This window comes from Bacillus sp. JJ664, from assembly GCF_036962205.1.
Classification (GTDB): Bacteria; Bacillota; Bacilli; order Bacillales; family Bacillaceae_G; genus Gottfriedia.
Window position 1 is genome coordinate 1 of record NZ_JBALMS010000118.1, and the last position, 52,259, is coordinate 52,259.

Below are 52,259 nucleotides of genomic sequence, written 5' to 3' on the forward strand. Positions count from 1 at the left end.
ATGAAGATCAATTGCAGTCAGTCCAAACAGCAGTTAATAAATTTAAAGAAAATAATAATGGTTTATTACCAATTAAAAATAAAGATATGAGTACACCAATATATTTAAAATACCCAGTCGATTTTACAAAATTAATTCCTAGTTATATAAGTGATGCCCCAGGCAATGCTTATGAAAATGGTGGGGTTTACCAATATGTTTTAATGGATGCGGAAACGAATCCTACAGTTAAACTAATTGACCTTCGTATTGCGGAAAAAATTAGAGATGTTTCTTTGCGAGTACAAGTATATAAAGATAAAAATACTTACCCGCCAATAAAAGAAACATTAAGTAAAGGTGTATTCCTACTAAACTACAAAAAAATGGGTTTTAAAGAAGAACCATTTGTAACGAGTCCTTATAGTCAAAAAAACTTACCAATCGTCATGGGCAATGATGGAGAATTTTACGTAGATTACTCAATCGATTTATTTGAAAAAATAAATGATGCTAAGAAAATGAAAACGGGCGAAGATATCCGTCAAATCTTAGTAAAAGACTCGCCAATTTTACCAGCTTATTCATTACCGTATACGATTAAAGATGGACAACCGATATTTTTAGAACAAAATTAAATAAATAAAATCATAATCCTTTGATAAAAGAATACATTTTATCGAAGGATTTTTTTATTTCTTCCTAAAAAAATTGATAAGAAAAATTATAAAATCTTGTCATAACTCTCTAGGACAACATCATAGAATGGTATTGTCATAGGCATACTACTTCAAGTCAATTATTCCCATGTATTGATAAATCGGGAGGGGAACACATGGAAAAGATAGATATTTTTAAAGACATTGCCGAGCGCACTGGAGGAGATATTTACTTAGGTGTAGTAGGTGCTGTTCGTACTGGTAAATCAACATTTATTAAAAGGTTTATGGAAGCAGTTGTTATTCCAAATATTCAAAATGAAGCGGATCGTGCTAGGGCACATGATGAACTTCCTCAAAGTGCTGCTGGAAAAACAATCATGACTACTGAACCTAAATTCGTACCAAACCAAGGTGTGAAAATTCATGTAGCTGATGGTTTAGATGTAAATATTCGTTTGGTAGACTGTGTAGGTTATAGCGTACCAGGTGCCAAAGGGTATGAAGATGAAAATGGCCCAAGAATGATTAGTACACCATGGTATGAAGAACCAATTCCGTTTAATGAAGCAGCAGAAATTGGTACTAGAAAAGTAATCCAAGAGCACTCTACAATTGGAGTGGTTGTAACGACTGACGGAACGATTGGTGAAATTGCAAGATATGATTATATTGAGGCTGAAGAGCGAGTTGTAGAAGAATTAAAAGAAGTTGGTAAGCCGTTCATTATGGTTATTAATTCTTCACAACCTTATCATCCAAATACGGAAAGCTTAAGACAAGAGCTTTCACAAAAATACGACATTCCTGTTATTGCACTAAGTGTAGAAGCGATGCGTGAAGGGGATGTAATGAACGTATTAAGAGAAGCACTATATGAATTTCCAGTACTAGAGGTAAATGTGAATTTACCAAGCTGGGTACTTGTATTAAAAGAAAACCATTGGTTACGTCAAAGTTACCAAGAAGCAATTCAAGAAACGGTTAAAGACATTAAACGTCTACGAGATGTTGATTATGTAGTCGGTCAATTTACTGATTATGAATTTATCCAATATGCACAGCTTGCTGGGATTGATATGGGGCAAGGTGTAGCGGAGATTGATTTATCAGCACCAGATGAATTATATGATCAAGTGTTAAAAGAAGTAGTTGGAGTAGAAATTCGTGGTAAGGATCATTTATTAGAGCTAATGCAGGACTTTGCTCATGCGAAACAAGAGTATGATCAAGTAGCAGATGCGTTAAAAATGGTTAAACAAACGGGTTATGGAATTGCAGCTCCTTCACTATTAGATATGAGCTTAGATGAGCCTGAAATCATTCGACATGGTTCGAGATTCGGCGTAAAACTAAAAGCTGTTGCACCATCTATCCATATGATTAAAGTAGATGTTGAATCAACTTTTGAGCCGATTATCGGTACTGAGAAGCAAAGTGAAGAGCTTGTTAAATATTTAATGCAAGACTTTGAAGATAATCCACTTTCAATTTGGAACTCAGATATATTTGGTCGTTCATTAAGCTCGATCGTCCGTGAAGGTATTCAAGCAAAATTATCGTTGATGCCTGAAAATGCGAGATATAAATTGAAAGAAACTTTGGAAAGAATTATTAACGAAGGTAGTGGCGGTTTAATTGCGATTATCCTTTGATCATTAATGAATCAGATGGAGAGACATCCATCTGATTTTTTTTGAATGTAAAAACCTATAAAAATCAAGTGATTTAACTTCTTTTTAACATTTTTTTTGTAAAGATCACAAAGTTCTATCTACTTTTCAGAAAAGTTACTATTTTTTTCGAGGAATTCCAACATTTTCTTCTAAAACATATTGAAATATGCGATAGAATCGTATAATATAAGGCATGACAATGAAATTATTGGTATTTGTTGTATAAAAAATTGAATTTTGGTCACTAATGAAAATAAGACTTAAATTATAACTTTTTTGGGAGGAGGTGAAAGACATGAACAAAACAGACTTAATCAATGCAGTTGCTGAAGCTGGTGAATTAACAAAAAAACAAGCTACTTTAGCAGTTGATGCTGTATTCGAATCAATTCTTGGTGCGTTACAAAACGGGGATAAAGTACAATTAATCGGCTTTGGTAACTTTGAAGTACGTGAGCGTGCAGCTCGTAAAGGACGTAATCCACAAACAGGCGAAGAAATCGAAATCGCTGCAAGTAAAGTTCCAGCTTTCAAACCTGGTAAAGCGCTTAAGGATGCTGTAAAATAATTACATAATTTAAGCGAAATAGAAGGATGCTTATATTGCATCCTTCTTTTTTTGCTTATAAAAAAAGAAATATGTTAAAATAAACAAATCTGATAGAAATGAATATTAGAATTTTTTTTATGCATGGGGGATCAGTTAATGAAAGAAGTAAACTTAGAACAAATTGAACAAGCAGTTCGCCAAATTCTTGAGGCTATTGGTGACGATCCAAATCGTGAAGGTATTTTTGAAACACCTAAGCGAGTAGCGAAAATGTATGCAGAAGTTTTTTCTGGTATGCATCAAGATGAGAAGGAACATTTACATAAAGTATTCGGTGAGGATCATGAGGAATTGGTACTAGTAAAAGACATCCCATTCCATTCTATGTGTGAACATCACTTATTACCATTTTACGGTGTAGCTCATGTTGCTTATATTCCTAGAAATGGTAGAGTAACTGGATTAAGTAAATTAGCTCGTACAGTGGAAACAATCGCTAAACGTCCACAATTACAAGAACGTATTACTTCATCAGTTGTTGACGCAATTATGGAGGTATTAGAACCTCATGGCGCAATGGTAGTTGTTGAAGCCGAGCATATGTGTATGTCAATGCGTGGCGTTAGAAAGCCTGGTTCAAAAACTGTAACGACTGCTGTACGTGGTTCATTAAAAGAAGATGCGCAAGGCAGAAACGAAATACTTTCTATGATTCATTCAAAAAACTAACAATCAATTAAAAAAAGCAGGTTTTCCTGCTTTTTTTAAAAGCATTCATTAACATGAAAAGTGAATCAGTTTATACCATACAATAGTCTTATGGTATAATAGTACAAGTTAGTAATTAATGGATTGGATGGAAATAATGAGTAACGTTGAACAGTTAAAAACCGAAGTGAAAACACAGATATTAAATGCAATTAAACATCCATATTTGAATAAACACCTCTTACCACCTACGATCGATGAAGTGAAAGTGACGATTCTAATAGAATTAATGGATCAGCTTAATTTTACAAAAGAGAAGATTATTCATTACTGCAAAGCTTTGATGATCCACCAAATTGCACTTGATACTCATGAATTGGTTTCTACATACGAAGGTACACCTCAAGATAGGGAAAAGAAACAATTGACTGTTCTAGAAGGAGATTTCTATAGCGGACTTTACTATGAGGCTTTATCAAATACTGGTGAGATTAGTTTAATAAAAGAGCTTTCATATGCAGTTAAAGAAATGAATGAACAAAAAATTAATTTAGTGCATCATAAATTTACTTCATTAGAAGAATTACTAAGATGTATTACAATAATTGAATCAACGATACTTGTTCATTTTGCAAATTATATTGGTTCAAACCAATCAATCAAAAAAATTGAGAGTAAATGTTTATTAACTAGGTTAGAGCAGGAGAGTCAACATGTAAAAGTTGGTGAGGATTCTGACTTTATTAAGCATTTAGAATCTCTACACGGTGTTCAAACAGAAAAAAATCAATTACTTGAAGTAATATCAAAAATAATCTTACAATTACAAAATTAATAACAGTCAAGAAGTTGTAATAAGTTTAGTGGGGGTTTACATGACTCAATCAAAAGAAGAACGCGTCCATGATGTGTTTGAAAAAATATATAACAAATATGATAAAATGAATGGGATTATTAGCTTTCAACGCCATATTGCCTGGAGAAAGCAGACGATGCGAGTTATGAATGTTCAAAAAGGCATGAAAGCGCTTGACGTGTGCTGTGGAACTGGTGAATGGACAATCGCACTTGCAGAAGCTGTAGGTAATGAAGGAAAAGTTTTTGGATTAGATTTTAGTAAAAATATGCTGTCAATTGGTGAAGAAAAGGTACAGAAGCAGCAATTAAGTCAAGTTTCATTGATTCATGGTAATGCAATGGAATTACCTTTTGAGGACAATTTATTTGATGTCGTGACAATTGGATTCGGTTTACGTAATGTCCCTGATTATTACCAAGTTTTAAAAGAAATGACAAGAGTTGTGAAACCTGGTGGAATTGTTGTCTGTCTTGAAACTTCACAGCCTACAACTTTTGGAATTAAGCACGTTTACAAAGCGTATTTTAAATTTATCATGCCGATATTTGGGAAACTCTTTGCGAAAAGTTTTAAAGAATACTCTTGGTTACAAGAAAGTGCAAGTACGTTCCCAGGAATGAAGGAGCTTGCAAAACTATTCGAAAAAGCTGGCTTAGAAAAAATTGAAATAAAACCATTTACATTTGGTGTTGCAGCAATGCATTTAGGTAAAAAACCGAAGAAATAACATTGTAAGTTATAAATTGGAATGAATAGTAAGGTGAACGGAATGAAGGTTAAATGGAAGTATTCTTATTTAAAAAAAGATATAAACGAGATTGAATATACTCTTCATCAAACAGTCAATTCAACTCAGCCTATATTGAAAGATGCTTCTTTACAGCTACTTCAATCGGGTGGGAAACGAATTAGGCCATTATTTGTATTACTTAGTGCTAAATTTGGACAATATAACCTTCAATCTATTAAACATGTAGCGGCAACTTTAGAAATCATTCATATGGCATCATTAGTCCATGATGATGTAATAGATGAAGCTAGTCTAAGAAGAGGTAAACCTACAATCAACTCTACATATGATAATCGAGTTGCAATGTACGCTGGAGATTTTCTATTTGCAAAAGCGCTAGAGTGCATGTCTGAAATTGAGATACCAGAAGCACATCAAAAGTTGTCAAATACAATTCTAGAAATTTGCTTAGGTGAAATTGAGCAAATCAAAGATAAATATAATTTTGAACAAAACTTAAAGTGCTATTTGAGAAGAATTAAACGAAAAACGGCATTGTTAATATCTGCAAGCTGTGAAATTGGAGCAATTGCTTCAGGTGCATCTGCATCAATTCAAAAGTCCCTAAGAGATTACGGCTATTATTTAGGAATGTCATATCAAATAATGGATGATATTTTAGATTTCACAGCATCAGAAAAAGAATTGGGTAAACCTGCAGGTAGTGATCTAATTCAAGGAAATATTACATTACCGGTACTTTTTGCTATGCAAGATCAATCGCTAAAGGAAAAAATTACTTCAATTTATGAAGGAATCAATCCAGAAACGGTCAAACCACTGATCAATCAAATACGTAAAAGTAGTTATATAAAAGATGCTAGAAGAATCAGTGAAGAATATTTAAATAAATCATTAAAATGCATTGAATCATTGCCAGATCATGAAGCAAAGGAAATGTTAATACTAATTGCTAAAAATATTGGTAATAGAAAGAATTAGAGGCAGCCATGAAATGCTACTGCATTTTGTAACTGCCTCTTTTGGCTTTTTATAGTGTTTAACATAAGTTTTATAGTATGATAATACTGAATAGTAGGAGTTACTTAAAAAAAGTTTTTAATCCTACTCCCTACTTAACTGTAAGCGATTCCAATTTTTCTAAAATATTAAGATTTTTAACTATTGATAATTTTGGAAATAGATGATACTATTCTACTGTATTGTTTATACATAATTGAACTAGAGGGGTCGAGCATGATGGAAAGAACTTATTTAATGGTAAAACCTGATGGAGTACAACGTAATTTAATCGGAGAAATCGTATCTCGTTTCGAGAAAAAAGGTTTCCAATTAGTAGGCGCAAAATTAATGCAAGTATCAAAAGAACAAGCAGAAACTCACTATGTTGAGCATAAAGAGCGTCCATTCTTTGGAGAATTAGTAGATTTCATCACATCAAGCCCTGTATTTGCAATGGTTTGGGAAGGTGAAAATGTAATCGCTACCGCGCGTCTTATGATGGGTGCAACAAATCCTAAAGATTCAGCACCAGGAACTATTCGTGGTGAATATGCTGCAACAGTAGGCAAAAACATTATTCACGGTTCTGATTCACCTGCTAGCGCAGAGCGTGAAATTGGAATTTTCTTTAAAGAAGATGAGTTAATAGAATATTCAAAGTTAATTAAAGAGTGGGTATACTAATCCTAATATTTATATGATAAGATAAAGCCAGCAGATATTTGCTGGCTTTTTTTAAATAAATAGTAGGGGAATATTATGGACGATTATATCGATTTTATTAACTTAGTAAAAAAGAAATCTGGGATTGACTTATACTTGTATAAAGAATCGCAAATGAAAAGAAGATTAAAATCTTTATATGAGAAAAAGGGATTTAAATCATTTGTCGATTTCTTTAAAGGCATGGAGAAAGAGAAAGAACTATATTATGAATTCTTAGATCGTATGACGATAAATGTTTCTGAATTCTTCCGAAATCCCAATCGTTGGGACGTTTTCGAAAAAAACATTCTACCACCTTTATTGAAAAATAATAGCAAATTAAAAATATGGAGTGCTGCATGCTCAACTGGTGAAGAACCATATACACTTGCAATGATTTTATTAAAATATTTAAAACCAAGTCAATTTCAAATCATTGCAACTGACCTCGATGAGAATGTTTTATCAAAGGCTAAAATTGGTGTATATAATGAAAAAGCTATTAAAGATGTACCCAAAGATCTATTAGCGAAGTATTTCAAACAAGAGGGAACAATCTATCAAGTAAGTGACGAGATAAAAAAACAAATTCAATTCAAAAAACATAATTTACTTTTAGATGCTTATGAAAAAAATGTTGATGTCATCGTATGTAGAAATGTTTTAATATACTTTACTGAAGAAGCTAAAGTTGATATCTATACAAATTTCTCAAATTCATTGAATCAAAATGGAATATTATTTGTAGGGAGTACAGAACAAATTTTTCATGCAGAAAAGTATACTTTTACATCAAATGAAACATTTTTTTACAAAAAATCGTAAAAAGAACCATTTTATGGTTCTTTTTTTATATTAATTTAAGATTAGGTTGTGATATAGTAGTAACTAATAATTTTAAATCTTACATAAATAGAAGGTGATGGAATGCGTTATTTAACAGCAGGTGAATCGCATGGCCCCCAATTAACTACGATAATTGAAGGCGTTCCAGCGGGTTTACCAATATTATCAGAAGAAATTAATGTTGAACTTCGTAGACGTCAAGGTGGCTATGGTAGAGGTCGAAGAATGCAGATTGAAAAAGATACTGCACAAATTACAAGCGGTGTTCGACATGGCTATACATTAGGTTCGCCAATTGCATTGGTTGTCGAAAATAAGGACTTCACTCACTGGACTAATATTATGGGTGCAGAGCCTCTAGAAAATTTAGAGTATGAAGGTAAAAGAAGTATTACTAAACCTAGACCAGGTCATGCAGATTTAAATGGTGCGATAAAATATGGATTTAGGGATGTTCGTAATGTATTAGAACGATCATCTGCTCGTGAAACAACAGTGCGTGTAGCAGCTGGTGCCGTTGCTAAGAAACTATTATCAGAATTAGGCATTACAATTGCTAGCCATGTAATTGAAATTGGTGGAGTAAAAGCAAAAGAAATGGAATATAAAAATGTACCAGATTTACATAATCGAGCTGAGAATTCTGAAGTAAGATGTATCGATCAAGATGCGACTGAACAGATGAAACAGTTAATAGATGAAGCGAAACAAAATGGAGATTCATTAGGTGGTATCGTAGAAGTTGTAGTAGAAGGTATGCCACCAGGAGTCGGAAGCTACGTTCATTATGATCGTAAACTAGATTCTAAAATAGCAGGAGCAATTGTTAGTATTAATGCATTTAAAGGTGTGGAATTTGGAATCGGATTTAAAGCTGGATCAGTCCCAGGAAGTGAAGTGCATGACGAAATAGCTTTTTCTGAGGAGAAAGGATATTACCGTCATTCAAATAATGCAGGTGGCTTCGAAGGTGGTATGACTACTGGAATGCCGATTGTCGTTCGTGCTGTCATGAAGCCGATCCCAACATTATACAAGCCATTAAAAACAGTAGATATTGAAACGAAAGAAATTTATGAAGCAAGTATCGAACGTTCTGATAGCTGTGCTGTACCTGCAGCTTCAGTCGTGGCTGAGCACATTGTTGCTTGGGAAGTTGCGAAAGCTATTGTAGAACAATTTGAGTCTGATCAATTAGACCGTTTAAAAGGAAATATTGAAGAGTACCGTGAGTATGCGAGGAAGTTTTAATGGAAGTCATCGCTGTCAATACAAGCTCTAAACAATACAATGTTTGTATTGGATTTGGTATATTAAATGGTTTACAGTCTATGATTGAAGGGTTTTCACCGAAGGTTTCGAAGATATTGATCATAACTGATGAACAAGTTGCACCTTATTATTTAGAAGAAGTTAAAAAAAAGTTAGCAAACTTCGATGAATATATTATTCCTAGTGGTGAACAAAGTAAAAGTTTCATTTACTATGAAAAGTGTTTAGCAAAATGTTTTGAAACAAAATTGGATCGTAATAGTTTAATTATTGCATTAGGCGGAGGCGTCGTTGGAGACCTAGCAGGATTTGTTGCAGCAACATATATGCGTGGCATCCGATTCGTTCAAATGCCTACAACCTTACTAGCTCATGATAGCGCGATTGGTGGTAAGGTTGCGATTAATCTACCAGCTGCTAAAAATATTGTTGGAGCGTTTTATCAACCAGAGCTTGTACTATATGAACTTAACTTTTTACAGTCTTTACCGGTCAAGGAATGGCGTTCTGGGTTTGCTGAAATCATTAAAGAAGCATTGATTTCATCACATGAGAATATTTCTTGGTTAATGAATCAGATCCATCATCTTGAAAACCTTGATCAGCATGTCATTGAACAATGCGTTTTAATGGGTATTCAGGTAAAAAATCAAATTGTTTCAAAGGATGAAAGAGAAAGTGGCATTCGTGCTTATTTAAATTTAGGACATACACTGGGGCATGCAATAGAAGCATATTTAGGATATTCAAAAACGACTCATGGCGAAGCAATTGCATTTGGAACACTTTTTGCGGTTTATATGAGTGAACAGTTATTTGAAGTAGACTTATCGTTACATAAACTGGTGCAATGGTTTAAACAACTTAATTATCCTTTTTACTTGTATTTAGAAACAGAATCAATCATTCAATTAATGAAACAAGATAAGAAAAACATTGATTTAAAAATAAATTATGTGCTTTTAAAAGATTTTGGAAAACCTGTTTTATGTGAATTAGATGAACATGTCATTAAAGAACAATTGAATCGTTTTCTAACACTGTTAACTAAATAATTTAAATAGGAAATGATGTTTTGATATGACAATCAATCAAAATATCATTTTCTTTTTCTAAGGTCTTTTCTTAATGCTTGCTCTTGTTCATTGTTACTAATTAAGAATGCGTTAGTTGTTTACATTCCAGGATGCTCGCTTTTCGTAGGGAGAAGGCTAATTCTCGGCTAAACTCCAGGGTCTCAGTCTTTCCGTACCCACAAGAGTCTCGTATCCGTTGTAATCAACTTATTCTCCAAAGATATAAATTTAAAGACCAATAAAGATCATAATCGAAATTAAGTAAATATATTTCCGCTTATTTATTGAATAATTTAGGGTAATTAGTCGAACAGATTTTTCTTGAAAAAAAAGGTTTGAAACCATAAAAATGGAATGTAAATAACATATAGAAAGGTTTTAAAAGGTGTCTAAAATGAACAATTCACATTCAAATCATAAAGTCAGTTTAGTTGGTGAAGTTACAATTCCTGGAGATAAGTCAATCTCTCATAGAGCAATCATGTTTGGTTCATTAGCAACTGGGGTGACTAAGGTTACGAACTTTTTATTAGGGGAAGATTGTTTAAGTACAATTGATTGCTTCCGAAAACTAGGCGTACATATTGACGTTCAAAAGGATGAAGTACTTGTCTATGGAAATGGCATTAAAGGACTGAAAGAATCAGAAGCTGTGTTAGATGTTGGAAACTCAGGTACAACAGCAAGACTTTTAATGGGGATCATTAGTGGATTGCCGTTTCATTCAGTAATCATTGGTGACGAGTCGATCGGAAAGAGACCGATGAAACGAGTGACAAAACCTTTAAAAATGATGGGCTCACAAATTGATGGACGTGCAGATGCTACCTATACACCGATTGCAATTAGAGGTGGCCAGTTAAAAGGAATTTCATATGAATCACCCGTTTCAAGTGCACAAGTAAAATCTTCCATTTTATTAGCAGGTTTATTTGCAGAAGGTACAACGATCGTCTCTGAACCTGAAAAATCTCGTGATCATACTGAAAGAATGTTAAAGGCATTTGGGTGTGAATTAGAAGTTAGTGGAAATACTGTTTCTATTACAGGTGGTCAACAATTAAAAGCTACGAATGTGACTGTACCAGGCGATATATCTTCAGCTGCATTCTTCCTAGTAGCAGGTTCAATTATTCCTAATAGTGAAATCCTATTAAAAAATGTAGGGGTTAATCCAACGCGTATTGGAATTTTAACAGTTCTAGATAGAATGGGTGCGGATATAACATTAGAAAATGAAAAAGTCGTAAATGGTGAACCAATTGCCGATTTACGAGTGAAATCAGCAAAATTAAAAGGTACTATAATCGGTGGAGAAGAGATACCTACTTGTATTGATGAATTACCAATCTTGGCTTTAGCTGCCTCACAAGCTGAAGGAGAAACAATCATTAAAGATGCTGAAGAGTTAAGAGTCAAAGAAACAGATCGTATTCAAACAGTTGTTACAGAACTAACAAAACTTGGAGTAAGCATTGAAGCGACAAAAGATGGTATGATTATACAAGGAAGTACTAAAGCTTTATATGGAGCAAATGTAGCCTCTCACGGCGATCATAGAATGGGAATGATGTTATCAGTGGCATCCCTACTTGCAGATGGTGAAACTTTTATTGAAAACACAGAGTGTATAGCAGTATCTTTCCCAAATTTTAAAGAGCAATTACAAGAATTATTAAAGTAGAAGTTCGGATTAAGAGGTGTTTTAATGAGTAATATTTATGAAGCTGTTCAGCTTATTGAAAATGGTCAAACGGAAAAAGGTTTAGAGGTTTTAAAAAATAGTGTAAAAAATGCAAATGATGAAGAAAAATACGAAGCTGCAATTCTTTTTCAATCATTAGGATTACTTGATGAAGCAAAAAACATTATTGAAGATCTAGTGTATTTATATGATGACGATGAAGAATTAAAAATTATTTATGCAGAACTTCTATTGGACCTTGATTTAGAAGATGAAGCGCTTGAAATATTACTGACTATAAAAGAAAATAATGAAACAAAAGTTCAAGCTTTACTTTTAATGGCAGACCTATATCAAGTTCAAGGGCTTGATGAAGTTGCCGAACAAAAATTATTTGAAGCAAAAAGAATTTTACCAAATGAACCAGTTGTAGATTTTGCATTAGGAGAATATTACTTTAGTAAGTATGATTATAAAAAGGCAATTCCATTCTACGAGAAGCTAATGAATCAAGATATTGAGGTAAATGGCGTAAGTAAAGAGTTACGGTTAGCTGAAAGCTTAAGTGCAGAAGGTGAATGGGAAGAAGCAATTCCTTTTTATGAAAAAGGGATTGAACAATCAAAAGACTTTCATACATTATTAGGATATGGTATTACATTGTTCCAAGCAGAGCGCTATGCAGCATGTATCCCTATTTTTGAGGAAGCAATTTTCTTTGACCCAGAGTACTTAGTGGCTCATTTATGGTTAAGTAAAGCTTTTGACGTAGAAGGACAATATCAAGAAGGCTACGATATTTTACAAAAAGCTTTATTGGTGGATGAAACAAATGTAGAGTGCCTAATGTCAGCAGCTAAGTTAGCTCGTAAATTAAAAGATTTAGATTCAAGTAAAAAACACTTACAAGAAGCGCTAATTTATGATCCATCATTAATTGAAGGAGTTCAATTATTAGTTGGGATTTTATTTGAAGAAGAAGATTTCGATGAAATTATTGGTACTGTTGAATTGGCAATTGAACATGGTGCTTCTGATCCTCATTTTAATTGGGACTTAGGAAAAGCGTATTATGGAATTGAAAAATATGATTTGGCATTAAATCAATATCGCTTAGCATATAATGACTTTAACCAAGAAATTTCCTTCCTAAAGGAATTCGGAGATTTGTTATTTGAAGAAGGCTTAATTCAGGAAGCGAAAGAGGTATATTTAAGAATTCAAGATGATGAATACCTGCAGGAAGAAGTAAGTGAACGTCTTGACAGAATAAATGAGATTATGTAATATTCTTTATTCGCCAAAAAGGGGACAAATATGATGGACAGAGGAGGGATTTATAAAATGGCAACCCCTGTATCTGTGAACGAGAAGAAGGATTTTGTGAAATGGTTTTTAAGTAATTTTCAACTAAAGCAAAGAGAATGTGTTTGGATATTAAATTATTTAATGAGCCATGATTACTTAATGAAAAAAGTTCATTTTGTAGAACAGTCTAAGTATTGTCCAAGAGGATTAGTGATGTCGACAAACTGTGTGAAAGAAGTGCCATTCCATTTTTATAAACAAAATGTAATGACGACAGATGCAGAGAAGTCATTTCATGATATTCGCCTGAATAGGGATGAAGATATTTATATCCAATTGAATTTTAAATCTTCTTTTCAATATCCAATGTTTGTTTCAGTTTTAGAAGAGAATCCTCATTTACCAAAAAACTTAAGTAGCAATGAAAAAGATCGGGTAATCGCTGAAAAGCTCCTTTCTGATTCATTATTAAATTTCCAAAGAGATCGTTTAATGAGACTAATTGATGAAGCCTTAGATCAACAAGATGCAAAAAGGTTTCAGGAATTAACAAATCAATTAAAAACTTTAATAACTTAAAGAATTGATCAATGAAAGAGTCCTCATTTTTTGAGGACTTTTTTTCTTTCTTAAAATAGTATTATATGGTTAAATGGAAATTAGATATTTGTTAACAAAAATTTCACAATTATGTTTAAGGTATTTTCAAATAGGAAGAAGGAAGCAAAATGAAATGGACGAAGAGTGATTTAGAACAGGTTTTAGCACATCAACAATACATAGATACAATAATTGTGCCACTATGTCCTGTATCATTACATAAGGATCAGATCAGTCTTGCTGAGCAACGAGAGGATCTAATTATTCTTACATCAGAAATTGAACGTACATATAAAGGTAGGGTTGTAATCGCTCCAGAATTTACTTATTTATTAGGGGAAAACAACAAATTAAACCGTTTAAATGAGTGGCATCAAGAGTTTATTCAAAGCGGAATGAAGCATGTTTTTTATGTGACTTGTGATTATGATTGGAAACAATTAAATGCTGAATTTGACGAAACATTAATTTGGTTACCTGCATTAAACATTAATAATTTAGATGAGACAACGCAAAGAGTAATTGTTGATAAACAATTAACGCATTTAAATGCATTATTTTCTAAAATATGGGGATAAAAATAAAAACAACATTATTAATATGATTATTATTAGGATATTATTGACCTTCTAAATTTGTTATTATATTATGAAAGTGTCCTAGTTTTATTATTATAGCTGTTGTCCGTACAGGAGTACTTGTGATAGAGGGGGGAATTTTCATGAGTGAAAAGGTTTCAAGACGCCAGTTCTTAAACTACACGTTAACTGGTGTAGGCGGTTTCATGGCTGCAGGAATGCTAATGCCATTAGCACGTTTTGCCATTGACCCAGTTTTACAAAAAGAAGAAGCTGGATCATTAGTGCAGGTTGGATTACTGAAAGATTTAACAAACGAACCTAAACGATTTGACTTTAAAGTTAAGCAAGTTGATGGTTGGGTAAAATCTGATGCTCCACATTCTGCATGGGTCTACAAGGACGAAAAAGGTGACATTGTTGCTTTATCACCTACTTGTAAGCACTTAGGCTGTACAGTAGGTTGGAATGACAACAAAGAACATCCAAATCAATTTTTCTGTCCATGTCATGGTGGTCGTTACGAAAAAAGCGGTCAAAATATCAAAGGAACACCACCGCTTGCACCACTAGATCAATATCAAGTAAAAGTGGAAAAAGATGCTTTTTATCTTGGTAAAGCGTTACCACAAGGAGGAAAATAATCGTGTTAAACAAAATTTACGACTGGGTAGATGAGCGATTAGAAATTACACCTTTGTGGAGAGATATCGCTGATCACGAAGTACCTGAACACGTTAATCCAGCACATCATTTTTCAGCATTCGTATATTGCTTTGGTGGATTAACATTTTTCGTTACAGTAATTCAAATTTTATCTGGAATGTTCTTAACAATGTATTATGTTCCGGATATTAAAAATGCATGGGAATCTGTTTATTACTTACAAAACAACGTTGCATACGGACAAATCGTTCGTGGTATGCATCACTGGGGTGCAAGTTTAGTAATTGTTATGATGTTCTTACATACTTTACGTGTATTCTTCCAAGGCGCATATAAAAAGCCTCGTGAACTTAACTGGGTTGTAGGGGTATTAATTTTCTTCGTAATGCTTGGATTAGGCTTTACTGGATATTTATTACCTTGGGATATGAAAGCATTATTTGCGACTAAAGTAGGTCTGCAAATTGCTGAACAAACACCATTTATTGGTAAGCAAGTAAAAACTTTAATTGCAGGACATCCGGAAATCATCGGTGCACAAACACTTACTCGTTTCTTCGCAATTCATGTATTCTTCTTACCTGGTGCTTTACTTGCTCTAATGGGTGCGCATTTCTTAATCATTCGTAAGCAAGGTATTTCAGGTCCACTATAAGATTTAGTGCATGGGCTTTAGTTACTAACTAAAGTGTGTCGAATAAAGGAGGGAGAACATGCATCGCGGTAAAGGAATGAAATTTGTAGGAGACTCACGTGTACCTGCAATGGCAGGTCGTAAAGCAAATATTCCAAAAGATTATTCTGAGTATCCTGGTAAAACTGAAGCATTCTGGCCAAACTTCTTATTAAAAGAATGGATGGTAGGAGCAGTTTTCTTAGCTGGATTCTTAACATTAACAATTGCACATCCATCTCCACTTGAGAGGGTTGCAGATCCAACTGATACTGGTTATACACCATTACCAGACTGGTATTTCTTATTCTTATATCAATTCTTAAAATATAGCTTTGCTTCAGGTGACTATAACGTATTAGGTGCTTTCGTAATTCCTGGTTTAGCGTTTGGTGGTTTATTATTAGCGCCATTTTTAGACCGTAGTACAGAAAGAAGACCTTCTAAACGTCCTTTAGCTACTGGCTTTATGTTACTTGGATTTGCAGGGGTTATTTATTTAACATGGGAAGCAACTGCACACCATGATTGGGCAAAACAAAAAGAGCAAGGAAAGATCCGTGCCTTTGTTGAGCTAAATAAAGAAGATCCTGCATATAAGTTATTGCAAAAAAATACATGTGTATCATGTCACGGTGATAACCTTGAAGGTGGAGCGGCAGCGCCAAGTCTTCAAAACAATGGTTTAAAACCTGAAGAAATTGCAAAAATTGCAAGAAACGGTCAAAAAGCAATGCCAGCTGGCGTATTTAAAGGTACTGATGAAGAACTGAAAGTCCTAGCTGAATTTGTTTCAAAAGCTGGTCAAGCAGCTGAATAATAAAGAAGAGTCGAATTTTCGACTCTTTTTTTATATTTAATACATATCTTATACTGAAATAGTAACATCTCTGATAGGTCTTTTGTCATTGGAATTGTGAACTTTGTGTTATAAAATAAGTATAGTCATAAAGTACAAATGAAAGTGAAGTGTGAATGTGAACATTATTTACAGTTTAATGAGGCTACGTTCGAGTTTAATTGCCTTATTCATAGTAAATGTACTTGGAACAATCTATGGCTATTACTGGTACAAATCTCAATTAATTGAGACACCGAACTGGTTAAGGATTGTTGTTCCAGATAGCCCAACAGCATCTCTCTTTTTTTGTTTTGTTTTATTACTCTGGATTTTTAAGAAACAAAATGGATTAATAGAAGCATTAGCATATGTAAGTTTAGTTAAATATGGTATTTGGGCAGTTGCGATGAATGGAGCTGTTTTATATATTGATCATGGACTTGATGAGATTGCTTATATGTTAATCTTTTCCCATGGCTGCATGGCACTACAAGCGATTCTCTATGCCCCTATGTTTAAAGTGAAAAAATGGCATTTAGCGATTGCTAGTATATGGATTTTACAAGATGTAATATTTGATTATGTCTTTGGAACAATGCCTACATATCATATGCTTGGATTTTATCAAGATTGGATTGCATTATTTACTTTTTGGTTATCAATATTTGTTATTTTAATTGCTTATTTCCAGTTAATTTTTAAAAATAGAGCTTCGATCTGATCAGTTCTATTCTTGTCCGTCCTCTCATAATTATTAGTAGTTATGAGGGAGGGATTTGATGAAAAAATTAATAGTGGGGATCAGCATTTTTTTTATGTTCTTTTCATTTAATCATCAAAAAAGTTTAGCTAAAATAAATTCAGAAACAACTTTAATAGAAAAATCACTTTCTTTAGTTCAAGAAGGTGATTATGTTCATAGTGCAAATCTCATTGAACAATTTGAAGTAAAGTATATGGCAAATGCAAAAAAGAATCAGGAATTTACACCGAAAGATTTAGAAACAATTTCAGTTACATTCCAAAATGCTTTGCAATCATTAGAAAATGATGCCGGTGATTCACAAGAAAAAATTGCAAAAGTACTTGGATTAAGACTATTAATTGACGCAAGGGAAACGTCTATTCAACCGATGTGGAAAGAAATGAAAAATGCAGTTATGACACCTTTACATAATATGGATTCAGCATATGAAAGAGGAGATACAGAAGCATATGATGTTCAACTGAATCAATTTTTACACCAATTTGAGATTATTTATCCAAGCTTATTAAGCGATCTCTCGTATGATGAAGTAAAGAAAATCAATTCCCTCGTTTCATTTTTAGATGACTACCGTGTAAACAAAGAAGCTTTACCTGCATTTAGTCAAAAATTAGACCAAACTCAAACAGAGTTATTAATGATTTTTGAACAAGGAAACTCAATATTTCCGCCAGCAACATTTTGGACATTATTTACGACAGGCGGTATTATTGTCGGTACTCTTTGTTATGTGGGATGGAGAAAATATATAGGAGAACGTAATAAAAACAAAAAGCAAAGAGAGCATAATGATTGACAAAATTCCCGTTTAATCATTACAATATCCTAAAATATCTTTCTTTGGAGGAATAGTAATGGGCTTTATAATTTACTTTCTTATTGTGTTAATCATACCGATTTATGCACAATTTAAAGTGAAATCTACATTTAATAAATATGCAAAAGTAAGCTCTACATCAGGTATGTCAGGTGCAGAAGTAGCAAGAAAAATTTTAAATGACAATGGGTTGTTTAATGTTGCAGTAGAAGAAACTCGTGGATATTTATCAGATCACTATGATCCACGTGCCAAAGTAGTTCGATTATCATCAGCGAATTATCATGGGCATACTGTTGCAGGTACTGCAGTTGCAGCGCACGAAGTAGGTCATGCAATCCAAGATGCAAAAGATTATGGCTTTTTAAGATTTCGACATTCATTAGTACCAGTCGCAAATTTTAGCTCAAACTTTTCTTGGATCTTTATCTTAATTGGGATCTTTTCTCAGGCATCTGGGATGTTATTAGTAGGTATTCTCCTTTTAGCACTTGGTGTTTTATTCCAAATTGTAACTTTACCAGTTGAATTTAACGCATCAAGCAGAGCATTGACTCAACTGACAACGAGTGGGATTATTAATTCGAACGAAAATGTATATGCAAAACGTGTTTTAAATGCGGCAGCATTAACATATGTAGCAGCAGCAGCTGTAGCGGTAATTGAGTTATTACGTTTAGTATTAATCTACACAGGAATGCAAAATGACGAAGATTAATGCAAAAAGAGGTTCTTAAGCAAATGCTAAGAACCTCTTTTTTTTATGGTTGTATCGGTACTTTATTTTCATCAAGTGTAAAGCCTTCACCCAATACATCGTGAACTTCTGTTACAGCAACGAAAGCATGAGGGTCAATATCTTGAATAATATTTTTTAAATGCACTAATTCATTTTTTGGAACGACACAGAATAATACATCTTTACTTTCACCAGTAAATGTACCAGTACCTTTTAAGTAAGTTGCTCCACGTTCCATCTCTTTCATAATACGGGCAGCAATCAAATCATTTTTATCTGAAATAATATTTGCGCCACGTGCAGCATAAGCTCCTTCTTGCATGAAGTCGATAATTCTTGCGCCAACAAATACAGCAACTAAAGTGTACATTGCTTCATACGCTTTTAAATATGTTAATAACGATAATGTAATGACGACAAAGTCGAAAATAAACATTGTTTTACCCATATTAATGCCTTTGTATTTATAGGCCAGACGAGCAATTATATCAACACCGCCTGTTGTACCTCCGTAACGAAAAATGATTCCAAGTCCAACTCCGATAAATACACCAGCAAATAATGAAGCTAACATTAAATCTCCGTGTACATCAATTGTAAATGGGAATTTCTCAAATAATTTTAAGAAAAATGAAACTGCAACTGTTCCAATAATTGTATAGAGCATTGTGACTGTTCCAAGTAATCTCCATCCAATAAAAAATAATGGAATATTTAACGCTAAATTTGAAATCCATACAGGAATATGTAATTTTGCTAAAAGAATTAAGTTAATCCCTGTGAATCCTCCTTCAGCTAGGTTGTTTGGAATATTAATATTCAAAATACCAAAAGAAAAAATTGCAGAGCCTAAAAGAATAAACAAGATGTTACGTAACTTCAAATTAAAAATCATAAACTTCCTCCATACTAATTAAAATCACCCTAAACTCTTATTTTTATCTTATCTTGTATTTTTTTCAAGTAAAATAATATATAATTTGTCAAAATGTGGTCATTTCGATAAGATTTAGTTGAGGAGTTGATATTAGTATGCACGAAAAAACGATGAAAGAAATGCAAAATGAAGTAGATACATATATTGGACAATTTAAAGAGGGTTATTTTAGTCCTTTAGCAATGATGGCTCGTTTAACTGAAGAAATGGGTGAGTTGGCTAGAGAAATTAATCATACATATGGTGAAAAACCAAAAAAGAGTTCAGAAAAAGAAAAACTTATTGAAGAAGAGCTGGGCGATGTATTGTTTGTAATGATTTGTTTGGCAAATAGTTTAAATATTGATTTAGAAAAAGCCCATGATATGGTTATGAATAAATTTAATACTCGAGATAAAGATCGTTGGACAAGGAAGGATTGAATCGTATGGAGACAGTAATTCGCGTTGTATTGGCAGGACCTAGAGGGAAAATGGGCACTGAAGCACTTCAGTTAATCGAGAGAACTGAGCATTTTGAACTTGTTGCTGCAATAGATTATAAATATGGCGGAGGGACTGTACAACAGTTTTATCCGCAATACAAAGGTGAAGCGACTGTTTATGAAACATTAGAAGAATGTATTGAAAATGAGAAATTTGATGTTTTAGTTGACTTAACTACGCCTGAAATTGGCAAAAAACATGCATTTTTATCATTAAAAAACGGCATCCGTCCTGTAATCGGTACGACAGGGTTTACGAATGATGAGTTAGCTGAATTAAAAGAACTTGTATCTCAAAATGGTTTAGGCTGTATTATTGCGCCGAATTTTGCAATTGGCGCAATTTTAATGATGAAGTTCTCCGCAATGGCTGCCAAATATTTTAAAGACATCGAAATCATTGAGCTTCATCATGATCAAAAATTAGATGCACCATCTGGAACAGCACTTAAAACTGTACAAATGATCGAGGAAGCACGAGAATATAAACGACAAGGTCATCCAAATGAAGTTGAAACTGAAAAAGGAGCAAGAGGAGCGGATCTGAATGGCATGAGAGTACATAGCGTAAGATTGCCTGGCTTAGTTGCTCATCAACAAGTTCTATTTGGCGGCGACGGCCAATTATTAACAGTCCGTCACGATTCTATGAATAGAGCATCCTTCATGTCAGGTGTAAAGGTTTCAATTGAAGAAGTAATGAAGCTTTCTGAACTTGTATATGGCTTAGAAAATATTATGGATTGATGTGCATTCTTCTTTTTTAGATCAATTGACATCTTAACCTATTGAACCTGGTTTAATGATGACTATGTAATGTATACCAAATACCCAATGCAACTAACAATTACAACAAAGACAATTGGAAAATTTTTAAGTTAGTTTGGAAGCGAGTGAATAAATTGGATTATTTTGATGTGTTAGCTTTTGGTGCTCATCCTGATGATGTTGAAATAGGGATGGCAGGGACAATTGCGAAACTAACAAAGTTAGGATATAAAGTAGCAATCTGTGATTTAACGGAAGCAGAACTTTCCTCAAACGGAGATACAACAACAAGAAGAAAAGAAGCGGAAAAAGCGGATGAAGTACTAGGGGTAAAAAAACGTTTCAATTTGTCATTACCTGACAGAGGACTTTATTTACATGAAGATGCCATTAAGGAAGTCGTTCAGTTAATTCGAATGACGAAACCAAGTATTGTATTTTCTCCGTATGAAATTGATCGTCACCCAGATCATGGTAATTGTACAAAAATAGTTGAAGAAGCAGTTTTTTCAGCGGGCATTCGAAAATATAATGGTACTTCAAATTTTGAAGCCCATAAGGTCAAAAATGTGTTCCAATACATGATAAATGGTTTCCACAAACCGAATTTTATTGTTGATATTTCAGAAACAATACATGACAAACAATTGGCTTTAGAAGCATATGAAAGTCAATTTACACCTGGTGAATCTGGTGTAGTTACACCTTTAACAAATGACTATGTAAATAGTGTGATTGCTAGAGAAAAGATGATTGGAAAAGAAGTAGGTCTTTCTTATGGTGAAGGGTTTATAAGTAAAAAACCTCTTTTGCTAAATGCTGATTGGCTTCTTTAAGAACGAATACAGAGAAGATTAATAGGAGAGATAAAATGAAGTTAAAAATAGGGATCACATGTTATCCTACTGTTGGTGGTTCTGGGGTTATCGCTACTGAACTAGGTAAATTATTAGCGGAGCAAGGACATGAGATTCATTTTATTTCATCAAGTATGCCTTTTCGATTAAATAAAGTAAATCCAAATATTTATTATCATGCTGTAGAAGTAAATCAATACTCGGTATTTCAATACCCTCCGTATGATTTAGCTTTAGCAAGTAAAATGGCTGAAGTAGCGAATCGTGAAAAATTAGATATTCTACATGTTCATTATGCAATTCCTCATGCTGTTTGTGCTTTCTTAGCAAAACAAATGATTCATCATGAGGTGAAAATTGTTACAACATTACACGGCACGGATATTACTGTACTAGGTTATGATCCATCTTTAACAGAACTAATTAAATTTGGAATTGAAAAATCTGATGCAGTTACTGCTGTTTCGAACGATTTAATTCATCAAACAAATGAACTAGTTAGCCCAGATAAGGATATTCAAACGGTTTACAATTTCATCGATGAAAGAGTTTACTATAAACGGAATTGTCGTGCATTAAAGGCAGAGTACGGAATAAAAGAACATGAAAAAGTCATTATTCATATTTCTAATTTTAGACAAGTAAAACGGACAAAGGACGTTGTAAATGTTTTTAATTTAGTTCGAAAAGAAATCCCAGCTAAACTTCTTTTAGTTGGTGATGGGCCTGAGCTTTCGGTGCTATGTAAATTAGTAAATGAACTTGGCATAGAAAAAGATGTTTTATTTTTAGGGAAACAAGAAAATGTTGAAGAATTATTATCGATGAGTGATGTGAAATTGTTATTATCATCAAAAGAAAGCTTTGGTCTTGTACTTTTAGAAGCAATGGCATGTGGCGTACCTTGTATCGGAACAAGAATCGGTGGAATCCCTGAAGTGATTGAACATGGTGAGAATGGTTATCTTTGTGATTTAGGAGATATTGAACAAATTACGTATCACACACTAAATTTACTAAAGGATGAAGAACTTCACCAGAAAATTTCTAAACGAGCAATTGAACTAGTAAAGGAACGATTCCATTCAACTCAGATTGTTTCACAATATTTATCAATCTATAAGGATCTATTAGGACTGAATTGACCATGAATATATTTGAAAATGCGAAGCCAATTTTAACAAAGCTAATCGAAAATGGATTTGAAGCGTATTTTGTCGGAGGTTGTGTAAGAGATAAATTACTAAACAAAGAAATTGGTGATATCGATATTGCAACTTCCGCATTACCTGAAGAGGTAATGAGTATTTTCACAAAAACTGTGCCTACTGGTCTACAGCATGGCACAGTTTTAGTCATTGAGCAGAATGAGTCCTATGAAATTACTACATTTCGTACGGAATCAACTTATGAAGACTATAGAAGACCTTCGGAAGTTATTTATGTAAAATCAATCCTGGAAGATTTGAAACGAAGAGATTTTACGATGAATGCAATTGCAATGGATGTAAATGAAAACTACATTGATCCATTTAACGGTGAAGAAGCGATCAATCAGCAATTAATACAAGCTGTTGGTAATGCAAACGAAAGATTTCATGAGGATGCCCTGCGGATGATGAGGGGAATTCGTTTTGTTAGTCAGTTAGACTTTTCAATGCATAATGATACGTTTATTGCGATTCAATCTAATTGTTCATTAATCGAAAAAATTGCGACAGAAAGAATTAGTGTAGAATTTGAGAAGATGCTAACTGGAAGATCACCTAAGAAAGCCATTCAATTATGTATTGATACGAACTTAATTGAGCATTTACCAAACTTTCAAGATGGCAAACAAATTTTCACGAAAATACATACTTTGCCAATCGAAAATTTGAAGACAATTGAAGAATTCTGGGCATTGATTCTACTGATTGGAAAGTTTGATCAACCAGAGTCTATTCTCCGTAATTGGAAAATGTCGAATGAACGAATGAAACAGATTTTGAAGTTATATTTATTGTTGAAAAATGATGAGTTAGAGTGGAGTCATTCGAATTTATACAATACTGGATTAGAATATGCAATAAAGTATGAGCGATTACAAACCGTTTTAGGGAATATTGCGAATAGAAGAACGGAACAATCATTAACTGATCAATTCAATCATTTATCAATTCATTCAAAAGCTGAATTATGTTTTACAGGAAATGATTTATTAAAATGGACAAATGAAAAAGCTGGACCATGGTTAAAAGAAGTGATTGGTGAAATCGAAATGCTAATTGTAGAACAAAAATTAACAAATAACCAACCTGCGATAAAGGAGTGGTTTCAAACGTGGCATCAAAAGTAAAAGAACAAATCATACAACTATTCACCGAAAATCATGACAAGTATTTATCAGGACAATATTTAAGTGATAAATTAGGAATTTCACGTACCGCAATTTGGAAATACATGAAAGAACTACAAGAAGAAGGCATTGAAGTACAGGCTGTTCGTAAAGTTGGATATAAAATAATTGGTAAATCTGACAGGATGACTTCTACTGATATCCAACTTGGGTTAGAAACTAAAAAATTTGGTCGCCAAATAGTCTATCAAGAAGAGGTTAATTCCACTCAAATTATTGCCAGTGAATTGGTAATGAATGATGCTCCAGAAGGTACAATCGTGGTGGCTGAGAGACAATTAAAAGGTCGTGGCAGACTACAAAGAAATTGGGTCACATCAGATGGAAAGGCAATTGCAATGAGTTTGATTTTAAGACCGTCAATCTCACCTAGAGTTGCCCCGCAGCTTACTTTGCTGACAGCGGTTGCGATTGCATCTGCGATTGAAAAAGTAACGGGTATTCATCCGAATATAAAATGGCCAAATGATTTATTAATAAATAAGAAAAAGGTTTGCGGGATCCTAACAGAGATGCAAGGTGATGCAGACTGTATAAAAAGCGTCGTAATTGGGATTGGAATCAATGTTAATCAAGTTGAGAGCGACTACCCGTTAGAGCTTTCAGATATTGCAACTTCATTAAGAATTGAAAAAGGTCAACCATTTTTGCGTGCTAAATTAATTCAGGTCATTTTAGCTGAATTTGAAAAGTATTATGAAATTTTCCTAGAAAAAGGTTTTAAACCGATAAAAATTCTATGGGAAAGCTATGCGATCTCACTAGGGAAACAAATAAAAGCGACGACATTGACAGAGGAAATAATCGGTCAAGCAATTGGCATTACTGATGAAGGTCAACTTTTAATTGAAGATCCAGCTGGTGTGATCCACACAATTTATTCTGCAGATATTTCATTTAATAAATAATTCTAGTCGTTTTCTCGATAAATTGTTATAATATGGATTGAAATGGGTGGTATCCTAATAGGAACTACACCAAGCAATACACTTTATTATAAAAATGTGTCTGCCTTGATCCATTATTGGACTGGGACAGAGGAATGAGATGGTTTACAATTTTCCTTTGTTCTAATTGAGCAAAGGTTTTTTATTGTAGCCCTACTTCCTCTTCATTCAAAGGAGGAAACGAGATGAAAACAACGAAGGATTTTGTATCAATGAAGGAAAACAAGGATTCAATCGTAATGATTACAGCTTACGATTATCCATCAGCTTTATTAGCTGAAAAAAGTGAAGTGGATATGATTTTAGTAGGTGATTCACTTGGCAATGTGGTATTAGGATATGATTCAACAATCAAAGTTACGGTTGATGACATGATTCATCATTCTAAAGCTGTTAAACGCGGAGCGCAAAATACATTTATCGTAACTGATATGCCGTTTATGTCTTATCATATTTCAAAAGAGGAAGCATTAAGAAGTGCATGCAGAATCATGCAAGAAGGGGATGCGCATGCTGTAAAACTTGAAGGTGCTGATGACCATGTATTAGAAGTCATTAAAGCATTAACAGCTGCTGGTGTTCCTGTCGTTGCTCACCTTGGTTTAACGCCTCAGTCAGTAGGAGTTTTAGGTGGATATAAAGTTCAAGCACGAGATTCCGAGAGTGCAATGAAATTGTTTAATGATGCAAAAAAATGTGAAGAAGCAGGCGCATTTGCAATTGTATTAGAATGTATTCCAAAACAAATTGCAAAAGATATATCACATGATTTATCAATTCCAACGATTGGGATCGGTGCTGGTGTTGAATGTGATGGTCAAGTACTTGTTTATCATGATTTAATAACATATGGTGTTGGTAAAGTAGCAAAATTCGTTAAACAATATGCAAATGTTTCAACGACAATTGAAAATGCAATTGCAACATATGTTCAAGAAGTAAAAGCTAAACAGTTTCCAGATGATAAACATTCTTTCACTATGAAAGAAGAACAGTTAAAGGCATTATACGGGGGAAGTTCGCAATGAAGGTTTTTCATAAAATAAAAGATTTACGCGATGAACTGAAATCTCATCGAAATAGTCAAACAATCGGATTTGTTCCAACAATGGGTTATCTTCATGAAGGTCATGTAACTTTGTTAAAAGGAGCTCGAAGAAAAAATGACGTTGTTGTATTGAGTATATTTGTGAATCCAACTCAATTTGGACCAAATGAAGATTTTGATCAATATCCAAGAGACTTTGAAAGAGATGAAAAAATCGCAAGTAATGCTGGGGTCGATTACCTATTTTATCCAACAGTTGAAGAAATGTACCCAAATGAATTAAAATCTACAATGAAGGTAACGAAACGAGTTGATGTACTTTGTGGCGAAAAGAGACCAGGACACTTTGACGGAGTTGCATTAGTCGTTACTAAATTATTTAATATTGTTGGTCCAGACGATGTTTATTTTGGGTTAAAGGATGCTCAACAAGTTGCAGTGATTGAAGGCTTGATTGAAGATTATAATATTCCAGTAACTTTAAATGCAATTCCAACTGTAAGAGAAGAAGATGGTTTAGCAAAAAGTTCTAGAAATATTTATTTAAGTGAAAAAGAACGTTTAGAAGCTCCTACCTTATATAAAAGCTTACAAAAGGCTGTAGAGGATATTAAAAATGGAGAGCATAAAGTAGAGCATCTAATTGAACAAATTGCTCAAACAATAAAAACAAAAACGTCTGGCACGATTGATTATATAAATGTTTATTCATATCCTAATTTAGAAAAAATAGATACAATCAATGGAAAAATCATCATAGCAATTGCTGTGAAATTTTCAAATGCACGTTTAATTGATAATATAATCGTTGATATTTGATCGTATGTAGGGGGAAAAATAGATGATTCGTACAATGATGAGAGCAAAACTTCATAGAGCGACTGTTACAGAAGCAAATTTAAATTATGTTGGTAGTATTACAATTGATGAAAATTTAATGGATGCAGTGGATGTTCGTGAAAATGAAAAAGTACAAATTGTAAATAACAATAATGGTGCTCGACTTGAAACTTACGTAATCCCAGGAAAACGTGGAAGTGGAGTCATTTGTTTAAATGGTGCGGCAGCTAGACTTGTTCAAGAAGGCGACAAAGTAATCATTATTGCTTACGGTCAAGTTGAAGAAGAAATGCTTGAACAGCATGTACCAAATATTGCAATTTTAAATGATAACAATGAAATTGTCGAAATGATTGGTAAAGAAATAGCAGGGACAATTAAGTAATGGAAATCCCCTCTTTTTAGGGGATTTTTTTGTATTGTTTAATTTGTTTTATGCAAAATAATCACAATAGAGAAAATGGAGGTGGCAAAAAATGAATAAGTTTGTTGTAGTTGATCTTGAGACGACAGGTAACAACAGTAGAGGTCAAGATCGAATTATTCAAATTGCAGCCTTTGTACTTGAGAACGGTGAAGTAATAGAACAGTTTTCTAGTTTTATCAATCCGCTTATTGAAATTCCAACCTTTATCAGTGAATTAACAGGAATACATAAAGATATGGTGTCACATGCACCACAGTTTGAACAAATTGCAGAAGAATTATATCCAATTTTTGAGGATGCATACTTTGTAGCTCATAATGTTCATTTTGACTTAACATTTTTACAAAAAGAATTCGAACGGGTTGGACTCCCAAAGATTCATCCTTTATCAATTGATACAGTTGAATTGACAAGAATTTTATATCCAACATTATCAAGCTATAAGCTGTCAGATTTAGCAAAAGTATTTCAAATTGAACATGAAAATCCACATCAAGCAGATAGTGATGCTGAAGTAACAGCTGAATTATTAACGATTTTACTTAATAAGCTTGAAAGTTTACCATATGCTTCATTAAAAATACTTGAAAACTTAAGTAAAAGCTTTAAAAGTGACATTACATACTATATTTCAGATTTAATACAAAAAAAATCAGAGTCTAATAAAAGAGAAGAACAAATAGAAGAATTTAGAAGAGTCGCGATTAAAAAAAGTAATTTTAGTTTACCTCAGGAAGAAGAGGACTTTGTTGAGTTCAAAGAATACCTGGAGCGCGACTTAAACCAGCGAATGGAAGTTGAAATGCCTACTTTTCATAAAAGAGAAGAGCAGATTTCCTATATGCAGGATGTTTTTGAAGCCTTTGAATCCAAAAAGATTCTTTTATCTGAGGCAAGCACAGGTGTAGGTAAAACCTTTGGTTATTTAATCCCGTCAGCTTTTTTCTCAAAACAATTTGGTAAGCAAGTCATCATTAGTACGAGTACAATTTCATTACAAAAACAAATGACAAAAAAACATTTGCCAACTGTTGAAACATTATTGCCTTTTCAATTAAAAGTGGCTTCAATCCAAAGCAAAAAAAATTATCTTTGTTTGCAAAAATTTGAATATGTGATTGACGAATTTGATGATAATTACGATAGTATTTTATCGAAAGCAATGATTTGTGTTTGGCTAACTGAAACAGAAAGCGGAGAACTAGACGAGCTTTCCTTGCCATCTGGTGGGATTCATTTATGGGAACGAGTGTGCTGCAATGACGAAAGTGAAAATAAAAGGTCAAACCCATGGTTTCATAAATGTTTTTATCAAAGAGCTAAAAATCAATTGATGCTTGCTGATTTAATTATTACAAATCATGCTTATTTATTATCAACTTTAAAAAATAAAGAACATTTATTAAACACGGTTAAAAACATCGTAATAGATGAGGCACATTCTCTAGAAGAAACATCGTCGAAAACTTTTGGGACCACATTTTCATGCTTAAAATATTATCAATATTTGAGCAGATTAAGTACATCAGATGGTAACGAACTTGTTCATAGATTATATAAGCTTGATGAATCGAACGAAAATAGAGTGAAATGGTGGAAAAAAATAGACCATTACATAAAAGAAATAAAATATGAATCAGATGAACTATTCAGGTTACTGAGAGATTTCACCTTATCGAAGCAAAATGAATTTGATAAAGACAATATAAGACAATCACTTACGTTAAATCGTAATAATACTTCTAGCCAAAACTGGAAGGTCATTATTGAATGTGCGAATCGATTAGTTCATACGAATAATTCTTTATTTAAAGAATGTGAGCAATACTTTAAACTGACTAGTGATTTAAAAGCTAATTCATTTCAAAAAGCAATGATCAATGAATTTAAAATGATTATTGATAATTTATATTTGATGAAAAATGGCTTACAAGAAATTCTTTTCGATCAAAACGAACAGTTTATTAGATGGATGGATACGGAATCAAAAGGTTCATTCCATACGACAATGTTATATAGTGAAAAAGTAAACAATGCAGACTTAATTAACAAGTTTTTAATTAAAGAACGTGATTCAATTATATTTACATCTGCAACAATGAGTTTAAAAAATTCATTTGATTATATGAAGTCAACGTTAGGATTACCTGAAGAGAATGTGATAGAAAAAATCTATCCAGTTCCATTAGATTTTCAACAAGGTATGAAGGTGTATATACCTACTGATTTAAAGGGAATTAAAGATATTTCCATAGAAGACTATGCGCTTCAAACCGCAAATGCAATTAGCAAAATAGCTAATAAAATAAAAGGAAGAACATTAGTTTTATTTACAGCTTTTGACTTGTTAAAACAAACCTATGATCATTTGGTGGATTCAATTCAAGCAACTGTTTTAGCACAAGGTTTCTCTCAAGGTGGAAAGCAAAGGTTAATTAAACAGTTTTTACAATCAAAACAAACAATTTTATTAGGTACAAACACATTTTGGGAAGGAATTGACCTGCCAAATGAAGAATTAGATTGTTTAATCATTGTACGCTTGCCTTTTACGAATCCTGAAAAACCTATGTTTATTGCGAAATCAAATTTAATAAAGAAAGCTGGTGAAAATTCGTTTTCGAATTTAGCTCTACCACTCGCTGTATTTAAATTTAGACAAGGCTATGGACGTTTAATTCGTAATGAAAAAGATCAAGGGTCGTTATTTGTTTTGGATAATCGTATTATCAATGCAAATTATGGAGAAGAATTTTTGAAGCTTATTCCTGAAAATAAAATCAAAATCAATACAATTGATGAACTATTAAACGATTTTTAGACATTTTTAAACAATTAGCATGAGAATATAGGGGAATCAGTTATTTCGTGTGGTATAATGACAATATTGTGATGTATATCCATATACATTTTTAGGAGGAGCAACATGAATACAAAGATTGAAGTGTTATCAACAACAAAGATTGAATATACAAAGGAACTTTATAAAATTGTTGATAGTTTAAATCGAACATTAAAAGAACAGGATTTAATGTTTGGTCTTGCACTTGATAAAGAAAATCCAGAAAACGCAGTGTTTACAATTTATCGAACTTAAATGAGGTATATATGAAAAAATGGTTAATCATCCTTGGATTAGGCATCGTATTTCTAGCTTTATTTTTTATTTCAACTTACCAGTCTTCTTTATCACCATTAAATGATGATAAAAAGAAAGCAGTAGAGCTTGCAGTTAAGCAAGGCTATATAAAAACTGTTGCTAGTTCTGATTACTATCATGGTAAAGAGCAAGCAATTGTTTTAACAGGTAAAGATGATACAAATAATGAAATAATTGCTTGGGTACAGGATGGAAATATTATCGCTAGGAAAAAAAGTGAAGGCTTAACAAAACAAGAAATTATAGAAAAAGTAACGAATGAACGAGACCCAAAAGAAATACATAAAGTTAAGTTAGGAATAGAGAACAAAATTCCATTATGGGAAGTAGTATATATAGATAAACAAGGGCGTTTTAATTTTTATTATGCTGCTTTTGAAAATGGTGAGCTTTTAAAACGTTATAGTATCTAGGGGGAAGAAATGATGAAACTAGCAAAAAGAGTAAGCGCGTTAACACCATCGACAACACTAGCTATTACAGCAAAAGCAAAGGAAATGAAAGATAGAGGAATCGATGTAATTGGTTTAGGGGCAGGAGAACCAGACTTTAATACACCAACTGCAATTATTGATGAAGCATACGCAGCAATGATGAACGGCCAAACAAAGTATACGCCATCAAACGGACTTCCTACACTTCGAAAAGCAATTTGTGATAAATTACAAAACGATCAAGGAATAAGCTATTCGCCAGCTGAAGTTGTCGTAACGAATGGTGCAAAACATGCATTATATACATTGTTTCAAGCAATTTTAGATCCAGGCAATGAAGTGATTATTCCAACTCCTTATTGGGTAAGTTATCCTGAACAAGTAATTCTTGCTGAAGGTGTACCTGTTTTTATTGAAGGGTATGAGCATCAACAATTTAAAGTAACGCCTGAACAAATCGAGGCTGCAATTACTGAAAATACGAAAGCAATTATTATAAACTCACCAAGTAATCCTACGGGTATGATTTATACTGAACAAGAATTAAGAGAAATTGGTGAAGTTTGTTTAAAACATGATATTTTAATCGTTTCTGACGAGATTTATGAAAAATTAGTCTACGATGGTGCAAAACATGTATCAATTGCACAATTAAGCCCTGAATTTAAAGAGCAAACAATTATTATTAATGGTGTATCAAAATCTCACTCAATGACGGGATGGAGAATTGGATATGCAGTTGGTAATAAAGACATTATTAACGCGATGACAAATCTTGCAAGTCATTCAACATCAAATCCAACAACTATGGCACAAATTGCTACAATTAAAGCTTACGAAATGGGAGATGCTCCTGTTGAAGAAATGAGAGTAGCATTTGAAGATCGCTTAAATAAAACATACGATAGACTTGTAACGATTCCAGGTTTCACATGTGTAAAACCAAATGGTGCATTTTATTTATTCCCAAATGTTACAGAGGCTGCTAAAATGGCAGGATTCAACAATGTTGATGATTTTGTGACAGAATTACTTGAAAAAGCAAGTGTAGCTGTAATCCCTGGATCTGGTTTTGGCTCACCTGAAAATATTCGCTTATCTTATGCAACTTCACAAGAACAACTGGATAAAGCGCTAGAACGAATTGAGCAATTTATGAAAGCGAGTATCCCTAGCTAACTTTTGGTCTGAATTACAATCACAAGTTTTATCGTTGTTTACTAAAGTGAGTAGATACTGAAGAAAATTCTGTTGCTAAGACTAATTAAAAATTGTTTTTAACGAGTCTGATAAAATTGATATTCCATAATATAAAGCTAAGCAAATGCTTAGCTTTTCTCTTTTTAAGAGGTATTACAAGTTAATTTTTTCATTTTTTACTATTCATCCGAGAATCTTTCTGTCATATTTTATCAGTTAACGTTGATATAGAGAGATTTGAAGGGTATAATGAATATGTTTATAGGAATATTTACATTATTTATACATATGTTTTGGAGGGTTATTTTTGAAAACGACAATATCACAAGTACATAAATATGTTGATCAAACAGTTACAATCGGAGCTTGGTTAGCAAATAAACGCTCAAGCGGAAAAATCGCATTTTTACAACTTCGAGACGGTTCAGGTTTCATTCAAGGGGTTGTAGTAAAAGAAGAAGTTGGAGAAGAAATTTTCCAAAAAGCAAAAGCACTTACACAAGAAACTTCACTTTATGTAACTGGTACAGTACGTAAAGATGAGCGTTCACCATTAGGTTTTGAATTAAATGTAACGGATGTAGAAGTAATCCATGAATCAGTAGATTTTCCAATTACACCAAAAGAGCATGGTACAGAGTTTTTAATGGATAACCGTCATTTATGGTTACGTTCTCGTAGACAACATGCTGTAATGAAAATTCGTAATGAAATTATTCGTGCTACTTATGAGTTTTTCAATGAAAATGGATTTGTTAAGGTTGATCCACCAATTTTAACTGGAAGTGCTCCAGAAGGAACAACTGAATTGTTCCACACTAAATATTTCGATGAAGATGCATATCTTTCTCAAAGTGGTCAGCTTTATATGGAAGCTGCTGCAATGGCACTTGGAAAAGTATTTTCATTTGGACCTACTTTCCGTGCAGAAAAATCTAAAACACGCCGTCATTTAATTGAGTTTTGGATGATTGAACCAGAAATGGCATTCATGGACCATGAAGATAACTTAGTAGTACAAGAAAATTATGTTTCACATTTAGCGCAATCAGTTCTAAAAAATTGTCAATTAGAGTTAAAGACATTAGGTCGTGACGTTGCGAAATTAGAAAATATTAAAGCACCATTCCCTAGAATTTCATATGATGATGCAATTAAGTTCTTAAATGAAAAAGGATTTGACGATATTACTTGGGGTGACGATTTCGGTGCGCCACATGAAACTGCAATTGCAGAAAGCTTTGATAAGCCTGTATTCATTACAAAATATCCAGCGAAAATTAAATCATTCTATATGAAACCAGATCCAACAAATCCAGAAGTAGTACTATGTGCGGATTTAATTGCTCCTGAAGGATATGGAGAAATCATTGGTGGTTCAGAACGTATTGATGATTATGAATTATTAGCAAAACGTTGTGAAGAGCATGGTTTAACTTCAGACGCTTACAAGTGGTACATGGAACTTCGTCAATACGGATCAGTTCCTCACTCAGGATTCGGACTAGGCTTAGAACGTACTGTAGCATGGTTATCAGGCGTTGAACACGTTCGTGAAGCTATTCCATTCCCACGTCTATTAAACCGTTTATACCCATAATAAATCGATTTTTAGATGGTTTTTTAAAGGAATATTAGATAAACTAAAGAAGAGGTATGGTTCTCATACCTCTTTTTGTTTTTCACTGAATTGGAGATTCATTACAGTTTATTTCTATTATGTAAACATGCTATACTATGCTAGAGGTGTTCGAAGTGAATAATAATAGCATTATAAATTGGATTGAATTTGGAAACTTAAGTATTCCAAATATTCTTCTTAGCAAATACTCATCATTAAACATGAATGAAGAAGAGCTAGTCATGATTCTACAAATTTTTTCTTTTCAACAAAAAGGTCATACGTTTCCAACACCTTCTCAATTAGCAGAGATTATGTCATTAAACGATCAAAAATGTATGGAAGTCATACGTCAGTTATTAAAAAAAGGTTTAATAGAAATCGTTGAACAAAAAGATGAAAGAAATTTACGATCGGAAGCTTATTCTTTATCACCTTTATGGATAAAATTGATTGAATCAACAGAAGAAAAACAGCCGAGTGTAGAACCAATAAATCATATTCCGTCAATTATAGAGCAAAATGAAGAATCTACTTATGCAGTATTTGAAAAAGAATTTGGTAGACTATTATCTCCATTTGAAATTGAAACATTAACAATGTGGATGGATCAAGATGAACATGACGAAAAATTAATTAAAGCTGCTTTAAAAGAAGCAGTAATTAGTGGAAAATTAAACTTTCGTTATATAGACCGAATTCTTTTTGAATGGAAAAAGAATGGAATTAAACAAGTTGAGCAAGCCATTAATTACAGTAAACATTTTAGAAAAAAAGATCCACAATCTCAAAACAAAGAGCAAACTGAAACAAAATATACAGGTGCTATTCCTTTTTATAATTGGCTAGAAAAGTAAAGCGAGGACATGCTCCTCGCTTTTGTTAGTAAGGAGTGTAGGAATGTTAAACAAACAACAAATTTCCGAGGTTTTAAATACAATGGGTGATATGTTCCCAGATGTGCATTGTGAACTAAATCATAAGAATCCATTTGAACTAGTTATTGCGGTTGCTTTATCAGCCCAGTGTACAGATGTGTTAGTCAATAAAGTTACAAAAACACTTTTTGAGAAATATAAAACACCACAAGATTATTTAAATGTCACATTAGAAGAACTGCAAAATGATATTAGATCAATTGGACTTTTTCGTAATAAAGCAAAAAATATACAAAAGCTTAGTGACATGATTCTTACTGAATTTAACGGTGAAGTACCAAGAACAAGGGACGAGTTAATCAAATTACCTGGGGTAGGTAGAAAAACTGCAAATGTAGTTATGTCTGTAGCGTTTAATATCCCTGCAATAGCAGTAGATACTCATGTTGAGCGTGTTTCTAAACGCTTAGCAATCTGTCGATGGAAGGACTCTGTACTAGAAGTTGAACAAACATTAATGAACAAAGTACCAAAAGAAGAGTGGGGAGTTACACATCATCGATTAATTTTCTTTGGACGTTATCATTGCAAGGCGCAAAGACCGCAATGTGAAACATGTCCACTTCTTGATATTTGTAGAGAAGGTAAAAAACGAATGAAAGTGAAGAAAGCAATATGAGTAGAATTCATGAAAATTTTTTAAAATCGCCATTTTATATGGAAGGTAATAATGAGATAGAGCATGATTCAATCATGATAAAAAATAAACCTTTTTCCTACGAAAGTCTTCATCTTTTAGAAGAAAACTCCATAAGCTCCCAAGAAGTTCGTGATGAAATCATTCAAGATATGTTTATGCAATGGAAAGAGGAATCTGAGCTACTGTCAGGCTATTTTAGGATGCGAAATCGCAAAGTGGCATTAGAACCAATGTTAAGAGGTTTAGCCAACTTTATCTCGATTACTACTTGGTTAAACGGTAAAATTTTAACGAATATAAATGATGTGTTAATTGAACTAGACTCATTAACTATTAAACCAATCAACTTGAAAGAAAGAATTAGTTTCGTTATTAAGCAACCAGATCACTACCACTCATTTATTCAAATATCTGGTTTATATACAGAATTAGAAAAGTTGTATTATAAACAAAAAATAACCTCCTCAAAATGAGGAGGTTTTTATTATGCTGTAATTTTGTTATAACGATAATTTGAAGTATTATACGATGTTGGATTTGTGATAATGCCATTATTATCAGTTGGTTTAGTAGGATCAGGTATCACTGGATTACCATCTTCATCAGTTTCACCGTCGCCACCATCTCCATTACCGTTACCATTGCCGTTACCGTTACCATTGCCGTTACCGTTACCATTACCGTTGCCATTACCATTGCCGTTACCATTACCATTGCCATTACCATTACCATTATCACCTTCATCAGGTGGAGTGACAGGTTCCTCAGTTGTTGATAAATCAACAGTTACTGTAACTGGATTACTCTTACCTACATCACTTGTAGCGACAATCGAAATTTTTACAATATCACCAGGAACAATTCCGTTAATACTTGTTGCTGTTCCTTGTATTTTTTGTGTTTGTGCTTTTTTGCCATTTACGTCATAACTTACTTCAAACGAAGTCGATGGAAGTAACTCAGGAGCGTATTGCCAGTTTAAAGAAATATTACTTGTAACAGGATCATAATTTGCTGTTACGTTTTTTACAGGATCTAGTTTGATATCTTGTGGAATATCATCCATTTTTTCGCCTTTAATATATAATTCATCACGATTTTCAACTACTGAACTTGGTTTTTCGAATTTAGAATTCATATCCCCAGTAGCAGCTAGCATATCTCTTGCGATGTATTTTGCAATATTTGTAGATGATTTACCTAAATAATGATCTTTTTTATTTTTCTCATATCCTGTCCAAACAGAAACTGTTACGTCAGGTGAAAAACCAACAAACCAACTATCACGTGTTGCATTATCAGGGAAGCCATATTTTTGTTTTACTTCAGTTGGGTAATTTGTTGTCCCTGTTTTACCAGCCATATCTAAGCCAGGTACGTTTGCTCTACCACCTGTACCAAGAGGGGATTTAACAACATCACGTAGCATATCTGTCACCATATAAGCTGTATAATCACTCATTGCTTGCTTTGGTTCTGGTGTTAATACTTTTTCTGTTTTATCTTGATAAATGATTTTTGTAACTGCATGAGGTTTAATATAAACCCCGCCATTACCAAAGGCTGCATAAGCACCAGCCATTTCCATCGGAGACACGCCTGTAAATCCTCCGATAGAGTATGATTCATAAATATCTTTTGGTAAGTCTAGACCTAAACCAACTCCAAATTCACGAGAACGATCTAATCCTACTTCTTGCATTGTTTTTAATGCAGGGATGTTTCTTGAGTCTGCTAATGCATATCGAATTGAAATTTTCCCTTTATAACGTTTATCCCAGTTACTAATTGGCACACCTTCAGAATATTGATAAGGCTCATCAACAATTTGATGGAAAGTAGACCATTTTAAGTATTGAATAGCTGGGCCATAATCTAATACTGGTTTGATTGAAGAACCAGGCTGTCTTTTGATATCTTTAGCAAAGTTGATTCCGCCAGTTGTTGTATTTCTACCTGCACCAACTGCTCGAATTTCACCAGTTTTCGTATCTGTTAAAACGAAACCAGTTTGGAATTCATCACTTGGATAAAACTCTTTACCACGATTGATAATTTCATCAGCTTTTTGTTGTGCTTTTGGATCAATCGTTGTTTCAATTGTTAATCCATCAGTATAAACATTTGCATCGCCATTTTTTTCAACTTCATCAATTACTACATCTAAAAATGCTTGATACTTAGTACGTTCTGGCTGCGACACCTTAACGATACTTTTCATTGAAACTGCTTTTGCCTTCGTATATTCCTCTTCTGATATATACTTATACTTTTTCATTTGGCTTAGTACGATATTTCTTCTGTTTTCAGATGCAACAGGATGTTTAGCTGGGTTAAAATTATTTGGGCTTTGAACCATTCCAGCTAGGATTGCTGCTTCGGGTAATGTAATTTTAGACAAGTCTTTACTAAAATAAGTTTCACTAGCCTTTGCAATACCATAAACACCACGACCGTTTAAGCCGTTTGAGAAATAAACTTTATTTAAATACATTTCTAATATTTGTTGTTTAGAATACTTTTGTTCTAATTGAAAAGCTAAATACCATTCTTGTACTTTACGTTTAATTGTTTTTTCAGGTGATAAAAATGAATTTTTTACAACTTGTTGCGTAATTGTACTACCACCTTGAGAACCGAATCCGCCAGTAATATTAGCTAAAACTGCACCGAACACTCGACGAATATCTACACCTTTATGCTTAAAGAATCGAACATCTTCAGTTGCGATAAAAGCATCTTGAACCACTGTTGGAATCTCATTATAGGAAATTTTAGTCCTTTGTTCAGTACCTAATTCTGCAAATACATTTCCATCTTTATCTAATACTGTTGAGGATAGTGGGTCTTTTAATTTTGATTCATCTAAATCTGGTGCGCCACTAACTAAATAATAAAAACCACCGACACCAGCAAGTATACAAATGACTGCAACTGTCAATATTGATAAAGTGATTTTTTTCCATAAACCTTCACGTTTCTTTGTCGTACCTTTAGTAGGCTTCTCCATACGTTTACGTTCTTCTCGTGAACGATATTCTTTTGCCATCTTAATTTCTCCTGCCTTTCAAAAATGAACCTTAATCTTGATGTCAATAAATCATGATAAGTTTAATAAAGTTCATCAATACAATTTAAGTAAGGAACAATAATGGGGTAACTAGTTTTAAGCAATGTTCCAAACTGTCTGCATTCTTCTATAGATATTGACTTTCTTCCGCCTTGTTGCTGCCTTTGCCAAAAGGTAAGAATATCGGAAGCTTTTATAAAATAAAGTTCATTATATAATGAAAATTTTATAATGACAAACGATATTCCACCATGAATCATCACATTTTCCATATGCTGTATCTGGTGTAAGTGGAAATTTTGTAAAGGGAAGCTAGTCTTGTTGTTAGTTTCTTTCGCTTCAAAGTCAATATACTTTCCTTTATAAATGCCATTATAATCAGTAGTTGATGCTTGCTTAAAATAGGCCTCTCGAATAACTGCTGCACTTCTTTTTGGATAATCTACTTTTACTATTTGTACTGGTGTTGGTTTTTTATGTATGTTTGCAATATTATTTGCTAAATAATACGTATTAGTGGCATTTAAATCTTCCTCAAGAGACATTCCTCGATTACTATAAGTATTTCCTGATTTTGAAATGAATTCATTGTTTTTTAGAATATTATTTTTTCGATTAGGATATTTTATTGTCATTTAAACCAACTCCGCCTTAAAATACATACAAATGTATTATAGCACTAAAACAGACGTTCGTGTAATAATAACCATGAATGCAAAAGGGTGATCAAATGATCCTGCATCACGATAGCTGGAAGGAATATATAAACCAAAGAAGGAAAGAACATAGTTTAAATCGAAATGAAAATGAATTAATTGAATTGATCAAGCACGAAACGATTCGAAATAACAGCGATAATATCTCAAGAACGATCGCATATCAAAATTATTATTTCAGAATGAATGCTATTCAATGGGCTTTTTTAGCTAGTATGGTTTCTCGTAATGCAGGTTATAACATGACGGATCTTGAAAATCAAAATTTTATTAATGGACTCAGTTTAAAACAAAGAAAGCAATTATTTTTAACTTACGAAAGGGCTAATTGGATCATTTTTTCTGATGCTTTTCCTCAATTATTATTATTTGAGTTCTCAGTAAAACAAAATAAACCATTATTTTATTTACTCAAGCATTTTTCCGTCTCAAGTTTTATGGAAATTGAATGGGAGAAATATTGGACAAATCGCGATTATGTACGATTGGTTTATTCACTCATCATTAATGAACAAAATATGATTGAAAAACCAGTTATCCAAGATGATTATTTTAAACATGAAGTGTTTGATACCTTGTCGTTTAAACTTCAAGAGCAATTAAAATTAAGTAGCGTGATTTTTCCCAATTTATTAGGTGAAGTATATGGAATGTCTATTTTCCAATTTCAAGAACTGAATAAGAGAATCCAAATAGGAAAACAATTATATTCAATATTATTTCATGAAGATCTACATCATCATTTTTGCGAATTTGCAAAACAAGTAACTCATTCGGGGAGTAGAAATGATTATGAAGAATTAGTGGGATTTGCAAAATCAAATAATCCAAAATTAAGGGACGTGTATCCTATTATCCCTCATAAAAGAACAAAATCATTTGACTGGTATAGTTCTACTGTATTTCAACCGGAATGGTATAAAAAAGAGCATTATTCTGATCAATATATATTTAAAGAAACGTTTTTAATGAAACAAGAGCTGATGATGTCACTATTAAAGATGAAATCATTGTTCCAATAAAAGAAGTTAGCAGAAACATGCTAACTTCTTTTTTGTTTACAACTTCTCTACGAGGTCATAAGGCCAAGTCAGATGTTGGCTATAGAGAACCTTATCTGTTTGGAATTATGCCTATTGGACTAAACAATAACCAGCACAACTTATGTTGCAGGGAAATTTGGTCCCTCAATTTTCGGATTACCTGTTCCTTGGGATTTACTTTTTTCTTGTTTCTTCTTTTTTACATTTTTATTTTTTGCCATATGTAACACCTCCCATTTATACCTTTCCCAAAACATTAATTAGTTACAATTCTTTTTGTCGAATATGAAGATGAAAATAGAAAAATTCACTTTGTTTAGCGAAAAAGTACTAGTTTTGTCAACGTAGAAGGAGGTGAAGTTTGACTCGTTGAATACTTGTTATATAGGAATATTGGTGTACAAAAGATGAAGAGGAGTTGAACTGTATGGAGGTAATTCAAAAAGAAGAATTTTTTCGAGCAATTGATGAATTTTTAAATGAGGTTGAATTTATTGAACACTCTTTAGCTTCTAGAATGAGTCAAAAATGTGAAGAAGAAAAAAATTCGCTTTTAAATAAGGTTCAGTCTACTACGGTACATCTTCACCATTTTGAAAAGAAAGTTAATCAAGCCAGTGAAGGTGGAGGATGGATTTCTACACCATTATTAGGAAGGAAGTTAGCGTTTATTTAACAATTGAATTAATATATAAAATAAAGAGATACACATTTACAATCATTGTGAAGGTGTATCTCTTTATTTATATTTAATTTTAATGGCCAATTAATTTGGCTTATTTGCACCAGACAATTCAAGTTCTTTAATTAATGCTCTATAATGTTGAAACGTAACTTCACCATTCAGGTAATTTTGTTGTAAGAAATCCATTAATTGATTAAGATCAGATGGTTCAAAACTTTTTAAAGAAATAAACTTGTTCTTCAATTCTAGCAATGTTTGCATAACTTGCCCCATCATGTAGACCTAATGAAATTAATCTTTCTTTTCGAATATGATTTAATTTCTCTGGTGAAATCATTAACCCAAAGCAACGTTCTTTTGGAACTTTATATAATTGCTCAGGAGGATCTACCTCAGGTACTAACGGTACATTTGCGACCTTTAAGCCTTTATGAGCTAAGTATTGAGATAAAGGTGTTTTCGAAGTTCTTGATACACCAATTAATACAATATCAGCTTTTTCAATCCCTCTAGGGTCTCTTCCATCATCATACTTCACTGCAAATTCAATTGCTTCGATTCGTTGGAAATAATCCTCATCTAATTTTCGGACAACACCTGGTTCATTTTTTGGCTCCATTTTGTTAATTGACGCAATCGTATCAATTAGTGGACCAATTAAGTCATATACAATGACACCAGCTTTTTTCGATTCTTCAAGAATTGCATTTCTCATGTCTGGTTTTACCAATGTAAAAACAATAATTCCGTTATTCTCTTTTGCTACTTGAACGATTTCAATAAGTGTTGCTACATCCTCAACATAAGGTACGCGTCTAATTTCAAATTTATAATGAAATTGACTGATAGCTGCTTTAACGACGTGCTCCGCTGTTTCACCAACTGAATCAGATACAACATAAACGATTGAATTCCCCATATGTTCACCTCTTAATTTTACTAAAACATGTCATTGTTCATTAAGTCTACGATCGCACGAGTAAAATTTGTTTTTGTAAATCGACCAATTACCTCAAGTCCATGTTCACTTTCACGAACAACTGGGACAGCATCAATTTGTTTCTCAATTAAACTCTTTGCTACGTTATAGATTGTATCATCTTTATAGCAAATTGTAATGTTTGGCATTCTAGTCATAATAATATCAACTGGCAATGTATGCAGGTCCTTATTACCTATACTTGCTCTTAGTAAATCTTTTCTAGATAATACACCCGTTAATACCGTATTTTGATCGACAACAAACAAAGTACCTACATCCTCAAGAAACATTGTAACAATTGCATCATACACCGAAGAACTTCTATCTACTACAACTGGTATTGCCTGAAAATCTTTCACGCTCAATTCTTTGATTTTCTCAATAATTTGAGCACCACTCGTTCTTCCTGTGTAATAATAACCTACTCGTGGCCTTGCCTCTAAAAATCCAGTCATAGTAAGAATTGCTAAGTCAGGGCGAAGCGTTGCTCGAGTTAGTGCGAGCCTATCTGCAATATGTTCTCCTGTAATCGGCCCATTTGATTTTACAATTTCAAGAATTTGAGTTTGTCTTTTTGTCAGTTCGATGTTCCTCACCCCTACCGTTCCAATATGCTATACTCTCTAACTAAATATTATATACTATTTTTACAATTTACAAAAGAAAGAAGGAAATAGTTAGCCTATTTCCTTCTTCAAGTTATTCCGAATTCTTATCCTGTTTTAAAAAACTATCCATTGCCTTCAATTGCTCTAAAAATTTACGGGATTTTAAATAAATCCCACTATACTCATCATAATATGAAAACAATATTTGTTGTATTACCTTTTTAGTCTGTTCACTAACTTCGATTTTACCTAGTCGGTTTACATCAAAATGATAAAACAATCTCATTAGTTTGACAGACTTTTCAGTTATGGAAAATGCATATGGATCAGTATGTTTACAACGCTGACACAAAAATCCACCATCTTTCACAGAGAAAGCTACAAATATATTTTCATTGGCACTACATTTGCAGTTGATACAATAATCAAAGAATGGATGATAACCTAAAACTGGTATCATTTTTGTCATATATAAATAAGTTAACGCCTCTGCATCTGCACCATCGTTCATACGCTGAAGAAGTTGGAGGATTAACTCGAATAAATACGGATTATTCTTTTTCTCTTCAACTGCTTTATCAGTTAATTCAACAATTATCGAAGCGTAGGAAGTAGCGATCAAATCTTCCCTCAAATCTCTAAATGAATCGATTAACTCACCTTGACTTAACGTACCTAATCCAGACCCTTTTTGAATTAGATATGAACCATATGTAAAGAGTTGTGTAACAGAAGCAAGCCGACTATTTGTCTTCTTAGCTCCTCTTGCCACAACTCCAATCTTACCTAATTCTCTAGTCAGGAGAGTAATAATTACATTTGATTCTCCATAAGGATTAGCACGTAAAACTATCCCTTCTACTCGTTGTAACAATACAACTCACCATCCAATTGGATGAAGGTTACGTATGTAGGGAATCAATATCAGCTATTTCTTCATCAATGTAACTTTTCTGTTCCACATGTTCCTGTTCAAGCTGCTTAAATATTAAATACGTCTCAACATTTCCAGTTTTAGAAAAGACATCCCAGGTAAAATTCAACATTGAGAAACCACCTTTCAAGAATAGCTACAACTCATTGCTCATTACCTATTAGCCAAATACTACTTTCCCTGCTTACTTATAATGTGACCTTCTCTCCCAGTTTTCATGTGCACAAAATTTATAAAAATTACAAATAAAACTCTTGCAAAACCATAAAAAGTGTGCATTAAAAAATCAATTTGACAAGAGTCAGAGAACTTATTAGAGTGCAGTGCAAGAACGTTTATGTTGATGCTTCTTCTATTTATTTCTCCTTAACTTGTCCACTATTGTATCAAAAAAGGGAATCGCTAAGATCTCAATTCCCTTTAACTTACTTGATTAATATTCGTCCTCACGGAAACCTAAATCTCTTAAGTGAGCCATTTTGTTACGCCAGTCTTTTTGAACTTTTACCCAAAGCTCAAGGAATACTTTTGTATCCAGTAAATTTTGTATGTCTAATCTAGCACGTTTGCCAACCTCTTTTAACATGCTACCTTGTTTACCGATTATAATTCCTTTTTGCGATGAACGTTCAACAACGATTGTAGCATTCACATATATAGCGTTACCTTCAGGTCTTCTTTCAATTTGTTCGATAATCACGGCAATTGAATGTGGAACTTCTTCTCTAGTTAAATGTAATACTTTTTCACGGATTAACTCCGAAATAATAAATCGTTCCGGATGGTCCGTTACTTGATTTGCAGGATAATATTGAGGTCCTTCTGGAAGATAATTTTTAACCACTTCTAGTAGACGATCCACATTATTTCCTTGAAGCGCTGAAATTGGTACGATTTCTGCAAACTCAAATAAATCTTTATACTTTGTAATGATTTTAAATAGTTCTTCTGGGTGAATTGTATCAATTTTATTAATAACTAAAATAACTGGGCTACGTGTACCTTGTAGCTTCTCGATAATAAATTCGTCTCCACGACCAAAACCTTCGTCGGCATTCACCATAAATAAAGTTGCATCAACATCCTTTATTGATTCTTGAGCCACTTTAACCATGAAATCCCCAAGTTTATGTTTCGGCTTATGAATACCTGGTGTATCAATAAAGACAATTTGTGCATCATCTTCTGTGTACACACCTTGAATTTTATTACGAGTTGTTTGAGGCTTATCACTCATTATAGCAATTTTTTGACCAACAACACGATTTAGGAACGTACTTTTCCCTACATTTGGTCTTCCTATAATTGAAACAAAGCCCGATTTATAACTTTCTTTATTCATTTAAATCCTCCGGTGTAAATGCTCCTGGCAATAATTCTTTTACTGTAGTTTCTTGGACTACTCCATTTAAGTTTGATAAATAAACAACTGTGTCTGGTTTACACAGTTCAAATAATACTTGGCGACACGCACCACATGGTGGAACCGGCCCTTTCGTATCTGCAACGACAGCAACTGCTGAAAATTCAGTAATACCATCTGAGTACGCTTTAAATAACGCAGTTCGTTCGGCACAATTTGTAAGTCCATATGATGCATTTTCAACATTACATCCATGAATGACTTGTCCATCCTTTGTAAGTAATGCCGCTCCTACTTGAAATTTTGAATAGGGTACATATGCTTTTTCTCTAGCTTTAATAGCTTCATTTATTAATGAATGTTTATCCATGTAAAAATAGCCTCCTCATATCGAGAAATTTACGAAAATCAGTGTTATTACCGTAGTATAGTAAAATAAGGAAAAAATAGCAAAAATCCTATGATGACCGAAACAAATGCCGCAACCAAAACAGCACCAGCAGCTACATCTTTAGCTTTTTTTGCCAATGGATGAATTTCTGGAGATGCTAAATCGACGACAGCTTCAACTGCAGAATTAACAAGTTCTAGCGAGATGACAATTGTGATGATTAGTAACAGAACCAACCAATCATTCCTGCTAAAATGAAAATAAGAAGCCAAAGCACTCACGATCAATGCTGCACATAAGTGAATTTTAATGTTTCTTTCCTCTTTTACCACACGAAAAATTCCACTCATTGCGTATCCAAAGGATTTTAGTAATGAAGCTCTCTTATAATCTCTCGAGTCCATATTTTTCTAAAATTTCCTTTTGTTTTGTAAACATAACTTTTTCATCAGCATCATTCATATGATCATAACCAAGTAAATGTAAGCAACCATGTACAGCTAAGAAGCCTAACTCACGTCTAAATGAGTGTCCGTACTCCTCTGCTTGTCTTTTTGTTGTAGGAATGGAGATTACAATATCACCAAGTGTTCTCGGCAAATCAACACCTACTATTTCAATTTCGCCTTCTCCTAACTCTTCCATAGGGAATGAAATCACATCTGTCGCACGATCCTTTTCACGATATTCTTTATTAATTTCGTGAATTCTTTCATCGTCTACAAACGAGATTGAGACCTCTACCTCACCACTTACCCCTTCAAATTCAAGCGCACATTCAATGAGACCTTTTAAATCTTCTTGTTGATCATCTGTTACTTCATTTGTTTCATCTATAAAGTCTATTTCTAATTGAACCATTTTCTTCACCTTATCTTTCATCTGGATACTGTATTCTAGAATGGAAGGTACCTTGTAATGTTTCACATAATGATTTTTCAATGATATGTAATTCTTTTAAATTCAATTCACACATTGCAAATTGTCCGTCATTTAAACGATCATTCATTATGATAGAAACAAGCTCTTCAATTTTTTCCATATCCGGGTCCTTTAAAGAACGTACTGCCGCTTCAACACTGTCAGCAATACCAACTATGGCAGATTCCTTCGTATGTGCTTTAGGACCTGGATAGCGGAAATCAATTTCTTTCACTTCTGGATTAGCTTCTTTTTCTTTGTAGTAAAAAAACTTTAATAAAGTTGTACCATGGTGTTCAGCTGCAATATCAATTATATCTTTTGGCAAATTATATTTTTTTAGTATTTTTACTCCATCACTTACATGACGAAAAATTATATCTTTACTTTGTAAAGGCTTAATCCGGTCATGCGGGTTATGTCCACCCATTTGATTTTCAATAAAAAATCCCGAATTGTTCGTTTTACCAATATCATGATAATACGATCCTACTCTAGCTAATAAGCCATTTGCTCCAATCGCTTCACATGCGGCTTCTGCCAGATTTGCAACCATAATACTATGATGATAAGTTCCAGGTGCTTCTAATAAAATTTTACGTAATAATGGATGATTTGGACTTCCTAACTCAACTAATTTAAATGACGAAACCATACCAAAAGAATCTTCTACAAATGGCAGGATTCCCATTGTGATCACACTAGATAAGATCCCTGAGATTAATCCCATTAATAAGTAAATGCCAATTTCCACTGAAGAATATTGTCCATTTCGAATTAACATCAATGCCGATAAAGTGGCGATATTAACTAAAGAAATAAGCACACCAGCATGGATAATCATCGAACGTTTATTTCGCTCTTCATTCAAAAATAAAACTGCAATTGAGCTAAATAATATGTAAATACCCGTTGAATAATTTATTGCACCATTCACTTCTTCATTAAACATGATACTTCCACAAATTGAAAAGATAATCGCCGTCACCATTAAATAGCGATTCCCTAATAAGAATTTAATTAACAAAGTACCAATTGCAACTGGTGCAACATATACAAGACCAGAAAACTCAATTTTTTGGAACAAACTAACAATTTTTAATATTAAAAGTGTAAAAATGACAATACCAAAGTAAGCAACGATATAGTTATTATCATTCTCTTTTAAAGACTCTGTTTGTTTTAACACAAAATAAAGCAAGACGCCTATTAACAAAATTAAACCAACATATGGCTGAACAGACTGATTGTTTTTAATCAGTCCGACTAATTTCAATTGATCATATTTCTCTTTTGTAATCGTTTCTCCAACTTTTACAAGAACCTGCCCTTGAAGAATATAGACACTATCAACAGCTTCACTTTCTAGTCGTTTGCGTTCTTTTGTTACGTCTGCATCAAAAAAATAGTTTGGGACAATTGCAAATTCCCCAATATTAATCATCGCATCTTTTAAACCGGGATTAACGCTCACATAAGACAATTCTGTTCTAAGATTTGCCCGTGCTTCTTCAATTTGATTTGTCGTTATTTCATCAGACATAACATTATTAATAGCTGTATTTAAAGAAGCCTTCGCAATATTTAATTGTTCAGTTGATGACTTCAATAAAGAACTGATTACATCGTCTTCAAAGTTTTTACGAATATCATCTGGAAGCTTTTCTTCCACTTGACTAATCTCTTTTTTGATTAACGCTTGTCCATTAATTGATTGACTACTTTTATCATTTTCGTTCGTCACTTCTTCTACAATATCAAATATAGAATTAACAATATCAATCCGATTTTGAGTGTAGTTTTCCTCATATTTATATACATCTTCAACTCTTGCTGCAGCTTCTTGTCGTTTTTTATATGTAGCAACCTTATCTTCAATTGTAATCGGAGAATAGATTGTCTGGTCTGAAATTGATAATAGATCAACATCGTATTTTATTGGTCTAACATGACTAATTAGAAGAAGAAAACTCGTTAAACCTAAAGTTATGATACAAAATAATATGACAAGTGATTGATTCTTAAATCGTTGGAGTAAAGCTTGCAAATTATTCATCATTTCCCCCTTACTAGTACTGCACCTTCGATAAAACACGAAATGACCCTAGCACTTTGTAGGGTCACTACGATTTATTCTTTTGCTACATCATAAGCTTGAATAATCTTTTGAACGAGTGGGTGACGGACTACGTCTGTCTGCTCTAGTATTGTCATCCCAATACCTTCCACACCTTTTAGAGTATGTTGAGCAGAGATTAAACCTGATTTAACTCCTTTTGGCAAATCAATTTGAGAAGGGTCTCCTGTAATGACCATTTTAGAGCCAAAACCTAAACGAGTTAAAAACATTTTCATTTGAGCCATCGTCGTATTTTGAGCTTCATCTAAAATGACAAATGCATCTTCTAATGTTCTTCCTCTCATATATGCAAGAGGTGCAATTTCAATCGTACCTCTTTCAATTAAACGTACCGTGTGTTCTTGCCCAAGTACATCGTGTAATGCATCGTACAATGGTCTTAAGTATGGATCAACTTTTTCCTTTAAATCACCTGGTAAAAATCCTAAGCTTTCACCAGCTTCAACAGCAGGTCTCGTTAAAATAATTTTACTCACTTTATTATTTTTTAATGCTTGAACAGCCATAACAACCGCAAGATATGTTTTACCTGTTCCAGCAGGACCTATACCAAATACTAAATCATTTGATTGAATGGCGCGAAGATAATGTCTTTGTCCAAAGGTTTTTACTCGTATTGCTTTCCCTTTAGAATTTTTAATAATTTCTTCGTCATACAATCTTGCAAATGATGCTAACTTTCCTTCTTTAGCCATTTGAATCGAGTAAGTAACATCTCTTGATGTAATACTCACACCATTGCGTATAACCTCTAATAACGCTTGAATAATTTGTTCAACAGTTCCTACGTCTTCACTAGCTCCAGATACTTGTACAGATTGACCACGCGTGACAATATTCACATCAAGCATATTTTCAATAATTTGTAGGTGCTTATCATTTGTGCCAAATAAGGCAATCGCTTCGTTTGGATCTTCTATTTGTTGATTTATCGTTAGTAGTTGTTCTGGCATTACTCAGTCCCCTTGAACAATAGTTTTCGTTTTCGTAATATCTTCTAAAACTTTATAATATATTCTTAAATTAACTTTACCATTGTCTAATGACTCGTGCAAAACTTTTTCTTGTAAAATTTTGGCATCCTGACTTAACTTATCCATTAAATCATTTCTACCTGTTTGTTTTCCAACATTAATTGCTTCAGCCTTTGTATAAGTTCTAACAATATCTTCACTTTCATGGATTGTTTTTTTCGTAAAATAAAGCGGTAATTTCCACTTTAAAAATTTAAATTGATACACATTATCTTCTGATTGGAAGGCTTTGTACTTATTTTTGTCAAAACCCCAGAATTTTATTTTGCTTTGGCTAGTTCCGATATAGTATCTTTTCTTCTTTTCACCTGTCAGCACTGTAAATTTAGTATTTAATGGAATACTGACAATTTCTTCTCTCCAAACTTCCCCAATTACTTTTCCAACTGCCGGGACGATAATGGGATGATCTTCAGTACCAATGATGCCCGAAACTAATACTTGACCCCTTTTTACATAATCATTTGTAGTAACTAAAGGCTTTCCTTTTTCAACGAACATACTTGTAATAACTGCTTCTTCTTTCGCTACGATATGTCTTGGTCTTATTTTTTTATCAGGCTTTGGCAAATGCTTTTCAACAACCTCGAAATGAAAGGTAGTCCCATTTAATTGAACGCCAATCCAAGTGATTGACGGATTATCATCCTGTAATTTTTTCTGTATTGTTTGAAGTTTTGGTAATGAGAATTGTGACACCCCCGTTTTGACACCAAGTGAATGTAAGTCTTTACGAAGCTTATATTCAATTTCAGGTGAGGCACCCTTCACGTCGATTCTCCAAACCATATTCGATAATAAAAATAATACGACGAGAAAGCCTACTAAACCAATGACAAATCCGAAATGCTTCCAAGCTCGTCTAATCTCAAAAGGCAAACCTTTTCTTCCTATAAAATGAACCTTGTATTCTTTTTTTCGAGGAATCTTTCTGATTCGCTTATAATCCCTTAAATCGATCGTAAAGGAAATCGAATTTGGTCCATTTTTTTTCACATTTTTTAATGGTATCCCTTTTCGCATACACTCATTTAAAAATCGTTCAGGTCCAAGTCCCATTACTTTCACTTGAACCATCCCTGTAAGATTTGCTGTCCACTGATTTTTCATGATTATCCCCCATGTTCAATTTACTGATCATGGTGTAAGTTCTAGATGCTATTCATTAATAAAATAAACGTGCTCTATTTCGCCTTCTAATAAAATTTCTTCTGGCAGCATTGTTTTCAAGACAAAATCCTTTCCTTTAATGAGAAGCTGACCTTGCTTCATCAGTAAACGGAGTTCCTTGTCTGAATAAACTAATAAACCTCTATGGTTTTCAATATAAATATGTAATTGGCCTAACATTGTAATACGCGGTAACTCAAGGAGTACATCTGGTGGTAAGTCCATCTTACTTGACATCCAGTTTTTAAAATTGTGCGCTAATCTTTTCAAGATAGACTCCTCCCCCTTTCATATCATATTTATGACTAAATTAGAGAACGTATGATACAAAAAGGGAGATGGTGGATGAAATTTAATTTAAGAGGTTACAGGAAGCATTCAAGTACCAGGAAATTTTATCATTTTGATTTGAAAATTTATTTTAGATTGAGTTAGTATGAGGTTTTATAAAACGAGCTTTTGAACGAGGGATTCATTTTTTGGGGCAAAAAAATAAACGTCTATAAATAGACGTTTATTTTAACAGACTTGCTACAGCTTTATTCACAGAAGAGCCGTCAGCTTGTCCTTTAACTTTAGGCATAACTGCACTCATTACTTTCCCCATGTCAGCTTTTGATGTAGCACCAACTTCTGAAATTGTAGCACGCACGATTTCAAGTAGTTCGTCTTCAGATAATTGTTGAGGCAAGTATTCTTCTAGAATCAGTAATTCTTGCTTTAATTTATCCACAAGGTCAGCACGACCAGCTTTTTCGAATTCCAGGAGGGAGTCTTTACGTTGTTTCACTTCACGAGTTAAAATTGTTAACTCTTGATCAGCTGACAATGTCACATTATTCCCCAAGCTAATTACTTCATTTTGCAATGATGCTTTCACCATACGGATAACATTTAACTTGTCTTTATTTTTTTCCTTCATCGCTTGTTTCATATCTGAATTCAAACGTTCGAGAAGACTCATAGTAACACCCTCTCTTAGAATTTACGTTTTCTTGCTGCCTCTGATTTTTTCTTACGTTTTACACTTGGCTTTTCATAAAATTCGCGTTTTCTTGCTTCTTGAAGCGTACCAGTTTTAGAAACTGAACGTTTAAAACGACGAAGAGCATCTTCTAAAGATTCGTTTTTACGAACGACTGTTTTAGACATCTTACTTTTCCCTCCCTCCAAGCTACCACTTACAATCAATAAAAACACTGCAAAAAAGAACACTTTTCTACATGTCTTTTACGATTATAATACATAAAGCATTGTTAGGTCAACAGGTAAATGTCAAGTTTAGACCTTAACACACCTATAATATCTGGTGCCTTTTAATAACCTTCTGTTGCAACATTCCCTTGAGCAATTGTTACACCATTACTCGTACCAATGCGTGTTGCTCCTGCTTTAACCATTTCATTCACACTAGCGATATCTCGTACGCCACCTGAAGCTTTTACACCAATATCTGGTCCAACTGTTTTTCTCATTAATGCTACATCTTCTACTGTTGCACCGCCTGTTGAAAATCCAGTTGAAGTTTTCACGAAATCCGCACCAGCTTTTACAGATAATTTTGATGCTAGCTCCTTTTCTTCATCAGTTAGTAAACTTGTCTCAATGATTACTTTGACAATTGCTTTACCTTTAGCTGCACCGACAACAGCAGCTACATCTTGTTCTACCAATTCTGCATCCTTATCTTTTAGGGCACCAATATTGATCACCATATCTATTTCGTCAGCACCATTTTCAATTGCATT

At 33.3% G+C, this 52,259-nt stretch carries 58 protein-coding genes and 1 pseudogene; 40 read left to right on the forward strand and 19 right to left on the reverse strand.

Going from position 1 to position 52,259, the window contains the following annotated elements; translation table 11 throughout:
* The 21 genes from V7056_RS16640 to V7056_RS16740 form a co-directional block, all read left to right on the forward strand.
* The coding region (locus V7056_RS16640; RefSeq protein ID WP_499703534.1) for a YphF family lipoprotein at positions 1-617 on the forward strand (617 nt) is incomplete at its 5' end.
* Between the two features lie 197 nt (positions 618-814).
* Positions 815-2,293, forward strand: a complete 1,479-nt coding sequence (gene spoIVA, locus V7056_RS16645; protein WP_087999405.1) for a stage IV sporulation protein A — start codon at positions 815-817, stop codon at positions 2,291-2,293.
* 316 nt (positions 2,294-2,609) lie between these two features.
* Entirely contained in the window at positions 2,610-2,882 is a 273-nt protein-coding gene (hbs, locus tag V7056_RS16650) for a non-specific DNA-binding protein Hbs (RefSeq protein WP_056466694.1), read from the forward strand.
* Between the two features lie 138 nt (positions 2,883-3,020).
* A complete protein-coding gene (folE, locus tag V7056_RS16655) occupies positions 3,021-3,593 on the forward strand; it encodes a GTP cyclohydrolase I FolE (RefSeq protein WP_499703535.1) in 573 nt (190 codons plus the stop codon).
* Positions 3,594-3,729: 136 nt separating this feature from the next.
* Complete coding sequence (locus V7056_RS16660) at positions 3,730-4,407, forward strand: heptaprenyl diphosphate synthase component 1 (RefSeq protein WP_499703536.1); 678 nt, start codon at positions 3,730-3,732, stop codon at positions 4,405-4,407.
* Positions 4,408-4,447: 40 nt separating this feature from the next.
* A complete protein-coding gene (locus V7056_RS16665; protein ID WP_499703537.1) occupies positions 4,448-5,158 on the forward strand; it encodes a demethylmenaquinone methyltransferase in 711 nt (236 codons plus the stop codon).
* Between the two features lie 42 nt (positions 5,159-5,200).
* Positions 5,201-6,163: a heptaprenyl diphosphate synthase component II gene (gene hepT / locus V7056_RS16670; protein WP_499703538.1), complete on the forward strand. Its 963-nt coding sequence runs from the start codon at positions 5,201-5,203 to the stop codon at positions 6,161-6,163.
* Between the two features lie 258 nt (positions 6,164-6,421).
* On the forward strand, positions 6,422-6,868 hold the full coding sequence (gene ndk, locus V7056_RS16675) for a nucleoside-diphosphate kinase (protein WP_499703539.1): 447 nt from the start codon (positions 6,422-6,424) through the stop codon (positions 6,866-6,868).
* 75 nt (positions 6,869-6,943) lie between these two features.
* Positions 6,944-7,714, forward strand: a complete 771-nt coding sequence (locus V7056_RS16680) for a CheR family methyltransferase (protein ID WP_499703540.1) — start codon at positions 6,944-6,946, stop codon at positions 7,712-7,714.
* Positions 7,715-7,816: 102 nt separating this feature from the next.
* Positions 7,817-8,986 (forward strand): chorismate synthase, encoded by a 1,170-nt coding sequence (gene aroC, locus V7056_RS16685; protein ID WP_499703541.1) that lies wholly within the window; start codon positions 7,817-7,819, stop codon positions 8,984-8,986.
* Entirely contained in the window at positions 8,986-10,062 is a 1,077-nt protein-coding gene (gene aroB, locus V7056_RS16690; RefSeq protein WP_499703542.1) for a 3-dehydroquinate synthase, read from the forward strand. The genes aroC and aroB overlap by 1 nt, the downstream gene beginning before the upstream one ends.
* Before the next feature lie 415 nt (positions 10,063-10,477).
* Positions 10,478-11,767 (forward strand): 3-phosphoshikimate 1-carboxyvinyltransferase, encoded by a 1,290-nt coding sequence (gene aroA / locus V7056_RS16695; RefSeq protein ID WP_499703543.1) that lies wholly within the window; start codon positions 10,478-10,480, stop codon positions 11,765-11,767.
* A gap of 24 nt (positions 11,768-11,791) precedes the next feature.
* Positions 11,792-13,054, forward strand: coding sequence for a tetratricopeptide repeat protein (locus V7056_RS16700; RefSeq protein ID WP_499703544.1), 1,263 nt, complete (start codon positions 11,792-11,794; stop codon positions 13,052-13,054).
* Positions 13,055-13,111: 57 nt separating this feature from the next.
* A complete protein-coding gene (locus tag V7056_RS16705) occupies positions 13,112-13,654 on the forward strand; it encodes a ReoY family proteolytic degradation factor (protein ID WP_499703545.1) in 543 nt (180 codons plus the stop codon).
* A gap of 149 nt (positions 13,655-13,803) precedes the next feature.
* Positions 13,804-14,253: a DUF2487 family protein gene (locus tag V7056_RS16710; protein ID WP_499703546.1), complete on the forward strand. Its 450-nt coding sequence runs from the start codon at positions 13,804-13,806 to the stop codon at positions 14,251-14,253.
* Between the two features lie 143 nt (positions 14,254-14,396).
* Positions 14,397-14,897 carry a QcrA and Rieske domain-containing protein gene (locus V7056_RS16715; protein WP_499703547.1) on the forward strand — a complete coding sequence of 167 codons (501 nt, stop codon included), beginning with the start codon at positions 14,397-14,399 and terminating at the stop codon, positions 14,895-14,897.
* A 2-nt stretch (positions 14,898-14,899) separates the two neighbouring features.
* Positions 14,900-15,574 carry a menaquinol-cytochrome c reductase cytochrome b subunit gene (qcrB, locus tag V7056_RS16720; protein WP_107901719.1) on the forward strand — a complete coding sequence of 225 codons (675 nt, stop codon included), beginning with the start codon at positions 14,900-14,902 and terminating at the stop codon, positions 15,572-15,574.
* 58 nt (positions 15,575-15,632) lie between these two features.
* Positions 15,633-16,412 carry a c-type cytochrome gene (locus tag V7056_RS16725; protein ID WP_499703548.1) on the forward strand — a complete coding sequence of 260 codons (780 nt, stop codon included), beginning with the start codon at positions 15,633-15,635 and terminating at the stop codon, positions 16,410-16,412.
* Between the two features lie 157 nt (positions 16,413-16,569).
* On the forward strand, positions 16,570-17,154 hold the full coding sequence (locus V7056_RS16730) for a DUF1405 domain-containing protein (RefSeq protein WP_499703549.1): 585 nt from the start codon (positions 16,570-16,572) through the stop codon (positions 17,152-17,154).
* Between the two features lie 58 nt (positions 17,155-17,212).
* Positions 17,213-17,995, forward strand: a complete 783-nt coding sequence (locus V7056_RS16735; protein WP_499703550.1) for a sporulation protein YpjB — start codon at positions 17,213-17,215, stop codon at positions 17,993-17,995.
* Between the two features lie 58 nt (positions 17,996-18,053).
* On the forward strand, positions 18,054-18,734 hold the full coding sequence (locus V7056_RS16740) for a zinc metallopeptidase (RefSeq protein WP_499703551.1): 681 nt from the start codon (positions 18,054-18,056) through the stop codon (positions 18,732-18,734).
* Between the two features lie 43 nt (positions 18,735-18,777).
* Here the strand turns inward: V7056_RS16740 and V7056_RS16745 are convergent, their stop codons facing one another.
* Positions 18,778-19,650 carry a YitT family protein gene (locus V7056_RS16745; protein ID WP_499703552.1) on the reverse strand — a complete coding sequence of 291 codons (873 nt, stop codon included), beginning with the start codon at positions 19,648-19,650 and terminating at the stop codon, positions 18,778-18,780.
* A 137-nt stretch (positions 19,651-19,787) separates the two neighbouring features.
* Between V7056_RS16745 and V7056_RS16750 the strand changes: the two genes are divergently transcribed.
* The 17 genes from V7056_RS16750 (at position 19,788) to V7056_RS16830 (ending at position 35,927) form a co-directional block, all read left to right on the forward strand.
* Positions 19,788-20,114 (forward strand): nucleotide pyrophosphohydrolase, encoded by a 327-nt coding sequence (locus V7056_RS16750; protein ID WP_499703553.1) that lies wholly within the window; start codon positions 19,788-19,790, stop codon positions 20,112-20,114.
* 5 nt (positions 20,115-20,119) lie between these two features.
* The gene (dapB, locus tag V7056_RS16755) at positions 20,120-20,923 is read left to right on the forward strand and encodes a 4-hydroxy-tetrahydrodipicolinate reductase (protein WP_499703554.1); all 804 of its coding nucleotides are present in this window, start codon (positions 20,120-20,122) and stop codon (positions 20,921-20,923) included.
* Positions 20,924-21,078: 155 nt separating this feature from the next.
* Positions 21,079-21,780, forward strand: coding sequence for a bacillithiol biosynthesis deacetylase BshB1 (gene bshB1 / locus V7056_RS16760; RefSeq protein WP_499703555.1), 702 nt, complete (start codon positions 21,079-21,081; stop codon positions 21,778-21,780).
* A gap of 35 nt (positions 21,781-21,815) precedes the next feature.
* Positions 21,816-22,946: an N-acetyl-alpha-D-glucosaminyl L-malate synthase BshA gene (gene bshA, locus V7056_RS16765; RefSeq protein ID WP_499703556.1), complete on the forward strand. Its 1,131-nt coding sequence runs from the start codon at positions 21,816-21,818 to the stop codon at positions 22,944-22,946.
* 2 nt (positions 22,947-22,948) lie between these two features.
* A complete protein-coding gene (locus tag V7056_RS16770) occupies positions 22,949-24,139 on the forward strand; it encodes a CCA tRNA nucleotidyltransferase (RefSeq protein ID WP_499703557.1) in 1,191 nt (396 codons plus the stop codon).
* Positions 24,124-25,107: a biotin--[acetyl-CoA-carboxylase] ligase gene (locus V7056_RS16775; protein ID WP_499703558.1), complete on the forward strand. Its 984-nt coding sequence runs from the start codon at positions 24,124-24,126 to the stop codon at positions 25,105-25,107. Before V7056_RS16770 ends, V7056_RS16775 begins: the two co-directional genes overlap by 16 nt.
* Positions 25,108-25,331: 224 nt before the next feature.
* A complete protein-coding gene (gene panB, locus V7056_RS16780; RefSeq protein WP_499703559.1) occupies positions 25,332-26,174 on the forward strand; it encodes a 3-methyl-2-oxobutanoate hydroxymethyltransferase in 843 nt (280 codons plus the stop codon).
* Positions 26,171-27,013 (forward strand): pantoate--beta-alanine ligase, encoded by an 843-nt coding sequence (gene panC / locus V7056_RS16785; protein WP_499703560.1) that lies wholly within the window; start codon positions 26,171-26,173, stop codon positions 27,011-27,013. The genes panB and panC overlap by 4 nt, the downstream gene beginning before the upstream one ends.
* A gap of 22 nt (positions 27,014-27,035) precedes the next feature.
* Complete coding sequence (gene panD, locus V7056_RS16790; protein WP_499703561.1) at positions 27,036-27,419, forward strand: aspartate 1-decarboxylase; 384 nt, start codon at positions 27,036-27,038, stop codon at positions 27,417-27,419.
* A 91-nt stretch (positions 27,420-27,510) separates the two neighbouring features.
* Entirely contained in the window at positions 27,511-30,282 is a 2,772-nt protein-coding gene (gene dinG, locus V7056_RS16795) for an ATP-dependent DNA helicase DinG (RefSeq protein ID WP_499703562.1), read from the forward strand.
* Between the two features lie 105 nt (positions 30,283-30,387).
* Complete coding sequence (locus tag V7056_RS16800; protein ID WP_192602223.1) at positions 30,388-30,558, forward strand: YpmA family protein; 171 nt, start codon at positions 30,388-30,390, stop codon at positions 30,556-30,558.
* A gap of 11 nt (positions 30,559-30,569) precedes the next feature.
* Complete coding sequence (locus V7056_RS16805) at positions 30,570-31,034, forward strand: cell wall elongation regulator TseB-like domain-containing protein (RefSeq protein ID WP_499703563.1); 465 nt, start codon at positions 30,570-30,572, stop codon at positions 31,032-31,034.
* Positions 31,035-31,046: 12 nt separating this feature from the next.
* Positions 31,047-32,234, forward strand: a complete 1,188-nt coding sequence (locus V7056_RS16810) for a pyridoxal phosphate-dependent aminotransferase (RefSeq protein ID WP_499703564.1) — start codon at positions 31,047-31,049, stop codon at positions 32,232-32,234.
* Between the two features lie 328 nt (positions 32,235-32,562).
* Positions 32,563-33,855: an asparagine--tRNA ligase gene (asnS, locus tag V7056_RS16815; RefSeq protein WP_499703565.1), complete on the forward strand. Its 1,293-nt coding sequence runs from the start codon at positions 32,563-32,565 to the stop codon at positions 33,853-33,855.
* A gap of 155 nt (positions 33,856-34,010) precedes the next feature.
* Positions 34,011-34,733 carry a DnaD domain-containing protein gene (locus tag V7056_RS16820; RefSeq protein ID WP_499703566.1) on the forward strand — a complete coding sequence of 241 codons (723 nt, stop codon included), beginning with the start codon at positions 34,011-34,013 and terminating at the stop codon, positions 34,731-34,733.
* Positions 34,734-34,776: 43 nt separating this feature from the next.
* The gene (nth, locus tag V7056_RS16825; RefSeq protein WP_499703567.1) at positions 34,777-35,433 is read left to right on the forward strand and encodes an endonuclease III; all 657 of its coding nucleotides are present in this window, start codon (positions 34,777-34,779) and stop codon (positions 35,431-35,433) included.
* Positions 35,430-35,927 carry a YpoC family protein gene (locus V7056_RS16830; protein WP_499703568.1) on the forward strand — a complete coding sequence of 166 codons (498 nt, stop codon included), beginning with the start codon at positions 35,430-35,432 and terminating at the stop codon, positions 35,925-35,927. Before nth ends, V7056_RS16830 begins: the two co-directional genes overlap by 4 nt.
* An 11-nt stretch (positions 35,928-35,938) precedes the next feature.
* On the opposite strand, the gene V7056_RS16835 is transcribed toward V7056_RS16830, so the two are convergent.
* Together V7056_RS16835 and recU are read right to left on the reverse strand one after the other, a co-directional pair.
* A complete protein-coding gene (locus V7056_RS16835) occupies positions 35,939-38,503 on the reverse strand; it encodes a transglycosylase domain-containing protein (protein WP_499703569.1) in 2,565 nt (854 codons plus the stop codon).
* 62 nt (positions 38,504-38,565) lie between these two features.
* A complete protein-coding gene (gene recU / locus V7056_RS16840; RefSeq protein ID WP_499703570.1) occupies positions 38,566-39,159 on the reverse strand; it encodes a Holliday junction resolvase RecU in 594 nt (197 codons plus the stop codon).
* A 95-nt stretch (positions 39,160-39,254) separates the two neighbouring features.
* Here recU and V7056_RS16845 point away from each other — a divergent pair, with 95 nt between their 5' ends.
* Together V7056_RS16845 and V7056_RS16850 are read left to right on the forward strand one after the other, a co-directional pair.
* The gene (locus V7056_RS16845) at positions 39,255-40,262 is read left to right on the forward strand and encodes a DUF2515 family protein (RefSeq protein WP_499703571.1); all 1,008 of its coding nucleotides are present in this window, start codon (positions 39,255-39,257) and stop codon (positions 40,260-40,262) included.
* Positions 40,263-40,710: 448 nt separating this feature from the next.
* Complete coding sequence (locus V7056_RS16850; protein WP_499703572.1) at positions 40,711-40,959, forward strand: hypothetical protein; 249 nt, start codon at positions 40,711-40,713, stop codon at positions 40,957-40,959.
* Between the two features lie 90 nt (positions 40,960-41,049).
* Here the strand turns inward: V7056_RS16850 and yppF are convergent, their stop codons facing one another.
* From yppF to deoC, 16 genes and pseudogenes are all read right to left on the reverse strand, one after another.
* The gene (yppF, locus tag V7056_RS16855) at positions 41,050-41,244 is read right to left on the reverse strand and encodes a YppF family protein (protein WP_499703573.1); all 195 of its coding nucleotides are present in this window, start codon (positions 41,242-41,244) and stop codon (positions 41,050-41,052) included.
* Positions 41,183-41,887: pseudogene (locus V7056_RS16860) on the reverse strand (pyruvate, water dikinase regulatory protein); the annotation flags it as partial. The gene yppF and the pseudogene V7056_RS16860, both read right to left, overlap by 62 nt.
* Before the next feature lie 20 nt (positions 41,888-41,907).
* Positions 41,908-42,546, reverse strand: a complete 639-nt coding sequence (gene ccpN, locus V7056_RS16865) for a transcriptional regulator CcpN (RefSeq protein WP_499703574.1) — start codon at positions 42,544-42,546, stop codon at positions 41,908-41,910.
* 103 nt (positions 42,547-42,649) lie between these two features.
* Positions 42,650-43,432, reverse strand: a complete 783-nt coding sequence (gene recO, locus V7056_RS16870) for a DNA repair protein RecO (RefSeq protein ID WP_499703575.1) — start codon at positions 43,430-43,432, stop codon at positions 42,650-42,652.
* Positions 43,433-43,460: 28 nt separating this feature from the next.
* Positions 43,461-43,604: a YqzL family protein gene (locus tag V7056_RS16875; protein WP_087998878.1), complete on the reverse strand. Its 144-nt coding sequence runs from the start codon at positions 43,602-43,604 to the stop codon at positions 43,461-43,463.
* A gap of 321 nt (positions 43,605-43,925) precedes the next feature.
* Positions 43,926-44,834 carry a GTPase Era gene (gene era, locus V7056_RS16880; protein WP_499703576.1) on the reverse strand — a complete coding sequence of 303 codons (909 nt, stop codon included), beginning with the start codon at positions 44,832-44,834 and terminating at the stop codon, positions 43,926-43,928.
* A complete protein-coding gene (locus V7056_RS16885) occupies positions 44,827-45,225 on the reverse strand; it encodes a cytidine deaminase (RefSeq protein WP_499703577.1) in 399 nt (132 codons plus the stop codon). Before V7056_RS16885 ends, era begins: the two co-directional genes overlap by 8 nt.
* A 47-nt stretch (positions 45,226-45,272) precedes the next feature.
* On the reverse strand, positions 45,273-45,650 hold the full coding sequence (locus V7056_RS16890; protein ID WP_499703578.1) for a diacylglycerol kinase family protein: 378 nt from the start codon (positions 45,648-45,650) through the stop codon (positions 45,273-45,275).
* Positions 45,631-46,107 carry an rRNA maturation RNase YbeY gene (gene ybeY, locus V7056_RS16895; RefSeq protein ID WP_499703579.1) on the reverse strand — a complete coding sequence of 159 codons (477 nt, stop codon included), beginning with the start codon at positions 46,105-46,107 and terminating at the stop codon, positions 45,631-45,633. The genes V7056_RS16890 and ybeY overlap by 20 nt, the downstream gene beginning before the upstream one ends.
* 10 nt (positions 46,108-46,117) lie before the next feature.
* Positions 46,118-48,223 (reverse strand): HD family phosphohydrolase, encoded by a 2,106-nt coding sequence (locus tag V7056_RS16900; protein WP_499703580.1) that lies wholly within the window; start codon positions 48,221-48,223, stop codon positions 46,118-46,120.
* Between the two features lie 74 nt (positions 48,224-48,297).
* Positions 48,298-49,260, reverse strand: coding sequence for a PhoH family protein (locus V7056_RS16905; RefSeq protein WP_087998872.1), 963 nt, complete (start codon positions 49,258-49,260; stop codon positions 48,298-48,300).
* Positions 49,261-49,263: 3 nt separating this feature from the next.
* Entirely contained in the window at positions 49,264-50,451 is a 1,188-nt protein-coding gene (gene yqfD / locus V7056_RS16910; RefSeq protein ID WP_499703581.1) for a sporulation protein YqfD, read from the reverse strand.
* Between the two features lie 48 nt (positions 50,452-50,499).
* On the reverse strand, positions 50,500-50,784 hold the full coding sequence (gene yqfC / locus V7056_RS16915; protein WP_483301366.1) for a sporulation protein YqfC: 285 nt from the start codon (positions 50,782-50,784) through the stop codon (positions 50,500-50,502).
* A 241-nt stretch (positions 50,785-51,025) separates the two neighbouring features.
* Positions 51,026-51,475, reverse strand: coding sequence for a GatB/YqeY domain-containing protein (locus V7056_RS16920; RefSeq protein ID WP_464959820.1), 450 nt, complete (start codon positions 51,473-51,475; stop codon positions 51,026-51,028).
* A 14-nt stretch (positions 51,476-51,489) separates the two neighbouring features.
* Entirely contained in the window at positions 51,490-51,663 is a 174-nt protein-coding gene (gene rpsU / locus V7056_RS16925; protein WP_003152957.1) for a 30S ribosomal protein S21, read from the reverse strand.
* A gap of 164 nt (positions 51,664-51,827) precedes the next feature.
* On the reverse strand, positions 51,828-52,259 hold a 432-nt coding region (deoC, locus tag V7056_RS16930), incomplete at its 5' end, for a deoxyribose-phosphate aldolase (protein ID WP_499703582.1).

Bases quoted from the DNA above. Each gene is read 5' to 3' on its own strand.
- V7056_RS16745 (WP_499703552.1), bottom strand. From the start codon at position 19,650: ATGATTTTTAATTTGAAGTTACGTAACATCTTGTTTATTCTTTTAGGC.
- V7056_RS16800 (WP_192602223.1), top strand. From the start codon at position 30,388: ATGAATACAAAGATTGAAGTGTTATCAACAACAAAGATTGAATATACA.
- V7056_RS16805 (WP_499703563.1), top strand. From the start codon at position 30,570: ATGAAAAAATGGTTAATCATCCTTGGATTAGGCATCGTATTTCTAGCT.
- V7056_RS16680 (WP_499703540.1), top strand. From the start codon at position 6,944: ATGGACGATTATATCGATTTTATTAACTTAGTAAAAAAGAAATCTGGG.
- V7056_RS16660 (WP_499703536.1), top strand. From the start codon at position 3,730: ATGAGTAACGTTGAACAGTTAAAAACCGAAGTGAAAACACAGATATTA.
- V7056_RS16850 (WP_499703572.1), top strand. From the start codon at position 40,711: ATGGAGGTAATTCAAAAAGAAGAATTTTTTCGAGCAATTGATGAATTT.
- yppF (WP_499703573.1), bottom strand. From the start codon at position 41,244: ATGATGGGGCAAGTTATGCAAACATTGCTAGAATTGAAGAACAAGTTT.
- V7056_RS16710 (WP_499703546.1), top strand. From the start codon at position 13,804: ATGAAATGGACGAAGAGTGATTTAGAACAGGTTTTAGCACATCAACAA.
- ybeY (WP_499703579.1), bottom strand. From the start codon at position 46,107: ATGGTTCAATTAGAAATAGACTTTATAGATGAAACAAATGAAGTAACA.
- V7056_RS16715 (WP_499703547.1), top strand. From the start codon at position 14,397: ATGAGTGAAAAGGTTTCAAGACGCCAGTTCTTAAACTACACGTTAACT.
- V7056_RS16810 (WP_499703564.1), top strand. From the start codon at position 31,047: ATGAAACTAGCAAAAAGAGTAAGCGCGTTAACACCATCGACAACACTA.
- V7056_RS16900 (WP_499703580.1), bottom strand. From the start codon at position 48,223: ATGAATAATTTGCAAGCTTTACTCCAACGATTTAAGAATCAATCACTT.
- rpsU (WP_003152957.1), bottom strand. From the start codon at position 51,663: ATGTCTAAAACAGTCGTTCGTAAAAACGAATCTTTAGAAGATGCTCTT.
- V7056_RS16845 (WP_499703571.1), top strand. From the start codon at position 39,255: ATGATCCTGCATCACGATAGCTGGAAGGAATATATAAACCAAAGAAGG.
- V7056_RS16700 (WP_499703544.1), top strand. From the start codon at position 11,792: ATGAGTAATATTTATGAAGCTGTTCAGCTTATTGAAAATGGTCAAACG.
- aroC (WP_499703541.1), top strand. From the start codon at position 7,817: ATGCGTTATTTAACAGCAGGTGAATCGCATGGCCCCCAATTAACTACG.
- folE (WP_499703535.1), top strand. From the start codon at position 3,021: ATGAAAGAAGTAAACTTAGAACAAATTGAACAAGCAGTTCGCCAAATT.
- bshA (WP_499703556.1), top strand. From the start codon at position 21,816: ATGAAGTTAAAAATAGGGATCACATGTTATCCTACTGTTGGTGGTTCT.
- V7056_RS16665 (WP_499703537.1), top strand. From the start codon at position 4,448: ATGACTCAATCAAAAGAAGAACGCGTCCATGATGTGTTTGAAAAAATA.
- V7056_RS16890 (WP_499703578.1), bottom strand. From the start codon at position 45,650: ATGGACTCGAGAGATTATAAGAGAGCTTCATTACTAAAATCCTTTGGA.
- V7056_RS16835 (WP_499703569.1), bottom strand. From the start codon at position 38,503: ATGGCAAAAGAATATCGTTCACGAGAAGAACGTAAACGTATGGAGAAG.
- hepT (WP_499703538.1), top strand. From the start codon at position 5,201: ATGAAGGTTAAATGGAAGTATTCTTATTTAAAAAAAGATATAAACGAG.
- yqfD (WP_499703581.1), bottom strand. From the start codon at position 50,451: ATGAAAAATCAGTGGACAGCAAATCTTACAGGGATGGTTCAAGTGAAA.
- V7056_RS16740 (WP_499703551.1), top strand. From the start codon at position 18,054: ATGGGCTTTATAATTTACTTTCTTATTGTGTTAATCATACCGATTTAT.
- dapB (WP_499703554.1), top strand. From the start codon at position 20,120: ATGGAGACAGTAATTCGCGTTGTATTGGCAGGACCTAGAGGGAAAATG.
- aroB (WP_499703542.1), top strand. From the start codon at position 8,986: ATGGAAGTCATCGCTGTCAATACAAGCTCTAAACAATACAATGTTTGT.
- recU (WP_499703570.1), bottom strand. From the start codon at position 39,159: ATGACAATAAAATATCCTAATCGAAAAAATAATATTCTAAAAAACAAT.
- hbs (WP_056466694.1), top strand. From the start codon at position 2,610: ATGAACAAAACAGACTTAATCAATGCAGTTGCTGAAGCTGGTGAATTA.
- panC (WP_499703560.1), top strand. From the start codon at position 26,171: ATGAAGGTTTTTCATAAAATAAAAGATTTACGCGATGAACTGAAATCT.
- V7056_RS16905 (WP_087998872.1), bottom strand. From the start codon at position 49,260: ATGCCAGAACAACTACTAACGATAAATCAACAAATAGAAGATCCAAAC.
- panB (WP_499703559.1), top strand. From the start codon at position 25,332: ATGAAAACAACGAAGGATTTTGTATCAATGAAGGAAAACAAGGATTCA.
- ndk (WP_499703539.1), top strand. From the start codon at position 6,422: ATGGAAAGAACTTATTTAATGGTAAAACCTGATGGAGTACAACGTAAT.
- V7056_RS16920 (WP_464959820.1), bottom strand. From the start codon at position 51,475: ATGAGTCTTCTCGAACGTTTGAATTCAGATATGAAACAAGCGATGAAG.
- dinG (WP_499703562.1), top strand. From the start codon at position 27,511: ATGAATAAGTTTGTTGTAGTTGATCTTGAGACGACAGGTAACAACAGT.
- V7056_RS16750 (WP_499703553.1), top strand. From the start codon at position 19,788: ATGCACGAAAAAACGATGAAAGAAATGCAAAATGAAGTAGATACATAT.
- aroA (WP_499703543.1), top strand. From the start codon at position 10,478: ATGAACAATTCACATTCAAATCATAAAGTCAGTTTAGTTGGTGAAGTT.
- V7056_RS16830 (WP_499703568.1), top strand. From the start codon at position 35,430: ATGAGTAGAATTCATGAAAATTTTTTAAAATCGCCATTTTATATGGAA.
- V7056_RS16735 (WP_499703550.1), top strand. From the start codon at position 17,213: ATGAAAAAATTAATAGTGGGGATCAGCATTTTTTTTATGTTCTTTTCA.
- V7056_RS16885 (WP_499703577.1), bottom strand. From the start codon at position 45,225: ATGGATAAACATTCATTAATAAATGAAGCTATTAAAGCTAGAGAAAAA.
- nth (WP_499703567.1), top strand. From the start codon at position 34,777: ATGTTAAACAAACAACAAATTTCCGAGGTTTTAAATACAATGGGTGAT.
- V7056_RS16875 (WP_087998878.1), bottom strand. From the start codon at position 43,604: ATGTTGAATTTTACCTGGGATGTCTTTTCTAAAACTGGAAATGTTGAG.
- V7056_RS16770 (WP_499703557.1), top strand. From the start codon at position 22,949: ATGAATATATTTGAAAATGCGAAGCCAATTTTAACAAAGCTAATCGAA.
- V7056_RS16725 (WP_499703548.1), top strand. From the start codon at position 15,633: ATGCATCGCGGTAAAGGAATGAAATTTGTAGGAGACTCACGTGTACCT.
- V7056_RS16705 (WP_499703545.1), top strand. From the start codon at position 13,112: ATGGCAACCCCTGTATCTGTGAACGAGAAGAAGGATTTTGTGAAATGG.
- panD (WP_499703561.1), top strand. From the start codon at position 27,036: ATGATTCGTACAATGATGAGAGCAAAACTTCATAGAGCGACTGTTACA.
- spoIVA (WP_087999405.1), top strand. From the start codon at position 815: ATGGAAAAGATAGATATTTTTAAAGACATTGCCGAGCGCACTGGAGGA.
- era (WP_499703576.1), bottom strand. From the start codon at position 44,834: ATGAATAAAGAAAGTTATAAATCGGGCTTTGTTTCAATTATAGGAAGA.